The organism is Staphylococcus argensis, assembly GCF_002902305.1.
GTDB classification, from domain to species: Bacteria; Bacillota; Bacilli; order Staphylococcales; family Staphylococcaceae; genus Staphylococcus; species Staphylococcus argensis.
Map to the genome: position 1 here is coordinate 303272 of NZ_PPPX01000016.1, position 57671 is coordinate 360942.

Genomic DNA, 57671 nt, shown 5'->3' on the forward strand with positions numbered 1-57671 from the left:
TATTAGGAACAAACACTCTAATCCCTCGAAACACCCAATTAAACCTAACCCAAACTACACAGAGGATATTGTGGTTGTGAGTAGAAAAATTAGAAGAAATAACCTAAGAACACCGCAATACAAGTAAAGGGCCGGCGTGACTCTTGAAGGATCAAGGTCGAAGCGAAAATCCAGTAATAATGCGCAATAAGCATTATTACTTAGTTGAGCAAGACCCCTTAAGAAAGCATCGCCGAGCCCAATACGCAGTATTGCATATTAGGAACAAAATCCATATTCCTACGAATACAAATTAGTACAAAACACATTATTCCTACGAACCAACACATCAAAAAACCCGCAGACACAATCCATCTGCGGGCACCACATCCATCTATTTTCTACTTTTAACCAACAAATACATAAAGAAAGGAGAACCAATCAACGCCGTAAAGATACCCGCCGGCACCTCTTTCGGCAAGAACAACGTCCTACCAATCAAATCACTAACCAACAAAATCATCGCACCAATCAACGCACTACACAACATACGCGACCTAAACTGATGTGCACCCATACGCATCGCAATATGCGGCGCAATCAATCCCACAAACTGAATACCGCCGACATAACTCATCGAAATACCAATCAAGACACTCATCGAAATCAGCGCAAACACCGAAATAAATTGATAACGCACACCGAGCGCATCAGAAATATTTTTACCTAAATAGTGAATATCCATCGAACGAGAGTAATACGTCAACGCAAACATCACGACCGCGAGCACAATCGTAATCAAGATCGCCTGATAATACTCAGCTTGATGGACAGAGCCCGTAATCCAAATCTGTGCCTGACCACTACGCTTGTTTGACGTCAGAATCAAGAACATGATAATCGCCTGACAAAGAATGTTAAAGCTAACCCCAATCAAGATAAGACGATTACGTTTATAGTTCTTGCGTAAAGCTAAGAAATATAGCAATGCCGTAATCACAATCGCACCGAGCATGGAGAAGATCGGTTGGTATTGAATCGGCATCAATAGCGCTTCTGTACTCGTCGTCAACACGATGAGAAAGACGAGGGAGCCCACGTTTGCACCTTGTGAAATACCGATAACGTCCGGTGAAGCGAGCGGGTTCTTCGTGATGAACTGCAGCACACACCCTGCTACACCGAGCGCTGCACCAGTCACTATCGCTAAGAAGACTCTCGGCAGTCTTAAATCTGTTACTACCAAGTTCGTGTAAGCATCGGCACTGTTAAAGAGGCCACCAATAACATCTTGTGGCATGAGCACATGGTCACCGAGCATCAATGTGAGTAAGGTCGTCAACAACAATAATACGGTTAAGATAATTAATCGCTTCATTCTGTTAACTCCTTACGTTTTAAGATGAGATAGATAAATACCGGTGTTCCGAGCAGAGCTGTCGTAATCCCCACTGGAATCTCACGCGGCATCAATAGATAACGACTCAAGATATCACTGAGCATCAATAGACAACCGCCGAGCAAGCCCGACATCGGTATGATGATAAAATGATTGTGCGTTCGACAGAGCAGTTTCGCCACGTGCGGTGTAATCAAGCCGACAAAGGCAATTGGACCTGCGAGTGCAACAGCAGAACCACTCAATAAGACGACCGCAATCATTGTGATGACTTTAATGGATAGAATCTTAGCACCTAATCCTTTTAAAGCATCCTCACTTAAAATATATAAATTCAGTTGACGTGCCATATACATAGAAATGATGAGGCCAACGACGATAAACGGCCAAATATACATCAAGACGTTGAGATGCTTGTTCGCCACAGAGCCGTTGAGCCAACTGATAATTTCCTCAATCGCTGACTCGTTGTAGACGAGTAAACCTTGCGTAACTGCCATACAGAACGCGCTAATACTCGCGCCAAAGAGGGTTAATTCCATTGCGGTAAAAGGGCGTAACGGCAAGCTTGTCGCTAAGATAATCATCGTCGCAACGATAATCGTACCGAGGAAAGCCATAAATGCGAGCTGGAACGAACCGTTGATGCCGAAACCAATCAACATGATCACGACCATTAAACTCGCACCACTGTTTACACCCATGATACCTGGACTCGCGAATGGGTTACGTGTAATGGTTTGGATCATCACACCACTAATTCCCATTAAAACGCCGACAACCCCGCCCAATACTGCGCGAGGTAGTCGTAATTGCGTTAAGATACGTTGATCTTTGATCTCTTGACCTAAGATCAGATGTTTCCACACGTTTACGAATGAGAAGTGTTTATACCCCAACATCATACTCAAGACAAAGAGTACGATAAATAATCCAGTAAACGCGAGAAGCCACCAAATGTATCTATTTTTCATTTAACATTTTGTCCTTCACTTCATCGATCATTTGATTTGCAGATAACACACCGCCAGAAGTGTTCCAAACTCCGTCATCTACTTTATATACATGACCTTTCTTAGAAGCTTTCAGTTTCTTGAATTCTGGATCATTAACCCAATCTTTCTCTAGTTGTGATACTTTCTTATCTCCATCTTGGAAGGTGAAGTAGAAGAGGTAATCTCCATCCATCGCTTTAATACGTTCTTTTGATAAGCCTTTTTCAACAAAGTCATCTTTTTCTTGGCCTTTCGGACGTTTAATACCTAATTCTTTAAGTACGATACCAGTGAATGTACGTTGATGGTAGATACGTACGTCACCAGGCATGAAACGAACGATTGAAACAGATTGATTCTTCTTGTCGCCAAGTTCTTTCTTCACTTTATTCACGTGATTGTCGTAATCTTTGAGTACTTCTTTACCTTTCTTCTCTTTACCTAAAGCTTTCGCGTAAAGGTTGAAATTCTCTTTCCAGTCACCGCGGAATTCTTTAGAGAATACAGTTGGTGCAATCTTAGAAAGTTTTTTATATTGTGCTTCTTGTCTGAATTTATTACCGATGATTAAATCTGGTTTCAACTTCGCAATCTTCTCTAAATCTAAGTCACTTTCGCCGCCCACAGGTTTAATGCCTTTGTATTTGTCTTTCAAGTGTGGGTACCAAGGATCACCTGCGTATGAGTTCGCTGCGCCTACAGGTTTCACGTCCATCGCTACTGCTGCTTCTGTCCCTTCGTTAGTCAACATAACTACGCGTTTCGGATGTTTAGGTACTTTAGTCGTTCCCATTGCGTGTTTGATCTCACGCGTATCCTTATCCTTGCTTGAAGATTTACTATCATTGCCACCGCCACATGCAGCAAGCATTAATACGAGTATCAATAGTACAGGTATTAACCTTTTCATTATAACTCCCTCTTTCTATGTATAGTTATTTAAATAAAAAACAGATGATATTCATTCTCAATTATAGCTAAGTGAGAACTCTTGTCAACTGGAAATTAAATAAATTTTATTTTCGGGAGATTGTGGGATAAGAATTGTAAGTGACTAATGTCGTAAGCATAGCTTCCAGCACGTTTAAAAATGACCCAATCCCCCGTCTTGAGTGACTTGATCGAATACGGCGGTCCAAAGACATCATTAGGTGTACATAGTTTACCTGCCAATGTGACTTGCTGATTCTCGATAGATTTCACACGCGGAGATGTTGTTTCAGTAGGCAGAATGTCTAGTGGGTGGTTGTGATACCATGCTTTTGGAAAACGAAAGTGATTCGTACCTCCGTTAAGTAAAACGAACGTTTCACCATGCATCGTTTTAATATCATAAACATTCGCCGCGTAATAGCCGATCGGTGCCGTGATAAAGCGACCCAGCTCGAAAGTAAGTTGCGGGAGGGTCTTGATTTGAGATACAAAGTATTCAAAGTCGAATTGCGTCTCGCCTTCGTAATTGATGCCAATCCCACCTCCAACATTAATCGCGTAGTCTGCCGGCAGTCTTAAACTGTATTTTTGCGCGAATGCAATAGCATTTTTAATAAAATCAACATGGGCTTGCTCGTCTAAATTATTACTCATGGAATGAAAGTGAAAGCCTGTAAGTTGCAGTTCTGGCGTTGCGTCGCATATCTCAAGCGCCTCTTCTAAGTCCTCGTAAGGCAGTCCAAATTGCGTTGGCACGCCAGCCATCTTGAGCTTGGCCGACGATTCAATGTTGCTTAGATTAATGCGCAACATTACTTCGACTGAGCGCTCAGAGTCCGCTAATAAAGATTGCAGCGCATCAAGTTCATAGAGACTTTCCACTTGAATAGACTTCACATGATGTTCTAAAGCATAAGCAAGATTGCCTCTTGTCTTAACAGGACCTCCATAAATCATAGGCACCGTCGCTGAAACTGCGCGCACTTTCTCAATCTCACCCGGAGAGGCAACCTCGAAACCCGCTACATAGGGTGCGAGGGTTTCAAGGATACGAGGATGAGAATTGGCTTTTACCGCGTAATAAATGGAATGTTTCGTCGTCGAAGTGAGCCAGTGAATACGTTGCTCTAACGTCGTTAAGTCATAAATATAATAATCTTGTTCAGGATCAGTAAGTAAATGTTTAATACTCTCCATAGTCATGCTCCTTTGTAAACATCAGTAAGACACATAAGAGTGTCAGTATTAATCCAACGATCATCGTCACGTATACGACGTGGAGACCGAGGTGCTCGAAGATAAAGCTAAGCAAGATACCTCCGAGTGGGATGAATCCTTTGTCCATCATCGAAATCGATAGTACAGAGCCACGATATTTCGGCTCCACCCATTTCTGTACGAGAATACGATTCGTTGTTCGGAATGCTTGAGATGCAAAGCCCATTAAGATTAACACGATGGCATAAAGCCAAGCTTGATGAATGAACATCAATGGCACAATTGAGACGATAAACAGTATCGACCACAAGCGCAGACTTCTGAGGCTCCCTTGGCGTTCAGAACGCATAAAGATGAGCAGAATCAGAATAGAGCCTGCCGCAATCATTGCTGTAAAGAGTGAATAAATCATCGTATGGCGACCGAATTGTGCATCGACAATGCTTGGCAGCATGATGGTATAAGAGAAGCCAAATAGCATCGCAAACACGCTTGAAATCATCAACAGTACGATGACGGGTTGAGACTTTAAGTAAGCGCCAATCTTGTGTCGTTCTTTCTTCTTACGGTGAACTTCCGGTAGTACGCGATTCAGTAAGATCACACAAATACTGCCAATAATCGGTAAAGCTAAGACGATGTATGAGCTAATAGCACCGAGTAAGATTCCACCGATAAACGGACCGATTAAACGTGAAACATTGAGAATCAAGGCGTTGAGACTAATCGCTTTGTGTAGCTTTTCCTCAGTAACAAAGCTCGGAATTAAGGCATTGCGTTGAATCGTATCAATCGCTTGGAAGAACGACCGAGCCATGATGATGACTAAGATGAGATAGATATTCCACTGTTGCCAGAACGCACCGACGACGCCGATAGTTAGAACGATATTCGCTAGATGGATCAAATACATGAGTTTCGTCGAACTGATGCGATCGATCATTTTACCTATCACAAACGCAAAGACGAGCTGCGGAATCAAACGGGCAAAGTTGATATACGCGATATAAATCGCACTTCCCGTGAGCTGCAGCGTAATCCAGTTCAACGCAATGATGTCGACCCAGTCGATCGTCCGCGCGAGACACTGAGCACTGATGAAACGGGTATACGGACTAAACTTGAACATTACGCGCCACCAACAACGGGTTCGCCCGCTTCACATAAATATCCTGACTCTCTTCCGCAATTCGCATCGTGAGTAGTGCTTTCTCATTAATCGTCTCAGTGTAAAAGGCAGAGCGATCCGCTTCGACATGCGTTAATCCTTGCGCTTCGAGATCATCAAAGATCCTTTGGAAAATAGCGTTGATATGTTGCCATAACGTGGAAGCCGCGTAACCATAGTCTTGGCTAAAGTGAGTGACCAACGTTTGGAGATGGTTGCTAATCAACGTGTTCTGTACTTTCTCGTACATCCCCTCCGTCGTCGCATTCGTTAAAGCTTGAGTGAGTTCCACCCATTCAGGAATGCGTGACCCGTCAATACGCAAGCCACCAAAGTCACGGACATGGAGACGCGTCGGCATCCCATGCTGAAACTCAAATGACATATTCTGAAGATGGGCTTCTAAACCTACCCCATATTTCGTCATTAAAGTTACCGCCGTTTCAACGAGCAAGCGCGTATACTGCTTAAACCACGCTAATGGTTGATGGAGTGATTGCGCCATATCCACAAGGGTCGTATACACTTTCTCACCTGTTTCATTCCGCTCAAACAGACACGTAGCCGTATAGAGCGACGCATTGACCGGAATATATTGCGCATTATTCTCGCGCAGAATAAAGGACAGGTTACGCTGCTTATCTTCTTGTGAATGGCGATACGTCATGCCGCCGTATTCTTGAACAGGAAAGCTAATATCTGCTAAGCGTGCGTCATTGTTGTAAATATATTTAAAATATTCACCGATATTTCGCGAATTAATAATGCTATTATTACTAATCGAACGAATCGTTGAGGTCATTTGCGAATTAACTGGCAACTTCAGAATCGGTGTGACACCATCAATTGGGCAGACCGTGCGGAAAGACGACGTACTTTTGACGAGACCACCACGGTGTTTGAGTAAAATAATGTCGTTGTTGGCGATTTCTTCGGCGTAAACGTGTTCGAGTACATGTTCAAATTGATAAGGATGCACTGGTATTAAGTCATAGTTGGTTGGAATTTCTGCTAAATAACCACTGAAATCGACGAGCGTTTGCATTTCTGTTTCTGATAAATTGTTAAACAACAGCCCTCTTTTTACGAGAATCCAGTTTAATTTGAAGGCTTGATTATACTCTGGCGAATATTGCATCACTTCCTGGAAAGACAGCCCAAGTTTCGTCTTTGCACACGGATGTATGTTGTGTCCTTGAATGACGTATTGCTCGCCTTGTAGCAACGGATGGTCACTCTTCGGCATATTCTGACAACACGTGATGCTCATCGCTTGATTGATAAGGTGATTCTCGATTTCGACTTTAAGTTGGTCATAGTCATAATTGCCTTTACTGAGTTGACTTAACCAATTGATGAGCTCTAGTGGATCTTGTAAGACTTGCGTGTCTCCGTTGTGATGGAGTGTGAGCTTCTTCGTATCTTCCTCAAACTCTAGAAATATTTCCTGGGAAATGTAGAGCCGTTTCATTTGTGGATGCTGTTCTACACGATGAATCGGCGGCGTTAGCTCATCAAATAGACACTTCACTAACTTAGTAAACGTAATATCAATACTCTCTTGAATACAACTTTCCACGTAGCTGCACTCATACCGGCACGTGTGCGCAAAGACTTCATTTATCCATTGCATGTCGTTGTCGCTCCTTTCTTGTATAAGGGATTGTTGACGTACGTATGTTGGTAATCATAGCCATCTTCATAAATGCGCATCTTTAAGAGTGACTTAATTCGAAATGTAGGTTGTTGCAATAAATCAATTTGTGGCTGATAACGTTCGTTATAATTTCGAATCTGTTCACGAATGATGTAGTAGCCGATAGAAGGTTCGTAACCATACTGCTCGAGTACACGGATAAGTTGGAACAAATGGTTGTATAGTACTGAATGTGAGAATACTGCAAGTAGTTCATCAAAGTCATCTGTGATAAGACCAGTAGAACCATCAATATCGACATCTCTATTGAAGAGACGTACTCCACCGAAGTCACGTACATAAATTTTTGTCGGCAGGCCATCTTGAATTTCAATCGTACTATTCTGCATGTGCGCTTCGAGACTTATTCCCTCTTCTAGAAGCAGACGATACGTCGCTTCGAGTATGACGGCAGTGTATTGTTCAAGAAATTGCGTAGTCGCCGTTTCAAAAGAGAGATTTTGGCGTTCCATTAAACGTTCAATACATTCAATCAAGATGTGTTGATCAGTGATAAAGCTTTTCGTAATCAAGCTCGCACAAACGAGATGATGTGTTTGGGGCGCTTGCGTCGTTTCAGGGAGCCGTTCACGTAGTAAATAACTCACTTTATTCGCATGTTCTTTGTCGATATTTAAAAATGCGCCTGCTACATCCTTCTGAATCGCGCTATGATGATAATCACCTTTAGCGTAGATTTGCGATACCGCTTCACTAAGTGCAATACCATTGCGAATGGAAGCTGGCGAAACATTACGCACGGCACTTGTCGCTTGGACATTCACCGCCGTTTTCACAATGGCGTTAAACTGTGGCACGTCTAACGTTCTAAACGACAATAATGGTCGTGCTGAAATAGCATGTTGATAGAGTGGAATGAGTAGTTCTTGTTGTAGTAACTCCGGGTATTGTTGTTGAACGAAGTGCTCCAGTTGCCATTCGTGAAGAAAGAGCATCTCATAACGTGAAATATCAATATTCTGCGTTGATAACTCATTCTGAAGTTGTTCGAACCACTGCGTATATTCTGAGCTGACTATTGAGTTGGAAGGATGAATTTGTGTCACGAGTTCTGACGCACAGAGCACTGGAATGATCTGCGCTTGTTGTCTAAATTCTGGTGAGAAAGTGATGACCTGTTCAGGATTAAATCCTAACTTCGTCTTCGTCATCGGATGGAAGGGATGCCCTTCCGTAACGCTCTGCTCAAAGAAAGTATCGTCTAAACCTTCGCCTTGCACGAAGTCAAAGATATCTTTGTAGTGTGGACTGTAGCGCTCACGATCTTGTTGATATTGAAGATAGCTGAGCGTGAGGTTCTGTTCTGAGTTGGCGAGTTCAGCTTGGATGCGGTCATCCGATTCTAGCTGAGTGAGGTCGAGTTGTTCGAACTCTGCAAGTTGACGGACACGTTGCTGCACTTCTTGTTGTGCTTCCGCCTCAGCTTGGTGTAATTGTTTGTCTGTTACTCTAGGAAAATATTTATGTATATCGCTCAATTGAGCGTTCCTTGTTAATTTCAAAAAATCACTATCCTTTGTCTATTTATGATAATGAGAATCGTTATCAATTATATAGAACTCATGCTATTTGTCAATGCACTTTTATAAATTTAGCAATTAAGTGGAATTTGTTTTTGAATTTTGAAGAATTAAAAAATGGAGCGAGACCGAAATCGACTTGATTTCGTAGTCTCACTCCTGCGTGTTAATTTATAGCGTTCTATTTTTATTTCATTTCTTTCAAAGCTTTGTAGAAAATCTCGCGTTGTTTTTCGAGTGAAAGTGGATCGTTATATTGTGTTTCTGAAACATCGAATTGAATGACACGATGATTTTTAACGGCATCTAAATTCTGCCAGTAATTCGTATTCTCAAATGAAGGTTGATGGTCACCTTGTTGTGCTATAACAGCAATATTACCAATGTAATCTTTGAATAATTCCGGTTTCAAAGGTGTCGCAAACTTAGTTTTAGTCGCTTCAGCAAGTTGATCTGGCTGTTTCAAACCATAGCCCTCATAAATAATTTCTGTTCCGCGTCCTAGATGGTTGCTAAAAGCCATAATTCCTTTCGGCGTCTCTTGAACTACAGACGCTGTCTTATCTTTAATAAACGGCGCTAACTCTTTCTTATCTTTCGCTAATTGTGCGTCCCAATCTTTCAACCACTTGTCAGCTTTCTGCTCTTCACCGACAAGTTTCGCTAAATTCTTGGTATTATCTTTATATGTTGATTTTTGAGCGTCAAAAGTCACGGTTGGTGCCACTTTCTTAAGTTTCTTCAAATTCTTATCTTCGACAGTCGTAATAATTAAGTCAGGCTTCTCTTTGACTACCGCTTCAACATTGGTGTTGTCTATTCGCTTAATCCCTTTAGTCGCTTCGTTTAGCACCTTATTCTGCTCTACAAACTTCGGTACTGCCACAGGTTTATGGCCGAATTTCACCAATGCACCTACATACGTTGGGTGTAAGACAACGATACGTTTCGGATCGGTAGGTACTTTAACTTTATCACCATTATCAGAAGTATACGTTTGCTGCGAGGCGCCTTTATCTCCTTTTGAGGAATGATTCTGTTTGCTAGTTGTGCCACACGCTCCGATAAATAACATGAGACATAGCACGACGACGAGTAATTTTTTCATATTCCACTCTCCCTTTGTTCAATAATGACAATTTTATTATTCATACGCTTTTTCAAAAACGGTATCCATCTGCACAATCCAAACCATTTCCACCGACGAGAGTGATAATCAAATAGGCTATGCTCTGAAGTGACACGCAACGTTCGTGGAAGTATTTTTACGAAATCAGATAAGCGATTATAACCATATTTGAACCGTGGCCTTGAATCTAATCGAGAGACAGTAGGATGATAATGCGTGTGTTCGGCCATGAGCTGCGAACAACATTCCACAATCATCTGCAGTTGATGTGCATTAAGCTTCTGACTGACGAAATTGAAAAACTGCTGCACTTCACTATGCTCAAAGTACATCATCACACCTTCAATAATGATGAGGATGTCACTGTTCTCGGTATACGGTGGCCACGTCCTCACATCATCCATCCACGTCTCATCTAACAACGATTTCGCTATAAACCGGTTCAATTCAGTTTCTTGGAAAAATTGCTTCCTGAGCAAAATAACATCAGGGACATCCAAATCAATCCACGGTATGTCCTCTAGATTTAAGCGTTGCCTTCTCGTATCTAAACCACATCCGATATTAATGATAAGAGGCTGCTTCGCTTGTTCAATAAAGCGTCTAACGAGTTGATCGATTAACCACGTTCGAACACTTATACCGACCTGTGTGATCCATGAGGCGCTAAACTTATCAAAGTCGTAATCTAACTTAGCCATGATCCTCTGAGATATCGGGTCTTTGATAATAGCGTGAGCTTTCTCGGTTTCGTAACTTCGTGCTGCTAGTGGAATCAACAGCGATTCAGGTATGCCTTGCAGTTGTGTCATAGCTGTTCTCTCCTTTGAGTAAGGTACAATGAAAAAGTGTATGTATAGTTTGATATTGATAATCATTTTCAATTATAGCATAATAGGAACTATCCACAAGCATTAATTTGGGAGGCCATGTAATGAAACAGTTTGTATTTCACTTCGACAAGGACGGTTATCACATTACTGTTAAGTTACCACGCAGTTATTATCAAGCATGCGATAGTCGTTATCCTGCATTAATCGTTCATGACGGCGACGATTTGTTTAGAAAGTTAAAAAGTGAGATTATTTTTATCGGAATCGAATCACCTGAACGTGCACACGACTTTACCCCTTGGGCAGCTCAAGTGAATGGCCGTGAGACAAAGGGACAAGCAGACCAATATTTAGGATGGCTGGTGGAAACGTTAATTCCTGATTTACGTGCACAATTTCGTATTTGCGACAAACGAGAGAAACTGGGTATTAGCGGTGCTTCATATGGTGCACTCGTTGCGTTATACACGCTTTATCGCTATCCAGAAACTTTTGGCAAGTTCCTGCTTATCTCACCGTCTCTTTGGTACCCTAACTTTATTGAATTTATGGAACGTGAAGCGCCCATTTCTACAGCAGTCGACGTCTATTGGTATGTGGGTTTGAAAGAGGGTATACGTCACACACATCGTCTTAAAGAGATGGTTCCGAATAGTTTAGAAGGTCAACGCTTATTAAAATCATCTCTACAACATCCTGATGCCTCATTATACTTTGAAACATCGCGTCGTGGCATTCATCGACAGCGCTATTTTAAGAAATACTTTAAACGTGGCGTTTGTCAGTTATTCTAGTTATGCGAACACATAGAAGAGCTTCAACCAGAAGGATAACTTAGACGTCCCTGTCTTTATCGTTCGAGTTGAAGCTCATATTTTAAAAATGTATTAAGGAGGATTTGTGAGATTTCATTTCCACTCATGAAAGCGCGCAATTAAACAATTTTTAGACTACCCGGTGTCTTAAATTATTATTTTTATGCGCTAATTTTCTTATTCGCACCTCACAATTACTCATTTACTTCGTCTTTAACTTTCACATGTTTGCGTGCTACTTCATTCCCATTTTGATCATATTTTACAATCTGACCATCCTCTGCCGGTAAGTATGACCCTAGTAATTCTCCATCTTGATTACGATATTTCATCGTCCAAACTTCTGGATGCTTTGGATCATCAAAACTTACGTTGTCCCATAAATACTGATTATCAATAGGATGGCCCTCAAAGTCTTGAATCATTTGGTAGATTTGAGAACGCATATGCGCCATCGTTGTAGGTAGAGCAGCCGCACTGTCCGTGTCAGGTTCTTGTTTCGCTTGTGTCACTTTTTTCGTCAGTTCAGGCCAAGCGCGATGATCCTTATATTTATCATATAGATCTTTAATATTTACTTCTTCACCATTTTTGAGCAAATCATTGTAGTCAACGACCGTCGTTTGTGTTCCGCCAATAAATATTTTAGAATCATTCACCCCGATGATTGACGCTGCGTCCTCTACACCTGGATATAGCGAATAGAACTTCATCCCGTCCGGCGCATTACTCACATTGAGTTCCTGCTTTAATATTAAATGATTAATAATATAATCCATTTTACCCGCAGGTGCATTTGCCGTGTAGAAGCCTGTGAGAACTTCATTTTTCGTCAATATATGTTTTTGTTTCGTTTTTGCATAAAATGCCAAAGCAAGACGCTGATCTTCTGACAATTGAGAGAGCGCATCTGCTTGATTGGATTGCGCTTGCTTATCTTTATGGCCTTGGGATTTTTCTGCCTCTTGATTATCTTTCTTTTTAAATTTTTGATGCGCTTTCTCTTCGTGGTGCTTGTGGGTTTCTTTATGTGCTTGAGTCTCTTTGTGTTCTTGAGTCTCTTTCTTTGTGTGTTGCCCGTCATTTTCATGACTTTGGCCACATGCCGCAAGTAATAGTAAAGCTGTACCACTCGTTAATAGAAATTTTTTCATCGCTGTAACCTCCATACTTTTTTCTTTTACAGGAAAAGAGATATTTCCTTTGTGTAAGCCTTTTCATTTTAATTATACACAACTCTAGATACGTTGAAGTAATTAATCTATTTACCCTCAAGGATAGTCTCTGTTGGTAGGAGAAAGCGCACCAAATTTATAGTAAAAAGCTTCAACATCATGACATGTCACCTTTTAAAAAACGGCAGAAATTCCTCAAGAATTTCAAAACACATCATTCGAGTTGAAGCTTAAGTTTAGCCTATTCAATTTTGAGAAAAATCCTTAACTCCTTAGTTAAACTTTTATCTTGTTCCAATGCTACTCTAGCAATTTCTGAACGACTCACACTATCTACAGTGGGTTCGCTTGAAAAGTAACTTCTGAACGTTTCCTATTAATTGCTCACTCTATTACCGATCTTCACTTTTAATCTTCTTACTCTTCACTTTTTTACCATTCTTATCGTACTTCACAATTTTATTATCTTTAATCGTATAAGTACCTAGCACTTCACCGTCTTTATTACGGTAGCTCACTGTCCAATGATCAGAATCATCAAAGCTGACATTATCCCATAAATATTTATCACTTAGCTCTTTTCCTTCAAATTCTGATATCTGATGATACATTTGTGAACGCATATGTGCCATCGTTGTAGTACCCGTGTCAGCATCTTCGACATTTGATTCTTTCTTCGCTTTCTTCACTTTATCAGTTAATTCAGGCCAAGCGCGGTGATTTTTGTGTTTCTTATATAAATCTTTTACTTTAATCTCTTTACCATTATTCAACATCTGTGAATAGTCTTGAAGTTGAGCTTGTGTGCTTCCGATAAACAACTTCGTCTTACTTACGCCAATCACAGATTCTGCTTCTCTAGTTTGAGGATGAACAGTATAGAACTTCATACCTTTCGGCGCATTATCCACATCCCCCACTTTTTGTAAGACAAGATGATTAATTTGTCGTTTCTCATCCCCATTTTGACCTTTATACGTGTAAAAACCAGTCAATACATCATTTTTAGACAACATATAATCTTTACTATTATTATCATAAAATGCGAGTGCAAGGCGTTGATTCTCTGATAATTGAGAGACTTTCTCCTGTTGAGAATGTGTCTTGTTCCCATCTTCTCCCTGACCTTGTCCGCATCCTGTAAGTAATAATAAAGCAGCGCCACTTGCTACAAACAACTTTTTCATCCCTATAACCTCCATAAACTTCAACCCAATCACGATGACCTACATTTTTAATTGAGCTACTATGATTTTATGTATTATTTATAGTTGTAAAAGAAATAATATTTGTATGTAAGCCCTTTCACAATTATTATACACAATATTAAAAATATTTAAAGTTCATTTGGAGGTCAAAATAAATAAATGAGTTTGAGACAAAATAAAGTGCATTTTATTTTAATGATGAGCTACTTCGTCATCTAACACTTTCTCATTCCTTGTCCCAAACTCACAGTTGCTAAATATTTAAAGCCCTAATCTTAACCATCTTTTTTTAGCTAAAGTAAGTACAATAAAGTTAATAATAAATAATGCAACGAAAAAGATAACTAATGTTATTACATCATGAGAACTTAAAAATTGCGCATCATTTTGTAGTATTTTATTAACTGTATTATACATGGTGTTGCTAGCCTCAAATGGTGCAATAATACCGAATATGCTTTTATTAACTGCTACTAAAATAATAGATCCAATCCAATATACAATGCTTATACCTATACTAAGAAGTATGTTAGAGAATAGCATACTTATTGTTCCTATAATTAGAATATACTGCAATATAACTAATCCAAATAGTAATAATAGTAATAGATAATGTGTGAAATCACCGAATATCAAGGAAATCACAGTAATAAATATCCAAATTATGAGAAAGCATTCAATAAATAATACGAGTGCCTTTTTATAAAAGAAAGTGTACACATTATCACCGATAAGTTTATAAAAAAGCGTATTTTTGTTTGAATACTCTTTGTTAATAAAGTAAGCAATGATAAAAGAAAACAATAAGAAACCAAACTCTGTCGCTACAGTATATGCACTAAAGAAGTACTGGCCATATCCTAGATGCTTTACTTTATCAATTCCTACAGGTAGAAAGTAACCCAGCAAAAAAAGAAATAAAAATAAAACGCAAAGAATTAATACTATTTTGTTGGTTAAACTTTTTTTAAATTCTAACTTCATTATTCTTCCCCTTTTTACAGATTAATATAATCTTGAATTAAGTCATCTTTCGATTGATACTCTTGAATACCTCTGTCTTGTAAGGCAAAATATTTACCAGGTATATTTTTTAAGTCTGATAAATTATGAGTAATATTAATCATCGTTTTATCTGGATGCTCTTTTACAAAGATATTCAAAAATTCCTGTATTTCATTAACCGTTTTCTTATCTAAAGCATTTGTTACCTCATCTAAAATTACTAATTGATTGTCTTCAAGTAGAAAACTTAAAAATTTCAGTTTTTGTTTCTGACCATCACTAAGATTTTTAATTAGTACTCTAGATGGAATAGAGTCTATATCTAATATTTGATATATATTACTAAATAAATCTTCAGATCGGCTGAATTTGTTTTTCAATAGTTTCAATAAAAATTCCTTAGTAATATCTTCAGGAACGCTCGATGAACTCGAAATTAAAGTACTTTTACTGGAAATGTTTTTAGGAACATTACCGCTATTATTCAAAATTAAATCTTTTGCTAACTGAGACTTCCCAACACCATTTTTTCCGACGATATGATTAATCGTCCCATAATAAAAGCTTAAATTACTATTTTCAATTAAAGTCTTTCCTTTTACCGTTAAAGAGTAATTATCTATCTTCATTATTTCACTCCTATGATAGAGAATACTTTAATTTAATTGTAGCAATTTTAGTTTGATTTAATATGTATTTTTTTGAAATATTTTCTTTGTAATGAACACTTATGTATTTGCTTATTTTTACTTTTAAATATTCTAAATACAAAAATTTCGACCCAGCACTAAAACTGAGTCGAAGTTTTTATTATCTATTTCTTATTATTTTTTGTGATCGCATCAGCTTTATTCACTAATGGATTGAGCGAAGGTTGATAAACGCTATGACAGTAAACTTTACGAGCAAACTGACTAATATTACCGATAAATTCTTCAATACGTTGGTCTAGAAGCCTCTTGGAATTAACTATAATATTTCTATTAGTCGAATCGAAATTATTTGAATAAATCTCAAAAGCAACAGTAAGTGCACTGAACTGTTTCTCTACTGGTTCATAATATTGTAATAACTTCTGAATCTTATCCTGTGGATTATCACTGTGATGACTTACTTTCAGAATCAATTCCTGAAGCTGATCGTCTAATAGTTTAAAATAACGCTCCAGTTTCGCGAAATTATCAGAAGTAAAGCTATGATTATAGTTGGCCATTTGATAAGTAAATTCTGTATTTCTGACTTTTGCAGCTTTATATGTAACGAGATCAATCATACTAATGATTTCATTATCATAATCTTTATTTCGTATGTCATCCTCTCGCTTAAATTGCCATTTCATCATAAATATCGTACCCACAAGGGATAAGATACCTCCGGCGATAGCTGCTAAAAACTCACTCATATCATCACTCCTCAAATATTTGGTTTTAAAACAGCTTATCTCTATTTTCTGCTCAACTTTATTATAAAAATTTTAGAAAGCGGTTTCAATCATTGTTTATCTACGCTATAATATAATTAAAATAATAAATATATAAGAGGTATACAACTATGAATATGAAAGTTCGCGAAAACGATATATTAGATTATTTATCTTTAAAGAGACCTGACCATACATTTAGATCTGGACGTATGTTGGTAGGTCAAAGGGGACAACATAATCTTGAAGTTTATTATTTTGATGATGATTTACTCGCTATTACAGAAGTAGGTTTTAAAGATTTTGAAATTAAAAGTGCAGATATATTAGATTACAGTCAACTCAAACGTGTTACTTTGAAAAAAGGATTCTTTTTCCGAAAAATGTTAGTTGAAAGTAAAGATAACGGAAGCATTCAATATAAGACCTCAAGAACTCTACTCACTGACTTTAATAACAAGAACTTCGATGCGCTTATTAAAGGTGAGAAAGAACGCGTTATCTATGAAGACGGACAATTTGTTTAAGACTTCCCGCAGTCTACGGGGTGTTTATAACTGATATTTTAAAGCTTTAAGGCGAGCCCGGAACATAATTAAAGAAAGACGATAAAAATTAGCTATAGATATAAAGTAAACTCATTTAGAGAGCACCCTAGAGTTGATAAATATATTAACTATTGCTCTTCGCAGTAGCTGACTGAATTCGAGAAGGCTATCGCTTTCTCGAACTCTAGTCACCCTTGCGGGGGTGAGACTACGAAATCAAGTAGATTTCTGTCTCACTCCCTTTTTATATTTATTGTGACAAAACGATTCAATAATTGTTGAACTTCTATGGTTTATATAAAATATAATTAAGCAGAAGTTATTCATTTCATCAGTACATTAAATAACTTCTTAAATCAAACTAAGGGGATGACGTAAAATGAAACGTTTGTTGACTGCACTCGCTGCCAGTGTGCTCGTGCTATCTGCCTGTAGTACAACAGATGATTCGAAATCTGATAAACAGCACTCAGCTAAATCAGAACAAGCGAAGAAAAATGAAGTGAAATATCCTAAAGATGGAGTTAAAGGGATTTATGTAACTCCAAATTCACTTAAAGGCAAGAAGTTTGATGAACTCATCGACTTTATTAATGACACTGACTTAAATACGATGGTCATCGATGTGAAAGATGATAGCGGAAATATCACGATGAACTTAAGTTCTGATAATAAATTAATTCAGAAGAATACCCAAGAGAGTGTTAATTTGAAGAAATTGATGAAGACGTTAAAGCAGAATCACATTTATTCCATTGCGCGCATCGTAACTCTTAAAGATTCTAAACTCGCTGAAGAACATCCTGAATGGTCTTTCAAGAAGAAAGATGGCGAAGTTTGGGAAAGTGACGGCGGCGACAAGTTTATCAATCCTTTTAGTAAAAAAGTCTGGGATTACAATATTAACGTGGCTAAAGCTGCCGCAAACGCCGGTTTCCAAGAAGTACAATTCGACTACGTCCGCTTCCCAGAAGGTTTCGAGAACATGGACACCGAACTTTCATACTCTAACGGTAAATATAAAGGCGACGATACAGACCATACACAACAACGCGTTGAGACAATCACTGATTTCTTAAAAACTGCACGCAAATCATTACATAAATTGGATGTGAAGACTGGTGCAGACGTATTCGGTTATTCAGCAACTGTTGAAGAAGCACCAGGTATTGGTCAAAGTTTCCCTAAAATTGCGGGTAATGTCGATGTGATTTCTTCAATGGTCTATCCATCTCACTGGAGTCCAAATGATTTCGGCATTGCTCATCCTGACCTCGAACCATACAAAACTGTCGATAAATATTTAGATCGTGAACATGATGTGTTGAAAAAAGCTGGAAAACACCAACCACAATCTCGTCCTTGGTTACAAGATTTCACAGCAAGCTATCTCGGTGAAGGTAACTATAAAGAATACGATGCTCAAGCTGTACAAGATCAAATTCAAGCATTAAAAGACCACGGTATTAACGAATTCTTGCTCTGGGATGCATCCAATGAGTATACGAAAGGCGTTGACTATTCACCAGATAAAAAAGAAGATAAAACCCATCATAAAAACGACGATAAATAAGCATAAGAATATGCGCTAGTGCAAGGGCTGATCCCCCCCTCCACTAGCGCATTTTTAATGTTTTATATAACAATCTCCACTATTTTCAAACTTATAGTACTTTGTCATTTTTTAATTCTTGAATGACACGTGCAGTATTGCGATTATCATTAAATTCGTTGATTTGACGGTAATTATGACGTACTTTTTCCGGTAAATGATAATTTGTATTTATCGCTTTCTGCACTAATGCGACGAGTTCGTGCTCATCATCAGCCACTACACCTGGCACGTTATCGCGATTAGCCGGCGTCGTTCCTCCATGCTTGGCAATAATGTCATCAAACTCTTTCCAATAGAAGATTGGGAAAGCACCATGATTAATCGCATCAAAGATAATCGAAGAAATATCAGTGATATAGATTACAGAATTCTTCAATGTATCTGTCGGATCTTCGACAAATAAATCGGCATAGTCTTTAAATAAATCCTTCGCATAGTGCGCAAATTTGTTGTGGGCTGCGATTTGTAAACGATCTAGCAATCCAGCTTGTTCAAACGCTCGAATCACTTCTACCATAGATTGATAATACGTCGTCTTCTTAATGTCACCGTTCACGACAGCTGATTCTTCCCACGGACGCCAAGTTGGCATGTAAGTAATCTTGTTGGCATTCGGAGCGAGTTGGGCATTGTCGAATTTCGGCATACCCGTTTTCATCAATTCGAAATCGTTATACCCTAATTCATTAAAGATTTTAGCTTCAACTTCTGAACTTACGACAGATTTCACCACATTGTTGGTCATGTTCTTTTTGTGGAATCCTACATTTTTCGAATCTCCACGTGGTTTTAAAAATGTAATACCATGTTGCAAGAAATACAGCGGTGTCGCTTGAATTTTACGATTTAAGCGATCATTGAAAATGCGTGTGTTAATCGCATGATTACTCAATTCACTGGCAATAAAGTAATCCGCGAGGAAAACATATAAATAGTTTTTAAAGCTAAAGCGCTCAACAATCTTCTTGCCCCACTTCTTCTTCATCTCTTTATATTGCGGAGATGTGCGATCTAAGATAAAGCGATTCGTCGCTTTCGTGCTACGATCACTGGCTGCCGCTTCAAACACATATTTACCAGATTCTACGGCTTTAGAAGCTTCTTTTTCAAAATAGACATTCACATTACGACGTCCCATCAAGAACTTAACGACTGGCGCCACTTTCGCCGCCATACTAATCTTCCACTTATACCACGGTTGATAAATCTTCAATGCTGGCAGGTTGCCAATCGATAAGTTATTCGCCGCATTTCGACGAATGATGATCGCATGACCTTTATAGTTAAATGTACGCACAACTTTCGCTTGGTCATTTAACTGTTTCATTTGATGGAGTGGATGAACCATCTTACCATTCAACGCCATAAATACGGTGTTATGAATTTGAGTAAGGTGTGGCAACTGCTTAATCTTCACTTTCGCCTCAAACTGACCCGAGCGTGACCACTTCACTTTACCGAGTAACTCCCCTGATTTCGTCACCAGTTCGGTAGGTTGAATCGTCGCATGATAATCAATTTGACCACTAAAGACTATATGTCGCAGTGACTTCTGCACTTTAACCTCACTACGTTGATAAAGCAAGTCGTTCTCTTTGTCCGTCTTAATGCTGAGCTTACCATTACGATAACTGATAATATATAGTTGATTATCTAATTTTAAATAAACTGGACGTGTTTGATGGCGTAAAAAGTCATCATCTAGACGTGCATCTTTTTCTCTTTTCAAATTACTGAGACGAATGCGTTGTTGATGTGTAGAAGTCTGTACTACTAGCTCGTTCGCACTATTAAAGTCGAATTGGAGTTCAGAATCTGAAATTACATCGATATGGTGGGTTTTAAAAGAAAAATCACGCTTAGCATGTGTATATTCTAAGAAAGTAAAGTCAGACTCGTACTGGATTTTAATAAAAATCGCAGGGTTGCCCTCACGATTAACCTCATCTGTAATCCATGGCTTACGTCCTACCTCGAATAGCGTGCTATAATCGAGTTCAACTGCGACATCGTTGTACGTATCTCTAATCCGATAACTTAACTCTGTCGGCGTCACTTCAAAGCGCTCATGTAATGCTTGAATTGAAATATTGAGACTGCCTTCCGTCTTATTATTCAAATACGGTGTACAGTACACTTTATGATTTTTCGCATGTACATAATAAACACTTTCTTGATATTCAAATATCGCAATGAGTCCATCTGGATAAGCAGTCTTTCCTAACTTAAACTCTGACCCATCAAGTTGGGAAGATTGAATGCGCCATGTCTTCTCATTACGCACGGTAAAGACGAGTTGTTGTGGTAATTGTTCTTGAATTGAACCGTAGTTCACATTAAATTTAACTAATTCTATCATCTCTCTAGCTCCTCTAATGTTCTTGTACCTTCGTCATAATCGCTTCATACACGCGCTCGCAATTATGATGATCAATATGGTTAAAAATAAGATTTCGATCGCCTATTGGGCCGTGTGTACGTTTCAGCGCAGCCTCAATGTTATAAATCAGCTCATTTTCAGAATAAGCAATGTCACCGATAAAGGTATCGTTAATCGGTCTTAAGATGCCCTTTCTAAAGAACTGCGCCACGTCAAAGTGGTAGAACAGCACAGGCTTGTTCATATAAGAGAAATCGAAGCTGACAGAACTATAATCCGTAATGAGTAAATCGTGATTGATCAGTAAATCCTGCACAGTTTCTTTACCGAGCTCAACATAATTGACTTGCGACGCCGCGTTGTCCTCTAAGTACATCTTAAAGAAACTTTGCGCACGATAATGCGGATAGAAATTCAATTCAAGTTGATACTGTTCACTCAACTTCAACAATTGCTCATTATTAATCAAACTCATGTAGCGCTTTAAATACTCACTGTGTGTAAAAGCCTCTGTAGAGTTCAACCAATCGCGCCATGTCGGCATGATTAACACATGCTTAACCTCTTTACGAGGTTCTAGCGGTAGACGGTCAAAGCGTGGTAAGCCTGTGACAGCTACTTCCTCATCTTTATAGCCCATCTCGTGCATTACGACATCTCGTTTCTCGTAGTCGCTTGAGACATTAAATAAATCAAACGGTGATTCATAATACTTACGATGATATTCCACATTTTTACGCCCAAGCACACCATGTTGAAGGAAGATCTTAGTCGTATCTTCGTAACCCCAGAAACCAGGAGCTGCTTTATAGGGCATAATGTTCTCGATATCGTGCGTACACATGAGTACTTGTGCTTGTGGTGCGATACGGAGGTGTTCTTCTGAACCGAAACGTAACACGTGATCTAAATGTTGAATGCCCGTATAGTCTTCAGACGTTTCATCGATGACGTAATACGCTTCCACATCCGTGTGTTCTTGTAACCACTTGAACATGTGAATACCACTTTCTTGCGCAGTATCCGTACGTTCGCCAATCATCCAAATATTACTATTTTTAACATTATTGTCATTCAATATTTGTAATTCACGAGTTGATAAATCGAACGTTTCAAATTTGATATTTTTAAAAGGTGTGAGCGTCATCATAAAGTAGACGGTGCGCTCTCCAATGGCTTGCTCGACTAGTGTTTGAACTTTATCTTTTTTATAAATACCTGTCTTGTATTTAATCTTCTGCTTTCTCACCAACGTCTCACCATCATAAACTGTCACGAACACATCGATGATCGATTTCTTCTTCGTTAGCAGTTCTGACAAGCGTTGATAATCGAGTGACACACTTTGTTCACCACGTTCAATCGGCTGTGACCACGTCAGTTCTGACTCTCGCTCTTCAAATGTTAAATAATAATGACAATGTTGATAGACTGCATGCGGTTGGAAATAAATATTTAAATGCTGGTCGTCATACGAATTTACACCAACTTTGAACTTCGGTTTGCGATATTTTAACGTCATACCGTTACGGCTATTGATATTTAATTGATAAATCTCATCTTCTAAAGTGTGGAACGTCTTGAATTTCACCGACTCTGCCGTCAAGAGATACGTATGTTCATTAATGCAGATAAAGACTTTCTTCGTCTTAACACTTTCAATCGTCGATAAATCTAATTTCGCAGATACCTTATTTAAGCCAATCGTCGTATCTAAGAACTGCACCTGACTGTAGTTCACGTCGACGATACCGAGTTGAACTTCATCCTCATGTTGCATCGTATATGGCGTTTCAAACGCAATATTAAGATGGTTCTCGTCGGCCAACTGCGTTATTTGAACGTCAGACACTTCGTAGAATACACGGTTGATAGTGAGTACATTTCGACTCAGATGATACTGCATGAAATAACGCTTGAATGTCAGCGGCTTTAAGACTTCAACTGGATACAGTTCAAGCCCTTTTACCGCATACAAATAGAACGCTTCTCGCGCGATTTCCTCTTGAATATAAGCGACATTGACCTTGCCAGCATGACAGTCCAACGTCTTCATATGTTGAGAGTTCAACAGTACCAATGCTTCGATCGACGTTGAATGACTTGAGCTATCTGTCACTTCGAGCTCATCCCCAGCCTTACTAAAATGCACCGGGCAAGGTTCGTTGATGTACGTATAACCTAGTTGTAAATGCTGAAGCACAATCTGCTGATCCACTTCGAGTTGATACAGACCACCGTTCAGGCCTTGCATCACCTCAAGACGATTGCCTGCTTGTAACCATAAACGCTTGCCATTATGCGCTAAAGCAATATGTAATTGTGATTGAGTGCTATGAAGAATATGAGTAGGTAGCTGAAGTACTAACGCATTACGTGAGTGAGAAGTCACTTCGAAATCAATCGGTTGACCATTTGCCGTAATAGTCAGTTGTTGCGCATTAAAGCGTAGAAAGTTCTTATATGTACAATCTATAGTGATATATTCTTCGCCTAGATAAACACTTTGAACGACAAATTGCTTCACTAGGCGTTGTTTAAGTTGTTGTAACACCCTCGCGTCCCTCCTGAAACGAATTTCATCTAATATTTGATTTTGTAGAGACATAGGGCTTATATGGGTCTTCTAACGGTAATTACAACCTCTTCTGAGTGCATTACCTCACAAATGATTCCCTAATCAAAATCCCTACCACTTAACGTTTTATTGAATTTTGATGCTAGTTCATTAAATGTGACTGTTCTTAAATTTATTGATTACTATATTATATTCTATATCTTTTGTCGGTAACAGTAAAAACAAACAACTTATTCACAAAAATACTAAAATATTTATCCATTTAAACACTACTCTGATTTAAACAACTTTTCTTTACGTTGCTAATGCAAAAGAGACGCATTATTATAAAGTAGGTTTAAATTCCTAGTTCATTACTATTTAAAGTAGGTTTACTCTCAATAATTTTATTCTACCTCACAAATCGCACTTTAATTCCATAAACAAAAGTTGAGAAATAAATTAATTACTAGTTAATATTATTATTGTTTTGCGTAACATCAATTTAATAGTTTAGCGATTGTAATTTTGATTTAAGTGTATTACAATTCAATTGACTGATTAACGGAAGGTAGAACAGAACATGATGGACATCTTACTATTTCCACTGATGTATCCGCTCTTTATGTCCATTTATTGGATTGTAGGTACCGTGTACTACGTCGCTTGTTACGAACGTAAGTTAAAGCGTAAAGTCGACAAGGATATCGGTGACATGGGTATCTCCTTTCTCATTCCTTGCTATAACGAAGAAACGACGATTAAAGATACGATATTGAATGTCTATAACTTAGAATTTCCTAACAAAGAGATTATCGTCATTAACGATGGGAGTTCAGATCATTCAGCTCGTATATTAGAACAGCTCGCTCAAGAAATTGATTTTAAATTTATTAATTTACGGGATAACAAAGGGAAGGCAAATGCACTTAATGAAGGGATTAATCATGCGAAATTTGATTATGTAATGGGTATCGATGCAGATACGATTATCGATAATGATGGACCGTATTACATGATTCAGCATTTTAAAAATGATAGTCAATTGGCAGCAGTCACAGGCAATCCGCGTATTCGTAACAAGAAATCGCTACTCGGTAAGATTCAAGCAATCGAATACACGAGTATGGTCGGTGGGATTAAACGTGCCCAATCCGTCATAGGTAAGATCAATACGATTTCTGGGGTCTTTACACTCTTTCGTAAAAGTGCGGTGGAACACGTCGGCAAATGGGATATTGACATGATTACAGAAGATATTGCGATTTCCTGGAAATTTCACTTACATAAATACACGATCAAGTATGAACCACGCGCGCTCTGCTGGATGTTGGTACCAGAAACGATTGGTGATTTATGGAAGCAACGTATTCGCTGGGCACAAGGTGGGCAGGAAGTACTGATTCGCGACTGGAAACGCGGGTTAACAGCGATTAATATCCCGCTCTTCACACTGATTATTGAACAAACGTTATCTTTAATATGGGTTTATTGGATTATCGGTGCTTTATGTTGGATGATACTACATATCAATTTCTTAGATATTTACTATCTAGAATACCAATTTACACTCATTCTGTTGCCGGCACTCGTCCTGACATTTATCAACGTCTTACAGTTCACCGTCTCCCTTCTCATCGACAGTCGCTATGAGAAACTCAATCTGATTACATTTATCTTTTTAAGTTGGTATCCCGTATTCTACTGGCTACTCAATGCTTTAGTTGCCATCGTAGCATTACCGAAAGCATTGCGTCGAAAGAAAGGAGCATTTGCAACATGGACAAGTCCGGAACGTCGAAACGAAGAATAGCGCATCTCGGTTTAAATCTTCTACGCGAAGGTGTCATCTTAATATTCAGCTTAGGGTTCTGGCTCTACTGCATCATCGCCTTTATCCTTTTTGTAGGAACTATGGTGCGGTCACACTCCCCTTCCGTCTTATTAACACGCGTGACTTTGAATTTAGAGGCGAGTGACATTGAACAGCTCCTGCGCACGATGCTTTTATTCTCACTGATAGCCATAGTGATATTTACGACTTGTTATATTGTGCAGAGATTTGTATGTGGTAAAAGAGGCTACTAACTTTGAGAAACGTACATAAGTGCTTTATTATCTGTCTCACTCTCCTCCTATGCTTATGCGAAATAATATGTACAAGTCCTGCCAAAGCAGCGGCTACACCATCCGAATTAAGTTCAAATCCTAATGCAGCTATCGCACTCACTTACCATCGAGTTCGAGACGGCAGCTTACTCGAACGCTTTATGCAATGGTTCTCAAATAGTAAAGAACTTAACACTTATAGTGTGACGAAACGAGAATTTGAGGCACAAATGGCGTGGCTTCACGCTCATGACGCACACTTTCTCACGGAAGCTGAACTTTTAAAGTATAAAGCACAAGGTCACTTTCCTCCTCGAAGTGTATGGATTAGCTTTGATGACATGGATGAAACGACCTTGTATAATGCTCAACCCATTCTTAAGAAATATGACATCCCGGCCACTGGATTTCTCATCACTGGGCATGTAGGTGATCACGATTTTCATAATCTTGATTTACTCACATTAGCAGAACTTAAAGAACTCCACTGTTCAGGTTTATGGAACTTTAGCTCTCACTCCCACGACTTACATGGGTTAAAAGGTAAGAACGCCAACATGACATCCGTCTCAAAACCCGTCTTAAACTCAGATATTCAGGCCAGCAAAGCTTTCTTAAAGAAACATTTTAATGAAGATAATCAAAGTATTGCCTATCCTTATGGCAAATTGAACGAACGCAACATCGAAGTACTCGAAGGAAACGGCATTCACTACGGCTTTACAGAAGTCGACAAAGTGATTGAACCGACATGCAATAATTACAAAATACCCCGCATATTAGTGAGTCGCGATTCATTTGAACGACTCATCAAGGGGTGGACAGGATTTCACTCATGACTCATTTCAAGACAGAATTAACCTATTTCCGAGCATTCATCTGTATCTTAATCGTTCTCGTACATATTCTCACTCAATACATGGGACATGTAGAAGATAGCGAGACATCAGAGCTCAAATTGCTTTATTACATTCAAAATATCATTATCTTTGCTACACCTAGCTTTATTATCTTGTCTCAACTGCTCACTACCTTAAATTATAAGACGGTCGACCGTCACTATCTTTGGAAACGAGTCAAATACATCTTGTGTCCTTACATCCTCGTAGGTACTTTCTATGCCTATAGCGAGCATAAGATTACAGGTAATACGTTTACAGAAGAATGGTGGAAAAGTGTGATTTTAGGACATTGGCATGGCTATTTTATCCTGATTATCATGCAGTTCTTCGTTCTTAGTTACTTAGTGTATAAAGGGTCGCCACGTATTTTTGATAGTAAAATAGTATTGGTACTTAGCTTTATCGTACAATTTAGCTTCTTGCATCTTTATAACGAGAATGCGGTTTTCGCTAAATATTTCACAGCTTTTTATCCTTTTAGTGAAAATACGTGCATTCTAGGTTGGATCTTCTTCTTTTTCATGGGAAGATATATCGGCCGTCGTTATCATCAAATTATTCAATTTTTAAACTTACATATCTTTATTGTGCTGGGCGTTGCAATTCTTAGCTATTTAGGATTTGTCGTTTTCAGCCATCACGTTTATTGGTATGTCACGAGTTTCAGCGCAGGTCTGATGTGCTATAGTTCAGTGATGTTCTTACTGCTCTTAGGTGTCGCTACCCATTTCAACACACTGTTCTATTCGTCAGTTCAGCTTATTAGTACGTTCTCGTTCTTTATCTATTTGCTGCATCCGATTATTATTGATTCGCTTTATAATTATTTTGCGGCGTTTACGGATATGACGCTCGTCTTCTTGGCTTTAGCGCTTCTGTTTACACTGGGAATTTGTATTGGTGTAGGATTGTTGTTGAGACAGTTCCGGGTGTGCCGCTTCGTGGTGGGGAGACAGCCATATAAGATGCATGTGGATTATGAGTAGTAAAGGCATACTCCTTACTTCGGGGTATGCCTTGATTTTTACTATTTCATATAGAATGTCTTTCCTACTCTCATAAATGGAAAGTCTTGATGTAGTAGCCATTTATAAACTTTTGTACACAGGAGTACCCAGAAAGATCCGAATGCGACGCCACTAATCACATCTGTGAGAAAGTGTGCATGGAAGTAGAATCGACTCATAATGATGCTTAACCAAGTTGCTAAGACTTCCGGTAGTGTGACTGCTTGTGCTATAGGACTTTTAATCACGGGCACGAGTACGAGTGTGATGAGTGAGAAGAAGACACTGCTCGCAACGGCATGACCGCTTGGGAATGAATATCCTGTATCTTGTACAAGATGTTGGAATGGACGGGAGCGTTGGATAGTATTTTTCTGTATAAAGCCTACGACACCTGCAGACCCTACAACACCGAGCACCCATAGACTGACTACATAATATTTCTTGTAGAACATAAATGACGAAATAGCGCCCATAATCCCAAGAATTGAAGGAATATCAAAGTATTTCGCAAAGATGGTGTAGTAGCTATTTAGCTTGCCATCCTTAAAGTTCATCTTTGGTCGCCCATAGCTGATACCACTTATCTCTAACTTTCTTATCTAATTGATGTAGTCCTTTCACTCCTGCTCCGAGACCTGCTGAAACGCCGAGAAACGTCGCGCCTGTTAATGCTAATGCAGAAGAGGTTGCTGTTGACTTCAACTTTCCAAACATGATGAGAATCCCCTTTTCTTATGTATAGTTCAATATTAGCGATAATTGTCGTCTAAGCGCAAGAGAATATGTTTTTACGCTTCCTCCATCTTTAGATATTTTTTACATAACAAAGTTTTATTCTGCATTAACTGTTATTGACTTTTTAGATGAGGTTGGATAGTATTTTTATGAAAATAAGCGGTGAGTCACACTAACTGTTAACTATCATATATGGGTGAAATGGGGAGAATTTGTATGAAGAAATTAACAGCTGTATTACTTGGCGCAGGGGACAGAGGGGCTTATGCGTATGGCCCGTACAGCTTAGATCATCCTAACGAAATAGAATTTGTGGCTGTTGCTGATCCTGATAAAGTGCGACGTGACTACTTTGCAGAAGAACATCATATTAAAGAAAGTCAACGTTATGCAGACTGGAGAGACGTCTTAGGTCAGTCTAAAATGGCTGATGTGATGGTCATTTGTATGCAAGATCAATTGCATTACGAACCGGCAATCGCAGCGTTAAATAAGGGGTATCATGTGCTGCTTGAAAAGCCGATGTCACCGAATCGCGAAGAGTGTGTTGAAATGACGAAAGTCGCTGAACAGAATAATCGATTATTAACAATTTGTCATGTCATGCGTTACAGCCCTTTCTGGTCTGCGATTAAAGAATGTATTGATCGTGGTGATATCGGGAAGGTCATTTCTATTCAGCTCAATGAGAACATAGGACATTTACATATGGCGCATAGTTATGTGCGTGGAAATTGGCGTAATTCTGATTTAGCGAGCCCTATGATTTTACAAAAATCTTGTCATGATATGGATATCATTTCTTGGTTAATAGATAGTGACTGTAAATCTATTAATTCATATGGTTCACTCTCACTTTTTAAAAAAGACAATGCCCCTCAGGGTTCAACTGAATATTGTTTAGATGGCTGTGCAGTTGCTGATCAATGCCCGTATTACGCTCCAGATTTCTACTTAAGTGACTCCAATTGGGCACGTAAAGTAACTAATGATGTTTCTAGAGAAGGTATTATTGAAGCTCTTAAAGAAGGTCCTTATGGTAAGTGTGTGTATCGCTCGGATAACAACGTGGTGGATCATCAAGTAGTAAATATGGAATTTGAAGGTGGCGAGACTGCTGTGTTCTCGATGTGTGGTCTTACCCACGATAATACACGCGTAGTACAAATTAACGGCACTAAAGGCGAAATTTCTGGAAAATGGATGACGAATCAATTTACAGTATCTGATTTTATAACAGGTGATCAGAAACAAGTTACTGTGAATGTTTCGAACTCAGGACATGGCGGTAGTGACACAGAATTGATGAGACATTTCGTACGTCAGGTTCATGCGTTTGAAGAAAGTCAGACACCGAGCCTCACTTCAGCGAGAGAGTCGCTCAAGAGTCATCTCATGGCCTTTGCGGCTGAAACTTCAAGATTAAATGGCGGTAAGCCTGTTAAAATTAAAGAAATGTATACTTGAGAATGGGCATAAAAGTAGCCGAATGAGTAACTCGATGATGAGAGGGACTCGTTCGGCTATTTTAATAACATATAAAGATTAAATAATTCACTTAACATGCCCACTTCGCTAAACAGTACATTTACAACTATACATACTAAAAAACTCCCTCCATATGAGGAGGGAGCTCTAACTAATATTATTGCTCTTCTTTATCTTTTCTTCTTTTTCTAAACAAGAATAGTGAACCAATAAGAGCTGTCATTGAACCTAATATCGTGCCTCGACTTGTTGATTGCTCACCAGTGTCAGGTAATGCGTCTTCATCTTGAGACGTTGTATGACTCGGTGATTGCGGTGTCGTACCTGCTGGATGTGCTCCAGTCGAAGGTAATTCGATATTAGTTACTGTATCAAGTTCGGCTTGCAATGCTGATTGTTCTTGAGCTGGTAGTTGATCTATTTGAGCTTGTGCCTGTTGCTTAGCTGCTATTACAGATTGTTGAGCTTGATCTAAGTCGTGTTGTTCATCAGTTGTTATTACTTGATCTGCCATCGCTTGTTGTAATTGCTCTTTCGCATTGTGATCTGCTTGCTGTGCTTGATCCACTGCATGTTGAGCTTGATCTACTGTTGGTCGTGTTTGGCCAGTTGTGCTGCCACCAGGTTGATCACTCGTATGAGTTGCTGGTTGATCTTGATGTGTAGAATGATGCATGTCGCTAGAGTGATCCTGAGACGGCTGTGGTTGTGATGGTTGATCTGGGTTATTTGGTTCTGGCTTTTCTGGTTCTGGCTCACTAACTTCAGGAACTTCAATGCCATGAAGTTTGTCGAGTTCTGGTTGTAAGTTGCCTTTCTGAGCATCAGGAAGAGCATTGACCTTGTCTTGGGCTGCCTGTTTAGCATTGGCTGCATCTTGGTTCGCTTTTTCCAGTTCGTCATGCTCGGCAGGCGTGATAATTCCGTCTGCTTGCGCTTCTTTCAGCTTGTCTTGCGCAGCTTGATCAGCACGTTTAGCTGCGTCGATTGCTTGTTGAGCTTCGTTGCGTTGTTGGTCAATAGAGTCAGCCACACCGTTTGAGTCTGAATCGTTCACGTCTGGTACGTCGATACCGTGAAGCTTGTCGAGTTCAGATGGCATATTACCTCGTTGATCTGATGGTAATGCATCGACTTTGTCTTGCGCGTTTTTCTTAGCGTCGGCTGCATCTTGATTAGCTTTTTCTAAAGCTTCATGTTCATCTGGTGTGATTAGCCCATCTGCATTTGCTTCTTTCAACTTATCTTGTGCAGCTTGATTTGCATTCTTAGCTGCATCGACTGCCGCTTGCGCTTCTTCGCGTTGGTTATCAACGTCATCGGACACACCGTTTGAGTCTGAGTCATTTACGTCAGGGATGTCGATGCCATGTAGTTGATCGAGTTCGCTTGGCATATCTCCGCGTTGATCTGACGGTAATGCATCAACTTTATCCTGTGCATTCTGCTTAGCTTCAGCTGCGGCTTGGTTCGCTTTTTCTAAAGCTTCACGTTCGGCTGGCGTGATTAGACCGTCCGCATTCGCTTCTTTGAGCTTATCTTGTGCGGCTTGATCTGCGTGTTTGGCTGCATCGACTGCTGCTTGCGCTTCTTCTCGTTGAGTGTCTACGTCATCAGACACACCGTTTGCGTCTGAATCGTTCACGTCTGGTACGTCGATACCATGAAGCTTGTCGAGTTCAGCTGGCATTTCGCCGCGTTGGTCTGATGGTAATGCATCGACTTTGTCTTGTGCATTCTGCTTAGCTTCCGCAGCGTCCTGATTTGCTTTTTCTAAAGCTTCACGTTCGTCTAGCGTGATTAGACCGTCCGCATTTGCTTCTTTGAGTTTATCTTGTGCTGCTTGATCTGCATGTTTAGCTGCATCAACTGCTGCTTGCGCTTCTTCTCGTTGAGTGTCTACGTCATCGGACACACCGTTTGAGTCTGAATCGTTCACATCAGGGATGTCGATGCCATGAAGATTATCGAGTTCTTCTGGCATGTCTCCGCGTTGGTCAGAAGGCAACGCATCTACTTTATCCTGTGCGTTTTGCTTAGCTTCCGCAGCGGCTTGTTTAGCTTTTTCAAGTGCTTCATGTTCATCCGGCGTAATTAAGTCATCCGCATTTGCTTCTTTCAATTTATCTTGTGCGGCTTGATCTGCACTTTTAGCTGCATCCACAGCTGCTTGTGCTTCTTCACGTTGGTTATCAACGTCATCGGACACACCGTTTGAATCGGAATCGTTCACATCTGGCACATCAATACCGTGTAGTTTTTCTAAGTCTGATGGCATGTCTCCGCGTTGGTCACTAGGTAAGGCATCCACTTTTTCCTGCGCATTCTTCTTGGCATCGGCCGCATCTTGATTCGCCTTCTCTAGGGTGTCATGTTCGTCTGGCGTAATTAAACCATCTGCATTTGCCTCTTTCAGCTTATCTTGCGCGGCTTGATCTGCGTGTTTAGCTGCGTCTACGGAACTTTGAGCCTCTTCTCGTTGCTTATCCACATCATCAGACACTCCGTTCGCGTCTGAATCGTCGATATCTGGTACATCGATGCCATGTAGTTGATTGAGTTTACTTGGCATATCGCCGCGTTGGTCACTTGGCAGTGCATCTACTTTTTCTTGTGCATTCTGCTTAGCGTCCGCCGTTTTTTGATTAGCCTGTTCTAGCGACTCATGTTCGTCTGGCGTGATTAGACCGTCCGCATTCGCTTCTTTCAACTTATCTTGAGCGGCTTGGTCTGAATTTTTAGCTGCGTCAAGTGCTGCTTGAGCCTCTTCTCGTTGCTTATCAATATCATCGGACACGCCATTTGAATCTGAGTCATTTACGTCTGGCACATTAATGCCATGTAGTTTGTTGAGTTCTTCTGGCATGTCGCCTCGTTGGTCAGAAGGCAACGCATCTACTTTATCTTGCGCATTTTTCTTAGCGTCTGCCGCATCTTGATTCGCTTTCTCTAGTGCGTCGTGCTCTTCTAGCGTAATAAGTCCATCCGCTTGCACTTCTTTGAGTTTATCTTGGGCTGCTTGGTCTGCGCTTTTGGCTGCATCTACAGCCGCTTGCGCTCCCTCACGTTGCTGATCCACATCATCAGATACGCCATTTGAATCTGAATCGCTCACATCTGGAATATTGATACCATGAAGATTCTCAAGCTCGGCTGGCATATCGCCGCGTTGGTCACTAGGAAGTGCATCCACTTTGACTTGCGCATTCTGTTTGGCATCTGCTGCGTCTTGATTCACTTTTTCTAACGCTTCATGTTCATCTGGTGTGATTAGACCGTCCGCATTCGCTTCTTTCAACTTATCTTGTGCAGCTTGATCTGCATTCTTAACTGCATCGACTGCTGCTTGAGCTTCTTCACGTTGCGCGTCGATTTCATCATTTACGCCATTCGCATCAGAATCATTAACATCTGAGACGTCGATGCCATGGAGCTTATCAAGTTCGCTTGGCATCTCACCTCGTTGGTCACTAGGTAATGCATCTACTTTATCCTGTGCATTCTGCTTGGCTTCCGCCGCATCTTGGTTCGCTTTCTCTAGTGCGTCATGCTCGTCTGGTGTAATTAAGCCGTCCGCATTCGCTTCTTTCAACTTATCTTGTGCAGTTTGATTCGCATTCTTAGCTGCATCTACAGCTGCTTGAGCCTCTTCGCGCTGTTTATCCACGTCATCAGACACACCATTTGCGTCTGAGTCATTCACATCAGGTACATCAATACCGTGAAGTTTATCTAAATCTGAAGGCATGTCACCTCGTTGATCACTTGGCAGTGCATCTACTTTACCCTGCGCGTTTTGCTTAGCATCAGCTGCTTTTTGATTAGCCTGTTCTAAAGCTTCATGCTCGTCTGGTGTAATTAAGCCGTCCGCATTCGCTTCTTTCAACTTATCTTGTGCAGTTTGATTCGCATTCTTAGCTGCATCTACAGCTGCTTGAGCCTCTTCGCGCTGTTTATCCACGTCATCAGACACACCATTTGCGTCTGAGTCATTCACATCAGGTACATCAATGCCATGTAGTTTTTCTAAATCTGACGGCATTTCGCCTCGTTGGTCAGAAGGCAACGCATCCACTTTCTCTTGCGCATTCTGTTTAGCATCTGTTGCGGTTTGATTTGCCTTTTCGAGTGCATCATGCTCATCTGGTGTAATTAATCCATCTGCGTTGGCCTCTTTCAATTTATCTTGAGCGGCTTGGTCTGCGCTTTTAGCCGCGTTAACGGCACTTTGAGCCTCTTCTCTTTGTTTATCTACATCGTCAGATACGCCATTCGCATCGGAATCATTCACCTCCGGTACATCAATACCATGAAGTTTTTCTAAATCTGATGGCATGTTTCCACGTTGGTCGCTAGGAAGTGCATCAACTTTATCCTGTGCATTCTGCTTAGCTTCAGCCGCATCTTGGTTCGCTTTCTCAAGTGCCTCATGTTCGTCAGGAGTAATTAAACCATCTGCATTGGCCTCTTTCAATTTATCTTGAGCAGCTTGATCTGCGTTCTTAGCTGCATCTACGGCACTTTGAGCCTCTTCTCGTTGTCTATCTACCTCGTCAGATACGCCATTTGCGTCAGAGTCATTTACATCTGGGATGTCGATGCCATGTAAATTATCTAATTCACTTGGCATGTCTCCTCGTTGATCGCTAGGAAGTGCATCTACCTTGTCCTGCGCATTCTGCTTGGCATCCGCCGCATCTTGGTTTGCTTTCTCAAGTGCTTCATGTTCATCTGGTGTGATTAGACCATCTGCATTCGCTTCTTTAAGCTTGTCTTGGGCAGCTTGATCTGCGTTTTTAGCTGCATCTACAGCACTTTGAGCCTCTTCTCGTTGCGCGTCGATTTCATCATTTACGCCATTCGCATCGGAGTCGTTGATGTCTGGAACGTCGATGCCATGGAGCTGCTCAAGTTCGCTCGGCATTTCTCCGCGCTGATCACTAGGCAATGCATCGACTTTTTCTTGCGCATTCTGCTTAGCTTCCGCCGCATCTTGATTCGCTTTTTCAAGGGCATCATGTTCATCCGGTGTAATTAGTCCATCGGCATTTGCCTCTTTCAGCTTATCTTGCGCAGCTTGATCCGCCTTCTTAGCCGCGTTAACGGCATTTTGAGCTTCTTCACGTTGCGCGTCGATTTCATCATTTACGCCATTCGCATCGGAGTCATTCACATCTGGAATATCGATACCATGTAGTTTTTCTAAGTCTGATGGCATATCTCCTCGCTGATCGCTAGGAAGTGCATCGACTTTATCCTGTGCATTTTGCTTAGCTTCCGCTGCGTCCTGATTTGCTTTTTCTAACGCTTCATGCTCATCTGGCGTAATTAAGCCGTCCGCATTCGCTTCTTTCAACTTATCTTGTGCAGTTTGATCTGCATTCTTAGCTGCTTCAACCGCTGCTTTTGCTTCCTCGCGTTGCTGATCAATATCATCACTAATGCCATTTGAGTCAGAATCATTTACTTCAGGCACATCAATACCATTCAATTTATCCAATTCACTTGGCATGTCGCCTTTCTGATCGTCTGGTAACACACTAACTTTATCCTGTGCATTCTGCTTAGCATCGGCAGCATCCTGAGCTGCTTTCTCAAGCGCTTCGTGCTCATCTGGCGTAATTAAGCCGTCCGCATTCGCTTCTTTTAACTTATCTTGTGCGGCTTGGTCTGCATTTTTAGCCGCTTCAACCGCATGTTCTGCCTCTTCACGTTGAGCATCAATCTTATCATCTACCCCGTTCTCGTTGGCGTCGTTCACGTCTGGCACATCAATACCTGTGAGACGTGCGAGCTGATCTGGTAAGTCTCTCTTCTGAGCCTGTGGTAGCGCATCCACTTTGCGTTGCGCTTCAGCTTTCTTGTCGCGGGCGTTATCGCGAGCTTCGATCAATTTATCATGCTCACCAGGTGTGATGAGCTGATCAGAATTTGCATCTTGTAACTGATCTTTCGCATCTTGATCTGCACGTTTCGCTGCTTCAACCGCTTCCTCTGCGTCATTAATTTGATTGATTAATGCTTTCACATCTTCAGGCAATTTCAGATTCGCATGCGCGACATCTGTTTCCAAGTCATCCCATGATTTGTCACCATTATTAAATGACCATTTGACTGGCACTTTCAACGTTTCACTGTCTTTATTGTAATAATCTTTGAGCTTCGTCCATTTGTCTGTATTATTTTCCACGTCTGATAAAGATAAGCCATGTGTCAACGTGAGTGTTAAGTTCTGAATAGTATCATAATATTTCTGTTTTTCTAAAAGGCTTAAATCCTTTTTACCATTCATGCCTGGGACGATAGAAAGTTTATTCGTACTACTTTGAGAGCTATCTGATGTAAATAGACTATCCGCGTTCTCTTCTAAAGCGAGACGAATTCCTTCAGGCACTTCGACACCAATACTTAAATTGCTTGGTAAAGTCGCTTTCTTGTCCACATCTCGTGCTGGAATTTCTTGTGTGATATCGAGCTGAGCGTCTCCTTTGCTAGCAGAAGCACGCTGATCCGTATTGTATGGTGGAATTTGTTTCAACAATAGACCTTTAACGTCAAAGGCTGGACCACTTGAACCACGGCCAGTCATCGTATAGGAAATGTCACTCTTATCTAAGTAAGACACCGTCACACGTTTGTTGTTCTCATACGTGCCAGATGCCGCACCTGGGCCTGAAGTAATCGTTACATCGTCGCCATCAAGCTCAAGGAGGGACGTCGCTTCCTTACCTTTCTCGTTACTGATGTATAGGTTGTCGATTTCATTACGGTTAAAAGTAATGGATTTACGTACATCTTGTGCCTTGTTCTTGTCATAATCATCTAAGTCATAAACGTTAAACAATCCACTTACTTTCCTCTTCTTGTGATTCATTGATACCAAATCATCAAACAGTTGATTCTTCGTCAATGACTTTGTATCAGTTTGGTTGTAATAATCGTCGTATTTCGACTGATCCGCATGTTGATAGAATGATAAGTCAACGTGCGCACCGCCACCACTGTCTGATAAAAGTGAGAGCACATCTGTTCCTGACGTCATGAAATAACGCGTATTGTTACGGTCACCATTCTCAGAAGGATTCATTGTTACGTGCGCGAGTGCATCGACTGTCTTACCATTAGCCACTCCGATGTCACTGAAGTATACATAGGCTTCAGGATTATCGTTGTTAAGTCGAATGTAGTTACCTTTATACGCACGAATGTCATCATTATTTCTCGTAGCTAATTGCTTTTTAGACACCTTACCGTCTTTATCGATAATAAAGGCGTAAGATTTACTTTTCCCTTCTTTAAAACGTGGTGAAAAGTTAATATCTGATGGTGCTAAGGCAGTGTTCGGTTGGTCTACTTTTTTCACTAATGGATCGTCAAAGTCGATAATTCTACCATTATATTTCTCGTTAGAGGCTGTCGCCGCATAAGCTTGACGGAATATTGGTGAGCTTGATGCACGACTTTGAAGTGTTGCTAAAGCTTTAGACTTATCCATATCAGAAGAGAGGTTCTTAATCTTTTCATAGAGCTCTTCTGGTGTCTCAGCATCTTCCGCTAACGTATCTAGTTCATCTGAATCTGCACTTACTTTCACTTCTTCTTCGCGTGTAGCTGACGCAGTTTCTGAACTATTTGATGCTTTCTCTGACTTCTGATTTAAGACATCCTTCCCTACAGATTTATCAGTTTCTGTGGAATGATTTGATGCTGATGTGTCATTTTTATTTGATGTAGCTTGGTCCTTTGATTGTTCAGTTGTTTTGTCAGATTTCGCAGTTTCTTTACTTTTTGATGCATCAGTATCCTTGTTGTCAGATTCTGCATGATCCTTTTTGTCTGCGGACGCTTTGTCGTCTTGTGCTTGGTCATCAGAATCATTGGAAGACGTTTCGTTATCTTGCGCTTTATCTTCTGAAGACGCTTTATTCTCGTGTGACTGATCATTTTCGTCTTTTGTAGTGTCGTCATCATCTTCATCTTGTTGAGATGTTTCAGAGGCATGGCTATCCTCTTCTTGATTTTGTTGCGCCGCATCTTCGTGATCTACATTATCTTCTTCTGTGCTATGCGCTGAGTTGTCTTGTTGACCCTCGGACGCTTTATCTTCAGCAGCCGATTCTGATGCTTCATTCTGAGCATCTTCTGATTCTAGGTTACTTTTATCTGAAGTCTCATCACTGTCATCTGATTGAGCTTGATCTGTTGTATCATTAGTATCTGCATTGTCATCCTGAGGCGTTGTCTGCTCTTGCGTCTCTTGTGATGCTTCGGGAGTTGAGTCCTCACTTTGATCTGTTGCTTGAGTTTGTGTGTGATCAGTCTCATCTTCACCTGTGGATGAGGCGTTCTCACCGTTACTATTACCATGTTCACTTGTCACATTAACTTCGTCGGCTTTCGCTTCATTGTTTAATCCGAAAAAGAGGGTTGCACCTACAAGTATAGAGGCGATCCCTACTGAGAATTTACGTATAGAATATTTATTTAATCGATTGGGTATGAAGTCGAATCTTCTTTTGTCTTTCATCTGATATGATACCTCCACTTTATTAATCGATACATTAATTCAGTATATCCAAATTGTTTGCTTTTAAGACGCGCGCAACCAAAGAGGTAAAATTTTTATAGTAAATCAGTAAATAAAGTCACGCTTTTTAATTGACTATTATTATACTAGCCCAATTATTTTCATTTGGATTACCTATGATTCATGATCAAGAGTTAATTTATCTTCACTTAAGTTCGAATGATATTAGCTCACACGAGAATTTAATTCCGAAACTTGTTAAAATACTAGATGTTAAACAAATTCTTTGAAATTTATAAATTTCTGTGTCTCTTTAAGGAATTGTTTTATTCAGAAAAGTACTATCTAAGGGGATTTTAATTTGAGTTATACACTATCGCATCACACGCAATCATTTAGTCAACAAGAATTCACGAGTTCGCTCGATAGTATTTATATATATTTAGTCGTTGAAGGTACCGTGCTATTACAATCGGATCAGGCAAGTGAGACTTATCGTGCGGGAGAAATTATTATTACCAACTCACAAAGTACGCTCTATTTTGAGTTGAATCATGCGAGTGTGGCCGCGCTCGTCGTTAATGCCTACACCTACAACCGCTTTACTTTTATCAATAGTGATTTGCAAAATACTCAACTCGAAGAAGCTAAAGATTGTATTAAAGATGCGTTTATTACTTTGGTTAAAAATATCGTTAATCATGAGTCATTTGAAGCAGAAATCCAGTTAATTCGACTCATTAACTGGATTCATAATACAGAGCTGGATGTGTATACTCATGCGACGCAGAAGAAGCTGCCTGAAACAGTGCAACAAGTGATTGATTACATTAATAGTCACTACAAATCTCAACTTTCGCTGAAACAAATTGCGCAAGATTTCTATGTGAATCAAAGTTACCTTTCGCGAAAATTCTCCGAAAGCATGGATATAACGCTGATTAAGTATATTAAAAAGATTAAAATTCAACATATATGTAGAGATCTCTTTCAAGGCTATAAGATTACTGATATTTGGAAAGCCTATCATTTTCCGAGTTATTCCAGTTTCTTAAAGGCCTTTACTAAAATCATTGGGACGACGCCTGAAGCATTTCTTCAAGCGCATCACGAAGAACAAACTTCAACGCCAGTAGTTTCAGCAACTCTTTTAGAAAAAGTGGAGAAATTAGAAGAATAACGGGTGCAATTTAAGAATTTGAGCCAAACAGATTCAACATTACTACACCTACTATGATTAAGATTAGAGAAATGACGCTTACGAGATTCACTTGTTCTTTGAAAAATAAGATAGAAACTAAAGTAGTAAGTACTAAACCAAGCCCACACCAGCTCGCATAAGCGACGTTAAGTGGTAAATCTCGCATCGTTAATCCTAGTAAATAAATACAGAATAAAAATGTAACAATTGTGCCCATCGTCGGCCATAACTTCGTAAAACCAGACGAAAGTTTCAATAGACTGGTTGCTAAGATTTCCATGACGATTGCAGCTAAAAGATATAAATATGCCATAGACTATACCTCCATTAGAAAAGCACCCCTTTCCTTTCGAAAAGAGATGCCAAATCATTTATCTTCCTATATTGTACTAAAAACAAGGGTTTTTATGCAGAGCGCATGCTTACTTCAGACAACCCGGAGGCTTACCTGAGGGGGGGAGAGAAAGAAGATTATTTACTCTTTCTTTTCTGTTCTATTATATACTCAACAGCTTTATTCAACTGTTCACAAGTTGGCTTACTTCATAAGTATCTAATATAGCTTCATCAATCTGTTTATTTAAAGTAGTGGAATGATACGGTTCGTTAAGCATTTTAGTCAATAACCATGGATGTCTATTAACTAATTTATATATTACGAGTTCAACATCACTATTAAAACTTTGAAATTTTTCAACTTCTATTTCATCCTCATTACCTCTAACAAATCGATTAATCAAGCCTGCTATTTCTATCACGTTGTCTCCCACATTTATATACATCTCTTCCATACGTTGAGATATATTTAAATTGTCTATATTAATCTCATTTCTCCACAATAACAATGTCTCAATTATTTCTCGATCATTCATTTCAACTAAACCGTTATCAGTTTCTTTCTTCCAAAATGCTTTGTTTTTAATTAATTTAAAGAGTAGCGTTTTTATAAGTAAAAGTGTAATGTTGTAATACTTCTGATTGCCTCTACTATTTTGCAATTTCTCAAATGCTTCTTCATGTAATTCGGATAATAAATCTTTAAGCTGGCTTATATGTTTTAAGAAAGTATTCAATAAAGGCGATGTGTTTGAGATAATAATTCTCCTTTCTCTAAATAAACTTTCAAGAAAAGATAATGCATATTACATCTATACTTCTACCTTAAACGACACCCGTGCTCTATGATTCACATTTTCTATCTTAATTTCACTACCATACTGCTTAATGACTTCGTTCGCAAAATATAATCCTATTCCCGAGCCATTCGAGTGATCATCCTTAACACCCCATTCTTTAGCTGAAAGCAATTCATCCTCAGAGAAACATTTCCCGTCATTCTCTACTGCAAAATGCAACATGTAATTCTCTATATAAACCTCAATTATAATTAACTTTTCAGCATACTTAAGCGCATTATTAATTATATTATCGATAACATGATAGAGAATTTGGTTATTAATGTAAACTTCTTCATTTAGCGTGCTATCGTCAATTTTGTATTCTAGTTCTTTGTCGCCAAGAATATAATTCGTGCTATAACTATTTCTAATAGTAGATAATACTTTATCTAACGAAATTTCAGAGGTGTCTTCTGGGAGCAAATTAATATTATTAATATGTATTCGCAATTGATTATTAACTCTATCTAGTGATTCCATCACAATTTGCACTTCTCTATCTATTTTTTCTTTGATTTCTTGTTGGCTTAGCTCAGAATTATTAATTTTCTTCAATAATTCAATATGACCTTGTACTACTGTTAAAGGGGTTTTTAAATCATGTTCGAATATATCCAATTTCTTCTTAAAGTTATTTTGAATCGTTAATTGCTTTTTGATTCTTTCTTTTAAAAATGAATTAATATCTTCAATTTCTTCGATGACTTCATTAAATTCTTTCACATTCGTAGAGGTAGTATGAAATTCGTCATTATTCTTTAGATTCTGGATAACTTGATGAAGATAATCTATATTTTTAGCTAAGTTCTTTTTATAAAAAGACTGGGTTAAAAAGTAAATAACTATTAAGGGAGCAATAAGATTAATACATACACTCGTAATTGAAAAAATATAGTGAGGTTGCTTCCAAAAATTAGGATATAAATATTTACCGATTCCAGAGAATTCCATTCTATTCAGTAATATCTGTAATGCAAAAATAATAACTACACTTATGATAATAATTACTATATTTAATCTTCTAACTTTACTTTTCAAGCCTTCTACTCTAGCCATTTATAGCCCACTCCCCATTTTGTCTCTATATATTCGTATTGACTATAGTCACTCAATTTCTTTCTAATCTTTCGAATATGTTCGGCGACAACCTGAGTACTGCCTTCTTTATTAAAGTTTATTGCATCATAGATTTGATCTTTGCTGAAGTAAAAGTTCGAATTCAGAGAAAGTAACTTTATAATTTCGAATTCCCTTTTAGTCAACTCTATTTCAACGCCTTTTACCAAAACAGCTAAATTATCATAATTGATAACTAAGTCCTTACATTTTTTGATATTATCTCTCATAGCATTTCTTTCGCTTTTACCTAGAGCATTCTTTATCCGTGCTGTTAATTCTTCCATATAAAACGGCTTCGCCACATAATCCATCGCACCTAGAGAAAAACACTTTAACCGTGTATCTAAATTATCTTTAGCAGTTAGAAAAATAATGGGTATATCACTATCTTGTAAAATCTTAGCTACTTCAAAACCATCAGAATAAGGCATCCTTATATCTAAAATGATTAAATGAATTGATTCATCTAACTTTTCCATCGCCTCTCGTCCATTGCAGGCAGTGATAGTGGTAAATCCTTCAAGCTTTAAACTTTCGCTTATAAAGGAAACAATATCTTCTTCATCATCCACAATCATGATATTAGGCACTTTATCACCTCACTTATCCATTCTCACTATTTATTATATCTTTACTTTAGTTTATTTATCTTTATTAAATGAATATTTTACTAAAAGTTCAAAATCAGTTATTCCTATTTTTCAATATAATAACGAAGATAAGTAAGCATATAGCTATAATAAATTGAATCACCTTAATATATGATGGATAGTTGAATGTTTCAGAGAAAAGATATAGTATTCCTAAGTTTCTAAATCCTAAGCATACTAAAAAGTAACTCATACCTACCATAAAACCGTTAATAGCACTCTGTGTAACCTGACTAACGAACATACAAATACTGCCAAGAAACATGGAACTAGTAAGGCTTACAAAGAGATTTTGCATAAAATTCACTTCTGAATGGCCAAACATAAATATAAGCAAACTACTTAAGATGAGTAGTAAAGTGTAAACTATCGTTAAGAACATTCTATTAATAAAAACAAACTTATAATCATACTCCTTTGAATCGATAACTGAAACATACACCGTATTCTTATCAATATTTACTAAAGAGTTTAACGCTATCAGACCGACAATATTAAAAATAAGTTCTTCAAATTGGATGACTTTAGCGTGTGTTAAGTTTGATATTCCTAATACAACAAAGCCAAATATCACTAATAGAAAGCATGCTAAATATATTTTTAATAAATTAGACTTTACTTCTATTTTTAAAAAGGCTAACACCTGAAATGACTCCCTTCCTTTTGAAACTGAAGATAAGTGTCGTTAATGCTAGGAGCAACAGCCCAACAACAAAATAGGAAATTCTATTAGCATAGATGTTTGATAAATTATCGTAAAAGTAGGAGGCATTAAATAGAGAATTGTGGCGGGGAATGAGTAAATAACCATAATTACCTTCAATATGCGTAGCTCCTATATTTAAATTAATGAACCATAAAATAAACTGTATGATAATTCCAAGATACGAATTAAATAAACTAGTAATTAACATTCCGAGTACACTCGTCACTAATACAATAGGTAGTAACCATATAATAAAATTCTTATAGAACGTAAGTAGCCCTCTCATAAAGAAGCCATGAATCATACTGATGCCGAAGTTAAAATAAATAGAGAAAATAACTGCAGGCAATAGTGATAAAAGAACAATCGCTAAAAGTCTCAATGACATTAATTTAAATGAGCTTGTATTTCTTGAATAAATCACTTTATAAGTATTAGTTTTATAATCTATGAGTGATAGATATGCACTTAAGAAAAAGGGTAATATTCCGAGAATGACTCCCATAACATCAGATAAATATCTACTATAAGCGCCATAATATAAATCTTGGGATTGGATGATCGCTCGTTCCTTATTAAAGTCACTTTGGCTCATGCTTTTCACACCCAACATATGTAGCTCCCTCGTCGAATAATACGATCCCCATCCAATCTCATGAGCAACCTTATCAGAATATGTTTTAAACATTTGGAAGTCATTAGTGTTCTTCATTTTTGAAAGTAAATGCTTAACAGTTTCGACTTTTTCTTGTGATAATTGCTTTTCTTTTAGAAAACCGAATTGATAAGTTTTAAAGTTATTATTTTTAACTTCTTCTTCTAACTGAGTTGTGACGTTATCCATGATGGTCCGACTATCATTAGTATAAATCGTCATATTCTGAGGCTGATAAATGTTAGAATGCAAATTTTTGTTCAATACTTGTTGGCAGTTAAGAATTCCAAAAATGATAACGAGCGCACTATAAACAATGAATAACTTACTAAAGAATAATTTCTTGATTTCTTTCAATAATAAACCCATTATTACTAACTCCTTAAATATTTTTTAAAAAGTACATATAGGCATCTTCCAAATCTGGATTTACTTCATTTGCCGCTTCAAATAATTCATCTGACACAAATCTTATTTGTAAATGTGATTCAACTTCGTGTACTTTTGTAATAACGAGATTTTCTTTTTTCAATTCATCGAGCTGAGAAGGCTTAATCGTAAGTTCAAATACTTTATGATTACTACTCTGTATTAGACCATTAATACTTCCTGTATAAGCAAATGAACCTTGTTCTAAAATCGCAATCTGCTCACACGTAGATGCAATATCGCTCACAATATGAGTGGATATTATTACAATCCTATCCTTAGCTAAATGCGCCAGTAAATTTCTCAACCGCACTCTTTCCTCAGGATCAAGACCCGCTGTCGGTTCATCCACAATAATTATAGAAGGATTATGTATGATTGCCTGTGCTATACCAAGTCTTTTCTTCATTCCACCTGATAGATTTTTGACCTTTTGCCGTCTATAACTAACTAAATTGACTTTCTCGAGTACTTCAGTAATCCTATTTTTCAACTGACTTTTTGATATATTCGATAATATTCCTAGATAATAAAGTACTTCTTCAACTTTCATACTAGGGTAAAAATCAAAATCTTGAGGTAAGTAACCTATGAGTCCTCTAATTCTTTTAGTCTCTTTTATTGAAATATCATTTACAGTAACTTTACCTTTAGTCGCAGGAATTAACGTTGCGAGTATATTCATGAGCGTTGACTTACCTGAACCATTACGTCCTAAAATACCAAACATCCCATTCTGAATATGTAGATTAATGTTCTTCAATGCTTTCTTTTTCATATTAAAAACCTTTTCTAAATGAGAAATTTCAATCGTATTCAATCTCATGACCTCCTCATCTCTCAAGCTACCAAAAAGAAATCAATTAATTATCAAGAAAAGGAAAAATATTAATATTCATATGAATTTCATCATTACTAATCGTTAACCCCACACAAAAAGCCCCAGCACGCACAACTTGAGCAGCAATTTACCCTCTACCACTCAAACCGTACTGTACTGGGACTTCAGTCACTTCAACTGTTTCAACTATTCAATTATTAAAAATCTCTTCAACTACCGTCACTATTCTGGTCTACCATTTGGGTATACCATGACTTTTATAGAGCCACTCTTATTCGTACGTGTGCGTTCCATCGCTTCTTTCGTATCTTCTAAATCATAGAAATCTGTGAACATCGTATCGAGATCGCTTGTCGTATTGGAAAGTAAGTCGATACCCATTTCGTACGTATTCTCGTATCTGAAGACACCCACGATATTCAATTCGTGGTTCGCAATCCATGGTGCATTGAAACCAACTTCGTCTTGTTGTGTTAGACCAACAATCGCAAGTGTACCACCGTTTTTCAATGCGCTAATTGAATTTTTCAACGCTGTTGGATTACCTGCTGTTTCAATCGCGTAATCAACGCCTTTGCCTCCTGTAATCTCCTCAATGCGTTCTAGCACATCGTCATTTTTAATATTAATCGTATGTGTTGCGCCGAGTTCTTTCGCTTCTTCTAGACGTTTTTCTTCTAAATCTGACACAATGATACGTGTGGCACCAAAGGATTTAGCCGCAAGTACAGTCATTAATCCGACAGGACCCATTCCCATAATCACTACTGTAGATCCTGCTTTCACTTGTGCCCTTTTACAAGCTTGAATACCAACTGAGAACGGTTCGTTTAACGTCGCTTGCTCGTAAGTTAACTCATCTGGTATGTGATAAAGGAAGTCTGCCGGGTGGCTTAAATACTGGCAGAATGCGCCATCAACAGGCGGCGTCGCTAGGAAGACGACGTCAGGACACAAATTGTATTTACCTTCGCGACAGTGCTCACATCGACCACATGGCACGCCAGGTTCAATCGCTACACGGTCACCTTCTCGAAAGTCTGTCACTTCAGAGCCCACTGCAACGACCTGCCCAGAACATTCGTGACCTAGGATTAACGGTTCTTTGACGACGAATTCACCCACGCTACCGTGTGCGTAGTAGTGCACGTCTGAGCCACATACGCCGACAGCCATCACTTTCACGAGGACATCTTCTGGCCCAATTTCAGGTACGTCGACCTCCTTGATTTCGATATCATACGGTTCATTCAATAACGCGATGTTCATCTTCTCAGGTAGTTGATTTGTCATGTTAACTCCTCCCTCATCAATCTCTCCACTTCATTTTCTTTTCATATGTAAAATGAAAGCGTTTTCTCTATTTTAGCATTTGCAACGAATTGCTCGCTACATAATGACTATAATTTTAAATAATCGTCACTTTCCGGTGGTTGGTAAAACGACTCGGTGAAGGTTTAGATTAGGTTATTTACTATAAAACGTATGTCGCGAGCGCAGAACTCCTACTTTTTCAAATTAAAATCGTGACCGTCGAACACCGAATTCCCGTTTTTTCAATCTAAATCGTGGCGCTGTTCCTCTTTTTCATTTCAAATTCATGATTGTTGAGCATCAACCTTCCGCTTTTTCTTTTTACAACGTATCCCACCAAGCGCCCACGAACACACTCTTTTCCTACTTAAAAAACCTCTAAATTAGCTTACGCTAACTCAGAGGTTATCGTCTGTCTCAGTGATTCACACGTTTCATTTTAACCAGATAAATCGGTATACCTAATAAGGTAATGACTACGCCGACTAACACGAGTATCGGTTGAGTGAATAAGGTGTTAATCAGCACGAATACGCCTGCCACTAACGCGATGAGTGGAATAATCGGGTATAGAGGAACTTTGTACGGGCGTGGCAAGTCAGGCTCTCGACGTCGAAGTATAAAGACTGCGAGGAAAGCCATACAGTAGAAAGCCCAGATCACAAAGATTAACATGTTCGTAATCGTATCAAAGGCACCGATTGCCATCATAATTATCGCGATAATGACTTGCACGAGGCCGCTAGTCCAAGGGGCTTTACTTGGTGTCAAACTCAAGAAGAATTTGCGGAATGGTAACTGATTGTGTTCCGCCATCGCATATGGAATACGCATACCTGTCATGATATAGCCGTTCATCGTGCCATAAACTGAAATGAGGATACCAATCGTAACAATCTTACCGCCATAAGTACCGAATAAGATTGAAGAGGCGTCGCTCGCCGCATTGAGGTTCCCTACAATTTGGTCGATAGGTAGTGTCATGAGAAACGTTGCGTTAATCAGTAGGTAAACAATCATTATTAAACCGATACCTAGGGCGATGGCACCTGGTAAGTGTTTCTTCGGATTCTTCATTTCACCTGCGATATTGCCGACGTGAATCCAACCGTCATATGCGAACATTGTCGCAAGCAAGCCGCTTCCTAATGCTGTAAACCATCCTGAATGTGTGCCGTTCGTAATAGGAAACAGGGAGAATTGAACATCATTCTTCGCAAATAAACCAAAGATGACAATTAACGCGATCGGTATCAACTTGATGACGAGTGTTATCGTTTGAAGATAGCCGCCCGCTTTCGACCCTAAACAGTTGATGAATAGAATTGAGAGTGCACTTACCACTGCAATTGGAAGTAAGTAAATCGGACTCAGATGTAATAAATTGACTACCTGCGTTCCAAAGACGATAGCTAAGGCTGCGATGTTAGCTGGGAAGTATATAAAGGCTTGGGCCCAGCCAGAAAGGAAGCCCCAGAAATCGCCGTACGTATACTTAATATATTTCGTTAAACCACCTGTCTCAGGTATTGCTGCCGCAAGTTCTGCGCCAGTAAGTCCGGCACAGATCGTCATAATACCGCCGATAAACCATACGAATATGGCCATACTTGTCGATCCTGTTACTTCGGTTACGCTCGATACTTTAAAGAAGACGCCGGCACCGATAACGGAGCCCATAACGAGTGAGAGCGCTGCGAAGAAACCGATGTTCTTGTTCAACCCTTTATCGTTACTCATTGTGAATCCTCCCTGTTCTTCAATGTTTCAACTTATCCGACCACGCCCTCGCTCGTATCCGCAGGTTTCAATAAATGGTCGATGATATCAGATACACATGTGAGGTCAACATTCCCACCAGACACGAGTGCAACAATGTTCTTGTCTTTTAAATAACAAGGGTCAATCTTACCACTAATCAAAGCAGCAGTTGGTAACGCACCTGCACCTTCAGTGACAATCTTCGTACGCTGCATGAGGTGACGCATCGCGCTTGAAATCTCTTCTTCAGAGACGAGAATAAATTCGTCAACGAGCTTATCAACGACTTCAAACGTCTTGTCACCTGGGATGGCCACTTCAGTACCATCAGCAATCGTATGATCAGTGAATTGAGAGGTGATCTTACCTGTCTCGATGGATGTCGCCATGCCATGCACGTTCTCAGACTGAACGCCGATGATGTGGATGTTCGGGTTAAAGGATTTCAACGCCGTCGCTACGCCGGAAATCAAACCGCCACCTCCAACAGGAAGCACTACCGTGTCGACGTTCCAAATGGCGTCGAGAATTTCTAGACCAATTGTTCCTTGACCTGCCATAACTGCGCTATCGTCGTATGGATGGACGATTGTCTTGCCTGTCTCTTTGGCCATTTGTTCCATGTAAAGTCGGGAATCATTAAAGGTGTCGCCTTCGAGAATAACTTCAGCACCGTAGCCTCGTGTCGCTTCTTGTTTCGCGATAGGCGCTTCGTTCGGCATAATCACCGTCGTCTTGATGTCCAGTAACTTACCGGTCAGTGCAAGCCCTTGCGCGTGGTTGCCTGCTGACGCTGTGATAATGCCTTTCTCTTTCTGCTCATCAGTTAAGTGCAGAATCTTGTTTAATGCGCCTCGAAATTTAAACGAACCGGTAAACTGCATGTTCTCTAATTTCAAGAATACGTTACCGCCTGTGACATTATTACTTAAAAACATGGACTGAATCAAAGGTGTATGACGGACGTAAGGTCGGATGTAGGATTTCGCTTCTTTAATATCATGTATATCACAGAATGATTCGGTTTGTAATACGATACTGTTTGTAGACATAATTCGCATCTTCTTTCTCTATATAGTAATTATGCTGAGTCACAAGTTAAGATAACAACGTATTAAGTTCTTCATATTTCATATCATGAGAGTCGGCTAAACCTTTATTGGTTACGTGACCTTGATAAACGTTAACGCCTGTCGCTAAGGCGTCACATTCTTTAATCGCTTGGTCGAGTCCTTTCGTGCTGATGGCGTGGAGATATTCCAAGTTTCCTGCTGCCAACGCCATAGTGGAGGTACGTGGCACAGCGCCTGGTTGGTTTGGCACGGCATAATGTACCACACCATCTTCTACATACACGGGGTCGCTAATCGTTGTTGGTCGAATGCCTTCAACCGTACCACCTTGGTCGATCGCAATGTCCACGAGCACGGATCCTTCTTTCATGGATTTCACCATGTCTCGTGTCACAAGTTTCGGCGGTTTAGAGCCTGGAATGAGGATTGTGGAGATAAAGACGTCTGCTTCCTTAATTTCTTTCGCTAGATTTTCTTCATTCGATTTCACTACGCGTACATTTTGTCCTTTAAAATGTTCTTCAAGCCACTTGATGCGTTCGTCTTTTAACTCAATGATTGTAATTTCAGCTTGGAGACCTAGACCAATCGTTGCGGCATTGACAGCTGCGGATCCACCACCGAAGATAACGACCTTTCCAGATGGGATACCCGAAATGACATCAATTCCTGAGATTAGAATACCTTCACCTTGATGTTGTGCTTCTAGATAGTACGCGCCCATTAACATCGAACGACGACCTGCGATAGCACTCATTGGTGCTAAAAGTGGCGCACCACCATCAATTTCAATCGTTTCACCACCAATCGCTGTAACACCCGCTTCTTGCATCGCTTCCACCGTTTCTTTAGACGAAGCTAAGTGTTGGAATCCCCAAATAATTTGTCCTTTTTTAAAGTATTTGAACTCTTTCTTATCCGGTTCTTTAACTTTAACTATGAGGTCAGACTGCCAGCCCTCTTCGTGAGAAACGATACGTGCGCCCGCTGATTCGTACTCTTCGTTTGTGAAACCAGAACCGACACCTGCATCTCGTTCCACGAGTACTTCGTTACCCGCTTCAGTCAATTTCTTAGCGTTCTCAGGCGTACATGCAACACGTCCTTCACCAGGTTTTAATTCTTTAATGATTCCAATCTTCATTTCAAAACAACTCCTTGTGAATGTTTTCACATAAAACATATCTCTCAAATTTATTAAAGTCAAATTTTTATCTATTGAAATTTTTCTTTTCCTCTTTTGTAAAAGAGTATTATTGTATTTTAAACTATAAAGAATCTTATAACGACGGCGATTGGCCGATTTCAAGACAGGTGTAAAATTCGTCCGCTGTCTCAGAAATGTCATAATTCGGGAGAGCAATTTAAGAGGATTGAAACTATGTAGAAGTGCTAAACCGCACGAAAAAGTCATCATACTGACACAAGATTGTACGCAGAAAGTCAAAAATAGGATGACACTAAAGTCAATTTTAAAAATCGGGGTGTAGGAGAAATGTTGACGTGAATCTGTCACCTGACACATTTCATCAATTTCAGTTAAACTCAATATGACAATGAAAAAAGCACCTTACATCAACTCAGTGAGACTGGGACAAATAGTAAAAGCTATCTAATTTTCAATGTTTAAACTCTCGCTTGCTTATGGGACCACACTCAACTAATTCCTTTCGCTCTACGAGCTCTAGGAATGGATTTTCGTTGTGGTCTAGATCCAACAAGCGTCTCGAGTACACATTGAAAATTGACTTATAATTAAATACAAAAGTGTTTTTTATTTCCTTTCATAATTAATTATATTTGTCTGTCCCAGGCTCGTTTACACGCTAAGTTGAAATAAAGTGCTTACCTCGTCGATTTAATGCGATTCTGCATTTAAAGAAGTTAGGGTAATCTAAATATATATAATAAATAATCTCGAAAGGAGCCACATACCATGACCAAAGAAATGAATCATCTCAATCCACCGAGCCAATTTCAGTATCGTGAGCGTAATGTAATACTTAATTTAAAATACGACTTTATATGTGATAATCGAATTTATTTCACGCCTACTGTACACAAAGATTTGCTTGAACATGCGTATGAGTTGGCAGTCCATGTTCAATCGCCAGTGAATGAAATGGGGCTAGCGTTAGACTTTAACGAGGTGGATGCTATATTCAACCAGCATGTGAAACCTTATTTGCATCAACAATTGATTAACGAAACATTGCCTGAAATGAATACGACTGCTGAGAATATTGCGATGTGGATATGGGATCAATTTGAAGCGCACCTACCAGATGGAAATACACTCAATCAACTTGAGCTGTGGGAAACGAAAGACCATAGTGTGATATTGCGTAAAGAAGACTGATTTAAGTTAAGTGAGAACAGGGCATGGCCTCACATCGATTTCTGTGAGCTGCCCCATTCTCTCTTTTTCTACTTATCTGTTCTAACTACTTCGATTCTAGCTTTGGATAGACCACTTCGCCATCATCTTCAAGAATCGGCATCGCGCCCCACTTTCCTAATTCATGAGGTACGATATCTATCTCCCCTTTATTGCTGACAATGATATGTTTCACCTCAACATCATGACCTACTAGCCAATTACTGATGATTAGACGATGACAACGTGACGGATGACGTTCCGCACACATCAACGCGACAGTGTCCTCTTCCGCTTCAGCAAACAAATACTGAATACCTTCTTTAAATTCGTTCGTCAATGTATAATCTGCATAGTTGTGGAACGACTGATTCTGCCACCCAGCATTCAAATTCTCCCCTACTTCGCCTGACCGTTGTCGACGTCCACCTAGCGCAGTGAGATGTCGATATCCAATATCATGCTCTTTCAACCACTTGTGAAAAGGTTCTTGCTTGTACTGGGGATGACGCTTACTATTCGGGAATGAGCGAACATCAATAATTTTCGTTACCTTTGCTTCTTTCAACATATCTAAAAACTGTTCCAAATCATAATCGTAATGGCCGACTGTATAAATGGTCATATTCACACTTCTTTCTATAACTTACTCGCATATCGAAAATTTAATATTTAAGACCGCCTTCCTACTTATATTCTTCAAATTTGATATTGATGAATATATTCCCAGAGATAAAGACAACCGATCGTACCTTGGTCACCCCATGTGGCCTTACACTCTTTCAATAAAGCTTTACCGCTCACATCTGGTTGATTGTACAAACGTTTCGCTGCACGTTGTAGACCCACATCATCAACCGGTACGACATTCTCTCTTTGCATCGTAAAGATGAGGAAGACTTCTGCTGTCCACTTCCCTATACCTTTTACAGCTGTTAGTTGTTTAATGATTTCTTCGTTAGACAGGTGGTCTAATTTTTCAAATTCAAGTTCTCCGTTATCGATATGTTCGATTAGATTAAAGATGTATTTCTGCTTAGACCGAGATAATCCGATTTCTTTACACTCTTCTTCAGTTAACTTTTTAAACGCCGCTATCGTCCACTCGTCATTAATCTTCTCTTTTAATCGACCAAAAATCGTTTCAGCAGCTTTAACTGAAATTTGTTGGCCGACGATTGAACGTACGAGTGACTTTAATGGATATGGACGCAAAGTTCTTTCTACATCACCGATTCGTTCGATTAACTGACCCATCACTTTATCCTTTTTCGCTAACTTCTGAACACGTTGATCATCTTTTGTAATGTGCCACAACTTTTCCAAAATCTAACTCTCCTCAAACTAAACTTTTAAAAAAACAGCGTTTAGCCTACCCTGAGACCTCCCGCTGTTTCACGTTAAACATTCTCTATTCACTCGTACTTTGATGACCTTGGCGCAGTAATAACAATAATGAAACCACCGCAAGAAGTACAACGATAATGCTGAAGACTACGCCAGCCCACTGTACGTTAAGCCCTAATTCCAATAAACCTATACCAACGATAGGGATGGAAATCGCGACATAAGCGATAGTGAAGAATGTTGAAGTAATTTCTGCACGTTGATCGTCAGGCGCTGCACTATTAACGGTAGATAGCCCCGCACGAAAACTGAAAGCTTGGCCAAGACCTGAAACCATTGCCCCGACGAGCAACAGAATATAAGAATGTAGAATTAATGACACAGCGACTAAAGCGACACCTACAATCAAGGTCATACTGCCGAGTCTCAACACGTGGAAGTCTGACTTCTGTTTAAACAAGAGTTGCCCTACTGTTGAAGCACAGAATACCAAGAAAACCGTTACACCAACGATCGCTTTATTATTCATATTTAGAATCTCACCTAAGAAGTTAGGTGAAATGGCGGTCATTAATCCCAACATGGAGAAACCAACAAATACTGGAATCACCGCGTTAATAAACGTTGATCGCATCTCAGCCGGAACGCTTAATTTCTGAACTTGAATGCGGAAACTTTGTCGATCTTTCACCGGTTCAGGCATGAGCCAAATTGCGATGAAAGCAATGACTAAAGTCACAATATTAACAATAAATATCAGACGCGTCGGATAAGGTAAGTATTCTGCGAGAATGCCGCATACTAATGGTCCACAGCCGAGCCCCAACATGTTCACGCTACTCGCGATAGTGGACGCTTGATTCTTCTTATCATCGGGCGCAAGATTCACTATCGTTGCTGTTGCAGTACTTGTGAAAAGACCTGCAGAAAGTCCAGAAATAATACGTCCGATGAGTAATAAAGTTAAATTCGTTGCGAATAAAAAGACTAACGCACTGATGATTGAAAGTATCACGCCAGGTAGCAGTACATAACGGCGTCCTATGCGATCTGAAAGTTGTCCAAACACTAATAGGCCGAAGATGACACCACCTGCATAAACAGCGTAAATAATTGTGATAACTAACGGCGATAAATTAAATTCTTCACTGTAAATTGGATACAACGGCGTCGGTAAAGTTGTCCCCATCATGATGATGAGAAACGCATACGCCGCTCCTATTAACCCCCATTGTCCTCTTGATGTTGACTTGCTTCTTTGTTGCACTTTTGTACACCTCACTTACTTTCACTACACACTTTGACATACTGGATGATTAATGCCCCTTAATCTAAATAATGATCTGCATGTTCAAGTGCGTAGTCGTTACCTTTTGCTTTTTCTTTTTCATATTTTCGTTTAGAAATCTTTTCCATATGTTCAATTTTGTAACTTACTTTTTTCGCAAACTGTTCTACTTCTTTTTTATTTTTTGCAAGTACATAGCAAGTTAACACATTATCGTCGACAATATCTTTGTAATGTTGATAACGTAATTTAAAGATTTTCATAATCTATTCCCCCATTGTTTTAAAAATATATGCCCCACATTGTAATTATTAAATTTATGCCCGTCTTTGAGGAAAACGAAACCTAGAGCGCTTGAGAATTGTCGTCTTTTTTATCCATAACGAAGAAAAAAGCGCTTAAGAAAGATAAACTTCCTTAAGCGCTTCGATGACTTAACTCAAAAGTGTTATGCGTGTGCTCGCTCTCCACCACGTAATTTATAGACAATTAAACCGATGACAAATCCTACGACTGCTGGCACGATCCACCCCATGCCAATCGTAAAGAAAGGTATGTAGTGTTCAGCAAAGTGAATTAAGCTTTGAGCAAATCCAGTGTTCACGAATGATTCTGGGCTGGCTTTAACTCCGTCGAAAAAGGCCGCAATCATCGTGAAATAAGTCGTAAAACGATAAACGATAGGTGAATGATGGAACCATGAGCTGACGAGCGTTAATAATATCAACGTAATCGCTAGTGGATAGATGAACATCAACACTGGAGTCGAATACATGATGATCTTAGTTAAGCCGACGTTAGCGAAGATACATGCTAATAAACTTGAAGCTGTCGCAAACTTGAGATAACTCACTTTCGGGAAGAGTTCTGTAAACGTTTCTGAGAAAGCTGTAATCAACCCGATTGCAGTTTTTAGACATGCCAAGATAATAATAAGTGATAAAATGATGATTCCATAGTCGCCGAGATAATATTGCGCAATTTGAGCTAAAGCGATACCGCCGTTCTCACTCAACTTGAAATGACCTAAGCTCATTACACCCATCAAGGCTAATATCGCATAAATAATAGCCATACCGACGATACTGATTGTTCCAGCTTTAGATGTTTCTTTCGCAATACTATTTGGCTCAGTAATACCTAACTTCTTGATCGTCGTCACGATAATGACACCAAACGCTAACGCTGACAACGCATCAAGTGTGTTATAACCTTCGATAAAGCCTTTCAATACCGAACCGTGTTGATAGTCCGGGCTAACTGGCGCATGGCTGATACTACCTAGTGGGTGGATAAAAGCCAGCACGACCACAATTGCTAATAAAATAAGGAATATCGGATTTAAAAATTTTCCAATATAATCTAAGATTTTTGATGGTTTTCTCGCAAAAATCCAAGCTATAACGAAGAACAAAATACTGAAAATCGGTAACACTACTTTTCCTGTTCCTGAACTTATGAAAGGTGAAAATGCAATTTCATAAGATGTTGTCGCTAGCCTCGGTAATGCGAAGAATGGCCCGATAACAAGATACAACGCCACAGTGAATAAGTAAGCATAAATCTTGTTGACGCGCGTTGCGATTTCGAAAGTCCCATTCGTCTTAGAGACACCAATAGCAATAATTCCTAAGAATGGGAACCCAATCGCCGCGATTAAAAATCCAATGACTGCTGGCCAGACATGTGCACCTGCAGTTTGTCCTAAATGAATTGGAAAGATTAAATTTCCCGCCCCAAAAAAGAGACCGAATAACATCGATCCAATAAATACCGTTTCCTTGATTGAGAGTTTGTGATTGTTCATAGTATGTAATTCTCCTCATACGTATTTTAATTATTATTATACATTTTTTAACTACCTCTTGGGAGATGAATATTAAGATTTTTAAGAAATATCTATAAGTTTCTTTCTGAAAATCACTCTTTAAGGCAACAATTGAGTTATTTAAGATGAAAAATTACAAAACACTATATTCTTTTCGTTACAATTTTCTCCACAACAATGAGTTGCGAGAAGATTTTATAACACAACTCCCAGTCCAATAAGCAGGATAAATGAAACTCGGGCATACTTCAACTGGCGATGCTAAGGCGGGATTGAGGTCTAGCTGAAATTAAATTTTTACTGATTTTCAATTTGATAATTTGTTGTTCTTTCGCCAGAAATCTCATTTTCAGTCTTTGTATCATGTACTTCTGTCATCACATTGTGTTTCTTGTAGTGATAGAAAGGATTGATAAATTCTGTTAAATTTGGCCGCTCCACTGTTTGATAGAGATAAACATTATGAGGTTCGTCTTTGTAGATGATTTCTTTATAATAGCCATACTGTTTCTCATCGTAGCGATTTTCTTCACTTTTAATATGTTTTTGAAAATGATGGTGTTGAAGCTCTAAGTTAATTTCCTTATAAGAAATATGTCTAAATCTCCAAAAATAGCACACTACACCTAGTACAACGAATAAAATAATACCTAGTGCAAACGCAATTTTCTTCATGCGTAACCTCCAATTTTTCAAATATTGTACTCAAAGGGGAGACTGCCTGCCGTCTTCAATAACTACTATCGATACGACTCCGCTTCTAATAAATATTTATAGTAAGATTCTTTTTTCTAAATCCGTTTCGCCCCAAACTTTATACTCTTTCGTATCCGTCCACGGCGCTGGTGATGGCGTCACTGTATAGGTATACACGCTGTGCGGTTGATCTTTATAGGTTATCTCTTTCTCAGCTTAACCCATCTTAATATTAAAGTGCATTTCTTCATGCTTAATCTTTTTCGCCCACCCTTTTTGAGCGATGACGTAATTGATAACAGTCTCACTTTTAACTTTCTGATAGGTAATGATAGTTGTGAAAACGGCCGACAGTATAAAAATAATGCTAATGATAGAAAGAATAAGTATCTGTATTAATTTTTTCATAATATGTATCCGTCTTTCTTTTATATTTCCTATATTAGAAATTTCTAATGCTTCGCTCCTTTTACCATATCACGCCTCAACTTTCTTACAAATCCGTAAGATAATACCCTCAAATTGTAAGATTAGATAAAAGCTGGAAGAGCACTAGGCTCCTACAATAAAGATATAAGTTAAAGAAAGGAGCAACTTAGCTATGAAAGCTTTAAAAATATCGTTAACGACAATTGTCATCATCATCCTACTCATCGTTGGATTATTGTTTGGACTTAAAATATATGGAGAAAAGCATCCACAAAATATAGAGGTACGGAGCTTAAACTTAATCAATCCGGTAGTGCCTACTAAAGAATATTACGTGAAGACGAACAAACCTTATAAACAAGGTAAGGATATTGCGCCTACTTATAAAACGACG

General features: G+C 39.2%; 47 protein-coding genes and 1 pseudogene (1 of these 48 cut by a window edge). 11 read left to right on the plus strand and 37 right to left on the minus strand.

Annotation, left to right across the window (positions count from 1 at the left end; translation table 11 throughout):
• Nucleotides 1–373: 373 nt before the first annotated feature.
• The 9 genes from CD039_RS10315 to CD039_RS10355 all read right to left on the minus strand — a co-directional run bounded on the left by CD039_RS10315 (nucleotide 374) and on the right by CD039_RS10355 (nucleotide 10870).
• Entirely contained in the window at nucleotides 374–1357 is a 984-nt protein-coding gene (locus CD039_RS10315; protein WP_103372245.1) for a FecCD family ABC transporter permease, read from the minus strand.
• Complete coding sequence (locus tag CD039_RS10320) at nucleotides 1354–2352, minus strand: FecCD family ABC transporter permease (protein ID WP_002471975.1); 999 nt, start codon at nucleotides 2350–2352, stop codon at nucleotides 1354–1356. Before CD039_RS10320 ends, CD039_RS10315 begins: the two co-directional genes overlap by 4 nt.
• Nucleotides 2342–3283, minus strand: a complete 942-nt coding sequence (locus CD039_RS10325; RefSeq protein ID WP_103372246.1) for an ABC transporter substrate-binding protein — start codon at nucleotides 3281–3283, stop codon at nucleotides 2342–2344. The genes CD039_RS10320 and CD039_RS10325 overlap by 11 nt, the downstream gene beginning before the upstream one ends.
• Nucleotides 3284–3378: 95 nt before the next feature.
• A complete protein-coding gene (locus tag CD039_RS10330) occupies nucleotides 3379–4503 on the minus strand; it encodes an alanine racemase (protein WP_103372247.1) in 1125 nt (374 codons plus the stop codon).
• Entirely contained in the window at nucleotides 4490–5653 is a 1164-nt protein-coding gene (locus tag CD039_RS10335) for an MFS transporter (RefSeq protein ID WP_103372248.1), read from the minus strand. Before CD039_RS10335 ends, CD039_RS10330 begins: the two co-directional genes overlap by 14 nt.
• Complete coding sequence (locus tag CD039_RS10340; RefSeq protein ID WP_103372249.1) at nucleotides 5640–7325, minus strand: IucA/IucC family protein; 1686 nt, start codon at nucleotides 7323–7325, stop codon at nucleotides 5640–5642. The genes CD039_RS10335 and CD039_RS10340 overlap by 14 nt, the downstream gene beginning before the upstream one ends.
• Entirely contained in the window at nucleotides 7313–8911 is a 1599-nt protein-coding gene (locus CD039_RS10345) for an IucA/IucC family protein (protein WP_240595151.1), read from the minus strand. Before CD039_RS10345 ends, CD039_RS10340 begins: the two co-directional genes overlap by 13 nt.
• A gap of 205 nt (nucleotides 8912–9116) precedes the next feature.
• Nucleotides 9117–10037, minus strand: coding sequence for an ABC transporter substrate-binding protein (locus tag CD039_RS10350; RefSeq protein ID WP_103372250.1), 921 nt, complete (start codon nucleotides 10035–10037; stop codon nucleotides 9117–9119).
• The gene (locus tag CD039_RS10355) at nucleotides 10034–10870 is read right to left on the minus strand and encodes a class I SAM-dependent methyltransferase (RefSeq protein ID WP_167386265.1); all 837 of its coding nucleotides are present in this window, start codon (nucleotides 10868–10870) and stop codon (nucleotides 10034–10036) included. The genes CD039_RS10350 and CD039_RS10355 overlap by 4 nt, the downstream gene beginning before the upstream one ends.
• A 122-nt stretch (nucleotides 10871–10992) precedes the next feature.
• On the opposite strand from CD039_RS10355, the gene CD039_RS10360 reads away from it, so the two are divergent.
• Nucleotides 10993–11685, plus strand: coding sequence for an alpha/beta hydrolase (locus CD039_RS10360; RefSeq protein ID WP_103372252.1), 693 nt, complete (start codon nucleotides 10993–10995; stop codon nucleotides 11683–11685).
• 215 nt (nucleotides 11686–11900) lie between these two features.
• On the opposite strand, the gene CD039_RS10365 is transcribed toward CD039_RS10360, so the two are convergent.
• From CD039_RS10365 to CD039_RS10385, 5 genes are all read right to left on the minus strand, one after another.
• Entirely contained in the window at nucleotides 11901–12860 is a 960-nt protein-coding gene (locus CD039_RS10365; protein ID WP_103372253.1) for a hypothetical protein, read from the minus strand.
• 413 nt (nucleotides 12861–13273) lie between these two features.
• Complete coding sequence (locus CD039_RS10370) at nucleotides 13274–14068, minus strand: hypothetical protein (RefSeq protein ID WP_103372254.1); 795 nt, start codon at nucleotides 14066–14068, stop codon at nucleotides 13274–13276.
• Nucleotides 14069–14350: 282 nt separating this feature from the next.
• Entirely contained in the window at nucleotides 14351–15073 is a 723-nt protein-coding gene (locus CD039_RS10375) for a peptide ABC transporter permease (protein WP_103372255.1), read from the minus strand.
• 14 nt (nucleotides 15074–15087) lie between these two features.
• Nucleotides 15088–15723, minus strand: a complete 636-nt coding sequence (locus CD039_RS10380; protein ID WP_103372256.1) for an ATP-binding cassette domain-containing protein — start codon at nucleotides 15721–15723, stop codon at nucleotides 15088–15090.
• A 185-nt stretch (nucleotides 15724–15908) separates the two neighbouring features.
• Complete coding sequence (locus CD039_RS10385; RefSeq protein WP_103372257.1) at nucleotides 15909–16496, minus strand: type I secretion system protein; 588 nt, start codon at nucleotides 16494–16496, stop codon at nucleotides 15909–15911.
• A 149-nt stretch (nucleotides 16497–16645) separates the two neighbouring features.
• Between CD039_RS10385 and CD039_RS10390 the strand changes: the two genes are divergently transcribed.
• Both CD039_RS10390 and CD039_RS10395 read left to right on the plus strand, forming a co-directional pair.
• A complete protein-coding gene (locus tag CD039_RS10390; RefSeq protein WP_167386266.1) occupies nucleotides 16646–17041 on the plus strand; it encodes a hypothetical protein in 396 nt (131 codons plus the stop codon).
• A 400-nt stretch (nucleotides 17042–17441) separates the two neighbouring features.
• Complete coding sequence (locus tag CD039_RS10395; RefSeq protein ID WP_103372258.1) at nucleotides 17442–18635, plus strand: putative glycoside hydrolase; 1194 nt, start codon at nucleotides 17442–17444, stop codon at nucleotides 18633–18635.
• A 91-nt stretch (nucleotides 18636–18726) separates the two neighbouring features.
• Here the strand turns inward: CD039_RS10395 and CD039_RS10400 are convergent, their stop codons facing one another.
• Nucleotides 18727–21036 carry a CDP-glycerol glycerophosphotransferase family protein gene (locus CD039_RS10400; RefSeq protein WP_103372259.1) on the minus strand — a complete coding sequence of 770 codons (2310 nt, stop codon included), beginning with the start codon at nucleotides 21034–21036 and terminating at the stop codon, nucleotides 18727–18729.
• 13 nt (nucleotides 21037–21049) lie between these two features.
• Nucleotides 21050–23611, minus strand: coding sequence for a CDP-glycerol glycerophosphotransferase family protein (locus tag CD039_RS10405; protein ID WP_103372260.1), 2562 nt, complete (start codon nucleotides 23609–23611; stop codon nucleotides 21050–21052).
• A gap of 589 nt (nucleotides 23612–24200) precedes the next feature.
• Between CD039_RS10405 and pgaC the strand changes: the two genes are divergently transcribed.
• Genes pgaC through icaC form a run of 4 tightly spaced genes read left to right on the plus strand, consistent with a single transcriptional unit; the run spans nucleotide 24201 to nucleotide 27611 of the window.
• On the plus strand, nucleotides 24201–25427 hold the full coding sequence (pgaC, locus tag CD039_RS10410) for a poly-beta-1,6-N-acetyl-D-glucosamine synthase (protein WP_103372411.1): 1227 nt from the start codon (nucleotides 24201–24203) through the stop codon (nucleotides 25425–25427).
• Nucleotides 25394–25702: an intracellular adhesion protein IcaD gene (icaD, locus tag CD039_RS10415; RefSeq protein ID WP_103372261.1), complete on the plus strand. Its 309-nt coding sequence runs from the start codon at nucleotides 25394–25396 to the stop codon at nucleotides 25700–25702. The genes pgaC and icaD overlap by 34 nt, the downstream gene beginning before the upstream one ends.
• Nucleotides 25703–25704: 2 nt before the next feature.
• Nucleotides 25705–26562 carry an intercellular adhesin biosynthesis polysaccharide N-deacetylase gene (gene icaB, locus CD039_RS10420; protein WP_240595153.1) on the plus strand — a complete coding sequence of 286 codons (858 nt, stop codon included), beginning with the start codon at nucleotides 25705–25707 and terminating at the stop codon, nucleotides 26560–26562.
• Nucleotides 26559–27611: a polysaccharide intercellular adhesin biosynthesis/export protein IcaC gene (gene icaC, locus CD039_RS10425; RefSeq protein ID WP_103372262.1), complete on the plus strand. Its 1053-nt coding sequence runs from the start codon at nucleotides 26559–26561 to the stop codon at nucleotides 27609–27611. Before icaB ends, icaC begins: the two co-directional genes overlap by 4 nt.
• A 41-nt stretch (nucleotides 27612–27652) precedes the next feature.
• On the opposite strand, the gene CD039_RS10430 is transcribed toward icaC, so the two are convergent.
• The gene (locus tag CD039_RS10430) at nucleotides 27653–28189 is read right to left on the minus strand and encodes a phosphatase PAP2 family protein (RefSeq protein WP_103372263.1); all 537 of its coding nucleotides are present in this window, start codon (nucleotides 28187–28189) and stop codon (nucleotides 27653–27655) included.
• A complete protein-coding gene (locus CD039_RS11915) occupies nucleotides 28179–28349 on the minus strand; it encodes a hypothetical protein (RefSeq protein ID WP_167386267.1) in 171 nt (56 codons plus the stop codon). The genes CD039_RS10430 and CD039_RS11915 overlap by 11 nt, the downstream gene beginning before the upstream one ends.
• A 237-nt stretch (nucleotides 28350–28586) precedes the next feature.
• Here CD039_RS11915 and CD039_RS10435 point away from each other — a divergent pair, with 237 nt between their 5' ends.
• A complete protein-coding gene (locus CD039_RS10435) occupies nucleotides 28587–29837 on the plus strand; it encodes a Gfo/Idh/MocA family oxidoreductase (RefSeq protein WP_103372264.1) in 1251 nt (416 codons plus the stop codon).
• A gap of 178 nt (nucleotides 29838–30015) precedes the next feature.
• On the opposite strand, the gene CD039_RS10440 is transcribed toward CD039_RS10435, so the two are convergent.
• Both CD039_RS10440 and CD039_RS12295 read right to left on the minus strand, forming a co-directional pair.
• Nucleotides 30016–37353 (minus strand): GA-like domain-containing protein, encoded by a 7338-nt coding sequence (locus tag CD039_RS10440; protein WP_420853097.1) that lies wholly within the window; start codon nucleotides 37351–37353, stop codon nucleotides 30016–30018.
• A gap of 903 nt (nucleotides 37354–38256) precedes the next feature.
• Nucleotides 38257–38385, minus strand: a pseudogene (locus CD039_RS12295) (YSIRK-type signal peptide-containing protein); the annotation flags it as partial.
• Nucleotides 38386–38746: 361 nt separating this feature from the next.
• Here CD039_RS12295 and CD039_RS10445 point away from each other — a divergent pair.
• Nucleotides 38747–39565 (plus strand): helix-turn-helix transcriptional regulator, encoded by an 819-nt coding sequence (locus tag CD039_RS10445; RefSeq protein WP_103372266.1) that lies wholly within the window; start codon nucleotides 38747–38749, stop codon nucleotides 39563–39565.
• A gap of 10 nt (nucleotides 39566–39575) precedes the next feature.
• Here the strand turns inward: CD039_RS10445 and CD039_RS10450 are convergent, their stop codons facing one another.
• From CD039_RS10450 to CD039_RS10500, 10 genes are all read right to left on the minus strand, one after another.
• Entirely contained in the window at nucleotides 39576–39899 is a 324-nt protein-coding gene (locus tag CD039_RS10450) for a DMT family transporter (RefSeq protein WP_002470909.1), read from the minus strand.
• 205 nt (nucleotides 39900–40104) lie between these two features.
• Nucleotides 40105–40659 carry a hypothetical protein gene (locus CD039_RS10455; RefSeq protein WP_103372267.1) on the minus strand — a complete coding sequence of 185 codons (555 nt, stop codon included), beginning with the start codon at nucleotides 40657–40659 and terminating at the stop codon, nucleotides 40105–40107.
• A gap of 75 nt (nucleotides 40660–40734) precedes the next feature.
• Entirely contained in the window at nucleotides 40735–41820 is a 1086-nt protein-coding gene (locus tag CD039_RS10460; RefSeq protein WP_103372268.1) for a sensor histidine kinase, read from the minus strand.
• Nucleotides 41808–42473: a response regulator transcription factor gene (locus CD039_RS10465; protein ID WP_103372269.1), complete on the minus strand. Its 666-nt coding sequence runs from the start codon at nucleotides 42471–42473 to the stop codon at nucleotides 41808–41810. The genes CD039_RS10460 and CD039_RS10465 overlap by 13 nt, the downstream gene beginning before the upstream one ends.
• A 668-nt stretch (nucleotides 42474–43141) precedes the next feature.
• The gene (locus CD039_RS10475) at nucleotides 43142–44263 is read right to left on the minus strand and encodes a hypothetical protein (protein ID WP_103372271.1); all 1122 of its coding nucleotides are present in this window, start codon (nucleotides 44261–44263) and stop codon (nucleotides 43142–43144) included.
• A 13-nt stretch (nucleotides 44264–44276) separates the two neighbouring features.
• Nucleotides 44277–45143: an ABC transporter ATP-binding protein gene (locus tag CD039_RS10480; protein WP_103372272.1), complete on the minus strand. Its 867-nt coding sequence runs from the start codon at nucleotides 45141–45143 to the stop codon at nucleotides 44277–44279.
• A 243-nt stretch (nucleotides 45144–45386) separates the two neighbouring features.
• A complete protein-coding gene (locus CD039_RS10485; RefSeq protein WP_103372273.1) occupies nucleotides 45387–46457 on the minus strand; it encodes an NAD(P)-dependent alcohol dehydrogenase in 1071 nt (356 codons plus the stop codon).
• A gap of 438 nt (nucleotides 46458–46895) precedes the next feature.
• Nucleotides 46896–48218, minus strand: coding sequence for an APC family permease (locus CD039_RS10490; protein WP_103372274.1), 1323 nt, complete (start codon nucleotides 48216–48218; stop codon nucleotides 46896–46898).
• 32 nt (nucleotides 48219–48250) lie between these two features.
• Nucleotides 48251–49291, minus strand: coding sequence for a bifunctional threonine ammonia-lyase/L-serine ammonia-lyase TdcB (tdcB, locus tag CD039_RS10495; RefSeq protein WP_103372275.1), 1041 nt, complete (start codon nucleotides 49289–49291; stop codon nucleotides 48251–48253).
• A gap of 46 nt (nucleotides 49292–49337) precedes the next feature.
• Nucleotides 49338–50456, minus strand: a complete 1119-nt coding sequence (locus tag CD039_RS10500) for an alanine dehydrogenase (RefSeq protein WP_103372276.1) — start codon at nucleotides 50454–50456, stop codon at nucleotides 49338–49340.
• 792 nt (nucleotides 50457–51248) lie between these two features.
• On the opposite strand from CD039_RS10500, the gene CD039_RS10505 reads away from it, so the two are divergent.
• Entirely contained in the window at nucleotides 51249–51671 is a 423-nt protein-coding gene (locus CD039_RS10505) for a 6-pyruvoyl trahydropterin synthase family protein (protein ID WP_103372277.1), read from the plus strand.
• Between the two features lie 85 nt (nucleotides 51672–51756).
• Here CD039_RS10505 and CD039_RS10510 read toward each other — a convergent pair whose 3' ends face one another.
• The 7 genes from CD039_RS10510 to CD039_RS12120 all read right to left on the minus strand — a co-directional run bounded on the left by CD039_RS10510 (nucleotide 51757) and on the right by CD039_RS12120 (nucleotide 57256).
• On the minus strand, nucleotides 51757–52314 hold the full coding sequence (locus CD039_RS10510; protein WP_103372278.1) for a DUF488 domain-containing protein: 558 nt from the start codon (nucleotides 52312–52314) through the stop codon (nucleotides 51757–51759).
• Between the two features lie 74 nt (nucleotides 52315–52388).
• Entirely contained in the window at nucleotides 52389–53015 is a 627-nt protein-coding gene (locus tag CD039_RS10515) for a DNA-3-methyladenine glycosylase family protein (protein WP_103372279.1), read from the minus strand.
• An 85-nt stretch (nucleotides 53016–53100) separates the two neighbouring features.
• A complete protein-coding gene (locus tag CD039_RS10520; protein ID WP_103372280.1) occupies nucleotides 53101–54303 on the minus strand; it encodes an MFS transporter in 1203 nt (400 codons plus the stop codon).
• Nucleotides 54304–54362: 59 nt separating this feature from the next.
• A complete protein-coding gene (locus CD039_RS10525; RefSeq protein ID WP_103372281.1) occupies nucleotides 54363–54587 on the minus strand; it encodes a hypothetical protein in 225 nt (74 codons plus the stop codon).
• 185 nt (nucleotides 54588–54772) lie between these two features.
• On the minus strand, nucleotides 54773–56131 hold the full coding sequence (gene brnQ, locus CD039_RS10530; RefSeq protein WP_103372282.1) for a branched-chain amino acid transport system II carrier protein: 1359 nt from the start codon (nucleotides 56129–56131) through the stop codon (nucleotides 54773–54775).
• Between the two features lie 318 nt (nucleotides 56132–56449).
• Nucleotides 56450–56827, minus strand: a complete 378-nt coding sequence (locus CD039_RS10535; protein WP_103372283.1) for a DUF3139 domain-containing protein — start codon at nucleotides 56825–56827, stop codon at nucleotides 56450–56452.
• Between the two features lie 237 nt (nucleotides 56828–57064).
• Entirely contained in the window at nucleotides 57065–57256 is a 192-nt protein-coding gene (locus tag CD039_RS12120; RefSeq protein ID WP_240595155.1) for a hypothetical protein, read from the minus strand.
• A 193-nt stretch (nucleotides 57257–57449) separates the two neighbouring features.
• On the opposite strand from CD039_RS12120, the gene CD039_RS10545 reads away from it, so the two are divergent.
• Nucleotides 57450–57671, plus strand: the 5' portion of a protein-coding gene (locus CD039_RS10545) for a YxeA family protein (RefSeq protein ID WP_103372284.1). Its footprint extends 165 nt past the window's final position; only the first 222 of its 387 coding nucleotides appear in the window; it begins with the start codon at nucleotides 57450–57452; its stop codon lies beyond the right edge, outside the window.

What these genes read in the sequence shown, in the direction of transcription:
- CD039_RS10315 (WP_103372245.1), bottom strand. Translation starts at nt 1,357, where the DNA reads ATGAAGCGATTAATTATCTTAACCGTATTATTGTTGTTGACGACCTTA.
- CD039_RS10320 (WP_002471975.1), bottom strand. Translation starts at nt 2,352, where the DNA reads ATGAAAAATAGATACATTTGGTGGCTTCTCGCGTTTACTGGATTATTT.
- CD039_RS10325 (WP_103372246.1), bottom strand. Translation starts at nt 3,283, where the DNA reads ATGAAAAGGTTAATACCTGTACTATTGATACTCGTATTAATGCTTGCT.
- CD039_RS10330 (WP_103372247.1), bottom strand. Translation starts at nt 4,503, where the DNA reads ATGGAGAGTATTAAACATTTACTTACTGATCCTGAACAAGATTATTAT.
- CD039_RS10335 (WP_103372248.1), bottom strand. Translation starts at nt 5,653, where the DNA reads ATGTTCAAGTTTAGTCCGTATACCCGTTTCATCAGTGCTCAGTGTCTC.
- CD039_RS10340 (WP_103372249.1), bottom strand. Translation starts at nt 7,325, where the DNA reads ATGCAATGGATAAATGAAGTCTTTGCGCACACGTGCCGGTATGAGTGC.
- CD039_RS10350 (WP_103372250.1), bottom strand. Translation starts at nt 10,037, where the DNA reads ATGAAAAAATTACTCGTCGTCGTGCTATGTCTCATGTTATTTATCGGA.
- CD039_RS10355 (WP_167386265.1), bottom strand. Translation starts at nt 10,870, where the DNA reads ATGACACAACTGCAAGGCATACCTGAATCGCTGTTGATTCCACTAGCA.
- CD039_RS10360 (WP_103372252.1), top strand. Translation starts at nt 10,993, where the DNA reads ATGAAACAGTTTGTATTTCACTTCGACAAGGACGGTTATCACATTACT.
- CD039_RS10365 (WP_103372253.1), bottom strand. Translation starts at nt 12,860, where the DNA reads ATGAAAAAATTTCTATTAACGAGTGGTACAGCTTTACTATTACTTGCG.
- CD039_RS10370 (WP_103372254.1), bottom strand. Translation starts at nt 14,068, where the DNA reads ATGAAAAAGTTGTTTGTAGCAAGTGGCGCTGCTTTATTATTACTTACA.
- CD039_RS10375 (WP_103372255.1), bottom strand. Translation starts at nt 15,073, where the DNA reads ATGAAGTTAGAATTTAAAAAAAGTTTAACCAACAAAATAGTATTAATT.
- CD039_RS10380 (WP_103372256.1), bottom strand. Translation starts at nt 15,723, where the DNA reads ATGAAGATAGATAATTACTCTTTAACGGTAAAAGGAAAGACTTTAATT.
- CD039_RS10385 (WP_103372257.1), bottom strand. Translation starts at nt 16,496, where the DNA reads ATGAGTGAGTTTTTAGCAGCTATCGCCGGAGGTATCTTATCCCTTGTG.
- CD039_RS10390 (WP_167386266.1), top strand. Translation starts at nt 16,646, where the DNA reads ATGAATATGAAAGTTCGCGAAAACGATATATTAGATTATTTATCTTTA.
- CD039_RS10395 (WP_103372258.1), top strand. Translation starts at nt 17,442, where the DNA reads ATGAAACGTTTGTTGACTGCACTCGCTGCCAGTGTGCTCGTGCTATCT.
- CD039_RS10400 (WP_103372259.1), bottom strand. Translation starts at nt 21,036, where the DNA reads ATGATAGAATTAGTTAAATTTAATGTGAACTACGGTTCAATTCAAGAA.
- pgaC (WP_103372411.1), top strand. Translation starts at nt 24,201, where the DNA reads ATGGACATCTTACTATTTCCACTGATGTATCCGCTCTTTATGTCCATT.
- icaD (WP_103372261.1), top strand. Translation starts at nt 25,394, where the DNA reads ATGGACAAGTCCGGAACGTCGAAACGAAGAATAGCGCATCTCGGTTTA.
- icaC (WP_103372262.1), top strand. Translation starts at nt 26,559, where the DNA reads ATGACTCATTTCAAGACAGAATTAACCTATTTCCGAGCATTCATCTGT.
- CD039_RS10430 (WP_103372263.1), bottom strand. Translation starts at nt 28,189, where the DNA reads ATGAACTTTAAGGATGGCAAGCTAAATAGCTACTACACCATCTTTGCG.
- CD039_RS11915 (WP_167386267.1), bottom strand. Translation starts at nt 28,349, where the DNA reads ATGTTTGGAAAGTTGAAGTCAACAGCAACCTCTTCTGCATTAGCATTA.
- CD039_RS10435 (WP_103372264.1), top strand. Translation starts at nt 28,587, where the DNA reads ATGAAGAAATTAACAGCTGTATTACTTGGCGCAGGGGACAGAGGGGCT.
- CD039_RS10440 (WP_420853097.1), bottom strand. Translation starts at nt 37,353, where the DNA reads ATGGATAAGTCTAAAGCTTTAGCAACACTTCAAAGTCGTGCATCAAGC.
- CD039_RS10450 (WP_002470909.1), bottom strand. Translation starts at nt 39,899, where the DNA reads ATGGCATATTTATATCTTTTAGCTGCAATCGTCATGGAAATCTTAGCA.
- CD039_RS10460 (WP_103372268.1), bottom strand. Translation starts at nt 41,820, where the DNA reads ATGGCTAGAGTAGAAGGCTTGAAAAGTAAAGTTAGAAGATTAAATATA.
- CD039_RS10475 (WP_103372271.1), bottom strand. Translation starts at nt 44,263, where the DNA reads ATGGGTTTATTATTGAAAGAAATCAAGAAATTATTCTTTAGTAAGTTA.
- CD039_RS10485 (WP_103372273.1), bottom strand. Translation starts at nt 46,457, where the DNA reads ATGACAAATCAACTACCTGAGAAGATGAACATCGCGTTATTGAATGAA.
- CD039_RS10490 (WP_103372274.1), bottom strand. Translation starts at nt 48,218, where the DNA reads ATGAGTAACGATAAAGGGTTGAACAAGAACATCGGTTTCTTCGCAGCG.
- tdcB (WP_103372275.1), bottom strand. Translation starts at nt 49,291, where the DNA reads ATGTCTACAAACAGTATCGTATTACAAACCGAATCATTCTGTGATATA.
- CD039_RS10500 (WP_103372276.1), bottom strand. Translation starts at nt 50,456, where the DNA reads ATGAAGATTGGAATCATTAAAGAATTAAAACCTGGTGAAGGACGTGTT.
- CD039_RS10505 (WP_103372277.1), top strand. Translation starts at nt 51,249, where the DNA reads ATGACCAAAGAAATGAATCATCTCAATCCACCGAGCCAATTTCAGTAT.
- CD039_RS10510 (WP_103372278.1), bottom strand. Translation starts at nt 52,314, where the DNA reads ATGACCATTTATACAGTCGGCCATTACGATTATGATTTGGAACAGTTT.
- CD039_RS10525 (WP_103372281.1), bottom strand. Translation starts at nt 54,587, where the DNA reads ATGAAAATCTTTAAATTACGTTATCAACATTACAAAGATATTGTCGAC.
- brnQ (WP_103372282.1), bottom strand. Translation starts at nt 56,131, where the DNA reads ATGAACAATCACAAACTCTCAATCAAGGAAACGGTATTTATTGGATCG.
- CD039_RS10535 (WP_103372283.1), bottom strand. Translation starts at nt 56,827, where the DNA reads ATGAAGAAAATTGCGTTTGCACTAGGTATTATTTTATTCGTTGTACTA.
- CD039_RS12120 (WP_240595155.1), bottom strand. Translation starts at nt 57,256, where the DNA reads ATGAAAAAATTAATACAGATACTTATTCTTTCTATCATTAGCATTATT.